This is a genomic window from Nitrospira sp., assembly GCA_016788885.1.
GTDB lineage: Bacteria > Nitrospirota > Nitrospiria > Nitrospirales > Nitrospiraceae > Nitrospira_A.
This window is the reverse complement of sequence record JAEURX010000050.1, coordinates 1-57,671: the sequence shown is the minus strand read 5'-3', so window position 1 is coordinate 57,671 and position 57,671 is coordinate 1. Positions and strand designations below refer to the sequence as shown.

Genomic DNA, 57,671 nt, shown 5'->3' with positions numbered 1-57,671 from the left:
CTGGCCTTCTCGTTTCTCGGACATCTATGGTTGTTTGAGCAATGGCGCATTCAGCAGGAGCGGCAACTTCTTCGTTCGACCATTCTCATGGAGGTCTTGCGGCTCCAACGGTTGGTCATGGATGTGGAAACGAACTTTCGCGGATATCTCCTCACGGAACAGCCATCGTTTCTCGAACCGATCAATCAGGCCGAAAGCCGGCTGGATATCGGCATGGCGACCTTGACGGCGCTCACTGCCGATCTCCCTGGTTTGGAGGCCGGACGAGGGGTGCTGTTTGCTCGCCTCAAAGAGTTCATTGAGAGCAAACAGGCGCTGATCGCAGTGGTCGGGACGGAGAAGCAGGAGCAGGTGCGATTGTATGTGCGGGGTGGAAGCGGTCGCGCGCTGTTCCTGACCATTGAAAAGGCTGTCGGCGATTTCGAGATGCGCGTTCAGCGCGGAATACCTCTTGAAGACATGACGTATGAGGCCTGGATGGAGCAGGCCCGATGGCAACTTCTCCTCGTGGATAGCCTGGGCGCCATTCTGTGTATCGTGCTCACGCGAACCATGGGCCTTCCGAAACAACTGGTGATCGACCGGCGGACCCGCATCCCACTCTAACCTCCGTCCCACGTTCCCGGTGGCGAGGTTTCGATTCCACGTGGACGCCAGCCTATAGCCGCCAGCCGTTCGCATGCGCGTATGGCCTCTCGAACATGGTAAGATGCCGTCATCATGCCTTCGTTCAAGCTTGAGGCCCCCTTCAAACCTTGCGGTGACCAAGGACAGGCCATTGAGAAGTTGACCGCCGGGGTGCTGGCAGGAAAGCCGCACCAGGCGCTGCTTGGCGTCACCGGTTCCGGTAAGACGTTCACGATGGCCAACGTCATCGAGCGCCTCCAGAAGCCCACACTGGTGCTGGTGCACAATAAGACGTTGGCAGGGCAGCTCTACCAAGAGTTCAAGCAGTTCTTTCCGCACAACGCCGTCGAGTACTTCATCAGTTATTACGATTACTACCAGCCGGAAGCCTATATCCCACAGAGCGACACCTACATTGCGAAAGATGCGTCGATCAACGACGCGATCGATCAAATGCGCCACGCGGCGACGACGTCGCTGTTGCAGCGGAACGACGTCTTGATCGTGTCGTCGGTGTCCTGCATCTATGGCCTCGGATCGCCGGAGGTCTACCATGACATGCTGGTCTACCTTGAGGAAGGCATGGAGACGCGGCGTGAAAAGATTCTCGCCAAGCTGGTGGAGATTCAGTATGCGCGGAACGATGTCGATTTCCACCGCGGGACCTTTCGCGCGCGCGGCGATGTCATCGAGATTTTCCCGGCCTCCTCGGAAGCCAAGTCGGTGCGTATCGAACTCTTCGGCGACGTCGTCGATGCGATCCATGAGATCGATCCATTGACCGGCAAGTCGTTGGGCAAGTTGCCGAAGATTGCGATCTATCCGAATACCCACTATCTCATTGCGCCCGATCGGTATGAGCGAGCCATTACGGGCATTGAGGAGGAGTTGGACGCGCGGGTGGCGGCGTTGAAGAAGAACGGTCAGTTACTGGAGGCCCAGCGGATCGAGCAGCGGACCAAGTTCGACCTCGAGATGATTCGTGCCATGGGGTATTGCCACGGAATCGAAAACTATTCGCGCCACTTGAGCGGGCGCGCGCCGGGTGAGCCTCCGCCGACGCTGATTGACTATTTTCCCAAAGATTTTCTCTTAATCATCGATGAGTCGCACGCGACAGTGCCGCAGATCGGCGGCATGTACGAGGGGGACTTTTCGCGAAAGCGCACGCTGGTGGATTACGGCTTTCGTCTGCCATCGGCCGTTGATAATCGCCCACTGAAGTTCGTCGAGTTTGAGCGAATGGTGAAGCCGGTGATCTATGTGTCGGCGACGCCGGGCTCCTATGAACTGGACCATGCCAAAGGCGAGGTCATCGAACAGATTATTCGCCCGACCGGCTTGATGGATCCGCTCATCGATGTGCGGCCCGCGAAGGGGCAGGTGGACAATCTGCTGGCCGAAGTGCGGGCGGAGACGGCGAGGGGCAACCGTGTACTGGTGACGACGCTGACGAAGCGGATGGCGGAGGATCTCACGGAGTATTACCACGACCTCGGTGTGAAAGTGCGTTATCTGCATGCGGACATCAAAACGTTGGAACGGGCGGAGATTATTCGCGACCTTCGCCGCGGCGTCTTTGACGTGCTGGTCGGGATCAACTTGCTGCGGGAGGGCCTGGATCTCCCGGAGGTCGGGCTCGTGGCTATTCTGGATGCCGATAAGGAAGGCTATCTCCGTTCGCATCGCTCCTTGATTCAAACGGCCGGACGCGCGGCCCGTCATGTCGACGGGCGGGTGATCTTTTACGGGGACACGGTGACTGAATCGATGCGGCGCGCCATTGATGAGACGGCCCGGCGACGGCATATTCAAGAAGCGTACAATACTGCCAACGGCATTACGCCGGAGAGCGTCAAGAAGCAGATTCCTGCGCTGGATTATGCGGTGGGAGGGGCAAACCATGCGCAGCTTGAATTGGCGGCGGAATCTCCCACGGAGTATGCGATCACGGGGAATACGGAGCAGGTGATTCGTCGCCTCGAGGTCGAGATGAAGGCGGCGGCGAAGAAGTTGGAGTTCGAGCGGGCGGCGGAGTTACGAAACCGAATCAGATCGCTGAAACTGAAAGTGTTGGAGGTGGCGCAATAGGACGTGGCCACGGGGGACAAGGTGAGAGGCGGCCATCCTCTCACATCTGTTTATAGAGGTAGGCTCCCAGGAACATGCCAAGGACGCTGAGGAGGCTAACCTTGATGCTGAAGCCGAACGTGAGCTTGAGTAGTACCAGATCGATAGTCAGCGGTGGGTTGATGCCGGGGGAAAAATTACTGGCGAAGATATTTTGAATCGCGCCGTTCGGGGCCATCACGCGCAGAATTTCACCGAAAATCCCGCCCAGCATTCCGCCGATCAGGATAAAGATCAGCAGCACGCCGATCGATTTTCTCATCCCAGCTCTCCCCCCATTCACCCACTGTCGGCTGTATGTGCCGACCTGAGGCACCATATCGGAAGCGTAAATTGATGTCAACAAAATGCATGCCAGGCGCTAGGCTCTGGACTGCTGGGAGGACGGTCTCGAGGTCTTTGCAGTACTGGTTTTGAGCCTTTCCCCGGCTGTTCAGGGTAAAGAGGTGAATGAGGTAAAAATTGTACTGTGCGACAGAATGGCCGGCGCCGAGACGGGACTGGCGGAGGCACGGTAGCGTGGCTTGGAGGACGCTCTCTCGGACGCTTGAATGTCTTGACTTCACCTTTCCCCCTTCTATAGACTGCCCGATGCTATTTTTTTGATGTTTTTCGAGGCGATCGGAGCTCTGGCTCGACCCCGGCTTCGATGGCCTTTTTCTTTGGTGCACTGTGCTTGACGCGTTAAGCGAAAAGTTTGAACGGATTCTCAAGAAGCTTCGAGGGCAAGGTGTCCTCACAGAGGACAACATTGCCGAGGCGCTGAAGGAAGTCCGCCTCGCCTTGCTCGAGGCCGACGTGAACTTCAAAGTCGTCAAGGAGTTCCTGGATCGCGTTCGAGAAAAGGCGGTTGGGCAGGAAGTCCTGAAGAGCCTGACCCCCGGCCATCAAGTCGTCAAGGTCGTCTGGGACGAGCTTCGCGGGATGATGGGGGGAGAGCGTGCAGGAATCAGTCTCGCCTCCACGCCGCCCACCATTTTGATGATGGTGGGACTGCAGGGCGCCGGAAAAACGACCACTTCCGGAAAGCTCGCACGGTTATTCAAGAGTCAAGGCAAGCGTGTGTTGCTCGTGGCGGCCGACCCGCGTCGCCCGGCCGCGGGAGACCAGTTGGCGAGTCTGGGGCGTGATCTCGGTATTGATGTCCACCGCTTCGATCAGGTTGATGCCTCGCGCGCCGACGTGGTGAGGATTTGTCAGCGCGGAGTTGAGCGTGCCCAGGAGCAGGGCTATGACCTCGTCGTGCTCGATACCGGTGGTCGCTTGCATGTCGACGATGAACTGATGGCCGAACTTGTGGCCGTCAAGCAGGCCGTCAATCCCCACGAAGTCCTGCTGGTTGCCGATGCGATGACCGGCCAGGATGCCGTGAATATGGCGGGCCAGTTCAATCAGCAGGTCGGCCTCACGGGCGTCATTCTGACCAAGGTCGAAGGTGATGCCAGAGGGGGAGCCGTCCTTTCGATTCGGGCCGTGACGGGACAGCCGATCAAGTTCCTCGGCATGGGGGAAAAGCTTGATGCGCTCGAGCCGTTTCATCCTGATCGGATGGCGTCCCGAATTCTGGGCATGGGCGATGTCCTCTCGTTGATCGAGAAGGCCCAGGAAACGTTTTCTCGGGAAGAAGCCGAAGCTGCGCAGAAGAAATTGATCAGCAGCACGTTCACGTTGGAAGACTTCCGGTCGCAACTCGGGCAGATGAATCGGTTGGGCTCGTTCGAGCAGATCCTGGGCATGCTCCCCGGTGGCCAGAAACTAAAGGATCTCGCAAACAGCGGTTTGCCTGAAAAAGAAATGAAGCGGGTCGCGGCCATGATTGATTCCATGACTGCGCGGGAACGACGAGACCATACGCTGATCAACGGCAGCCGGAAGAAGCGCATTGCACGCGGAAGCGGTACGAGCGTGCAGGAGGTCAACCGTTTGATCAAGCAGTTTTTGCAGGCGAGAAAGATTGCCAAGGTCATGTCGGGCGGTGCCGGCGGCCGGCGGCAGTTGGCCCAAATGCTTCGAGGCATGTAGTCGGGTGAGTGTCGGGCATTGATGACGTGCGAATGACGAAGAGAGTCCTAACCGAGCGGAGATAGCCGAAGGCTGAGCGCTCATTATTCTGAGGAGGTTCGAGTGGCAGTTCATTTACGATTGGCGCGGACGGGGCGGCACAAGCGCCCGATGTATCGGGTTATCGCGGCGGATTCGCGGAAGCCTCGCGATGGCCGGTTCTTGGAAATTCTCGGCATTTTTGATCCGCTCAAGAACCCGGCGGTGCCGGACTTGAAGTCGGAGCGAGTGCTGTCGTGGTTGCGGCACGGCGCGCAGCCCACCACCACGGTGCGGACGTTGCTCAAGCGGCACGGTGTGTGGAAAGAGTTCGAGACCGAGAAGAGCGCCAAGGCAGCCAAGCCGGCACAAGGCGAAGCGCGCAAGAAGTAGTCGGGGCCCATGGCGACGCTCGATCAGGCAGAGCTTGTGACCATCGGCCGGATTGAGCGGTCTTTCGGCGTACGAGGCGAAGCTCGGGTGCGATCGCTCAGCGACGTGCCGGGTCGGTTCGATCACCTGGGAGAGGTGACCCTTGTCGCGTCGAATGGCAAGAGTCTCGTCACCCGTGTCACTCATGTGCGGTCCGGCGGGCCGACGCTCATCGTCGGGTTCGAGGCCTTTGCGACCCCCGAGCAGGTCGCCGAGTTTCGCGGCGGGCTGGTGCAGGTTCCGCGCGGTGACTCGCCGGCGTTGCCGGCCGATCAGTACTATCAGTGTGATTTGATCGGGATGGTCGTGCAGGATGAGTCCGGGACAGTGTTGGGGACGCTGGAGGAAGTGCTCGCCATCTCTGACAACCAGGCGTTCTTGGTCCGGCAGGACGGCAAAGAGCTGTTGATTCCTGCGGCAAAACAGATCGTGGTTGCAGTCGATGTGGCAGGGCGTGTGATGACGGTGCGGTTGCCTGAGGGATTTGGAGATCTCTAAGATGCGCTGTGCCGTGGTGACATTGTTTCCGGACATGGTGGCTCCCGTCATCGGCCACAGTATCCTCAAACGGGCCCAGGAAAAGGGCTTGTTGGAGGTTGCTGTCGAGAATTTGCGTGACCATACCTTTGACCGGCATAAGACGGCCGACGATCTGCCGTACGGTGGCGGAGCGGGGATGGTCATGAAAGCTGAACCGGTGCTGCGGGCGATCGATTCACTGCGAACCCGGTATCAGACTGCTCATCCGGGAACGACATTGCGCGTGATCGTGCCGTCTCCACAGGGGCGTCCGTTTACGCAGGAACTCGCGCAGTCTTTGGCGCAGGACGAACGTGTTGTGGTGTTTGTGTGCGGGCACTATGAGGGGATGGATGAGCGTGTCCGACTGGCGCTGCATCCCGAGGAGATTTCCGTCGGCGATTACGTGCTGACCGGTGGAGAGTTGCCGGCGCTGGTGATGATTGATGCCGCGGCCCGCTTGGTCCCTGGCGTGCTCGGTGATGCGGCGTCGGCGGCCGAAGAGTCTTTTACCGAGGGGCTCCTGGAATATCCGCACTACACGAGGCCGGCAGACGTGCGCGGGATGGCGGTCCCTGAGGTGTTGGTTTCGGGGCACCATGAGGCGATTCGATTGTGGCGTCGGAAGGAAGCGTTGCGGAATACTTATCTCAAGCGACCGGACCTGTTACGGGATCGTGAGCTGAGATTGGAAGATCGACGGTTATTAACTGAAGTGATGCAAGAGAGTTTGGTACAGGTACCTGTTCGTTGAGAGGAGGAGAGAGACTATGAATCGGCTAGAGCGGATCCAGCGATCCTTAACCAAGAAAACGGCACCCAAGTTCGAGATCGGGGATACCGTTCGTGTTCACGTGAAGGTCGTTGAAGGTGAGAAAGAACGAATCCAGGTGTATGAAGGAACCGTGATCGCACGAAAAGGGACTCTGAACAGCGAGACCTTCACGGTGCGAAAACTGTCATATAACGTGGGGGTTGAACGGACGTTCCCCATTCATTCGCCCAACGTCGCTAAGGTCGACGTGGTTCGCCAGGGGCGCGTTCGCCGCGCCAAGCTGTATTACCTGCGAACCAAAAAAGGCAAGTTTGCCAAGGTGGAAGACCGCGAGTTTAAGGTCGAGGCCAAAGCACCGGCCGGCGCCAAGCAGGAAGCGGCAGCCGCCACGGCAGCAAAGGCGTAATACCGCCGTCCACATGCGAGCTGGACAGAGGCGCACGTGTGGCTGAAAGGCTAAACCTGACGACAGGGGGCCCCACCGAGGAGTTCGAAGTGGAGGCTCGGTCGCGTGGGTATCGCTTCATCGCCGGCCTGGATGAAGCGGGGCGTGGGCCTCTCGCCGGTCCAGTTATCGCAGCCGCTGTGTTATTGCCGCGTCGATGTCGCCTGCCTGGGTTGAACGATTCCAAGCAGATCGCAGAATCTGAACGCAACCGACTCTTTGCCGAGATTGTGCATCGGGCGACCGGCGTCGGGATCGGTGCTGCAACGGAGGCGGAGATCGACCGACTGAATATTCTCCAGGCATCCCGTCTTGCGATGCGTCGGGCGCTGGATGCACTTCCGGTCAGACCGGACTTTTTGTTGCTCGACGCCGTGGTTCTCCCCGGGCTTTCCATTCCTCAGCGTGCCATCATCAAGGGCGACGGGCTCTCCTGTTCGATCGCGGCCGCATCCATTGTCGCGAAGGTGACGCGGGACCGATTGATGGTTGAGTATCACCGCTGGTATCCCCACTATAATTTTGCGGAGCATAAAGGGTACGGGACGCCGGAACATCTCCACCAGCTTCGAACGCATGGTCCTTGTGCGATTCACCGCCGCAGCTTCTCTCCGGTGCAGCAGGTGCTTGCCCAGGACCGGCGGCAGGACGCTCCGCCGGTGACTCCGGTTTGAAGAGGGACTCGATCAATGGCCGACGGACGACGCCTGGTGGGAGACGAAGGGGAGGGACGGGCCGAGGCATTCTTGCGTGATCAAGGGTTTCGCATTCTTGGCCGGAACGTGCGCTCCCCCTTGGGCGAACTCGACTTGGTCGCAGATGATCATGGCGTGTTGGTGTTTGTGGAGGTGAAGCGGCGCCGCACCGGGGCATACGGCGGCGCCATTGAAGCGGTTGATGCACGTAAACGTGCGAAGTTGGTCCGGCTGGCGGCACAGTATCTGGCTCAACATCGAATTGAGGATCGGGCTTGCCGCTTCGATGTCGTGTTGATCCAGGATGATGCCGGTCCCGCTGAAGCGGTGCAACATATTGCGAATGCATTCGACGTTGGTGGGGATGATCTGCGATGGTAGGAGGGATGAACGCGTCAGCGTGATGTATCAGTGGCCTGTTCTGTGAGGCGGGGAGTGGCCGGCACGTCCGGGCGCTCGGCTCGCGGCCGGTGGCACCATTCATGATTCAACTGTTTCATGTCTCAAAATATTACGATCGCCGTCCCGCACTCTCCGACGTCACGCTCGAGATCGAGAAAGGCGAGTTCGTGTTGTTGATGGGGCCGAGCGGCGCCGGAAAATCGACCTTGCTGAAGCTGTTGATCGGGGCCGAGCGTCCGGAGGAAGGTCAGGTTCTCATTCAGGGTCGTAGTCTTTCCAAGTTGCGCGCATCCGAAATTCCAGTCCTCCGCCGAAAAGTCGGCGTCGTGTTGCAAGACTTCCGACTTCTTCCGAAGAAAACCGTCTTTGAGAATGTGTCCCTTCCCTTGCTGGTGCAGGGCGCTTCCATCACGGAAATCCGACGCAAGGTGGCGGAGGCGTTACGTTCCGTCGGGCTGGACCACAAGAAAGATCTCTTTCCCCCCGGGCTTTCCACCGGGGAGCAGCAACGTGTGTGTATCGCACGCGCTATCGTCAACGGGCCGATCATGCTCCTGGCGGATGAACCGACCGGGAATTTGGATCCTGAGTTGACAAGCGAAATCATCGAGCTGTTCAAAGCCATCAACGCCAGAGGCACGACGATTATCGTGGCGACGCACGATCCCAATGTGCTGGCTCAGGTCAATCGGCGGGTCATCACCCTGGAGCACGGGAAGGTTGTGTCACGGGAGCAGGTGTGTCTGTGAGGCGGCTGCTCTACTTGTTGCGGGAAGCGGTCGTCAACGTCCTCACGAATCGCACGACCACGGTGGTCGCTGTCGCCACGACCGCGTTTACCTTTGCCTGCGTCGGCGTCTTTCTCCTGCTCTACGTCAACCTGAAAGCTCTGGCTGCCTCGCTGGAGCAAGATATTCAAGTGATGGTGTATGTGCAGGATGATCTGCCTGAGCCCGCACGAAACGAGATCGAGCTCCAGTTGCGAGCCGATCGCGCGGTGCGGTCCCTTACGTATGTCTCCAAGGAGCGGGCGCTGGCCGATTTTCAGGCGCAGTTTCCCTCGGAGTCCCGGCTCCTCCAGGGGCTGGGACAGAATCCCTTGCCCGCGTCGTTCGTGGTCGCCCTGGCTGCGGATTCACGTTCAGCGGACGCGATGCGGCGTTGGGCCAATCGTGTGCAGCTGATTCCCGGCGTCGGTCAAGTTCAATACAATCAGGAATGGGTGGAGGCGTTGGCTGGGATTGTCCGCTACATCGAGGTGGCGGCCATCATTGTCGGGCTGATCTTGTCCACCGCGTCCGTCACGATCATCGCGAACACCATCCGTTTGGCACTCTATTCGCGTCGTGAAGAAATTGAGATTCTCGGTCTGATCGGCGCGAGTACGACGTTCATTCGTGTGCCCTATCTCCTGGAAGGGGCGGCACTGGGGCTCTGTGGGAGTGCCCTGTCGCTGGTCATTCTCAAGGCCGGATTCGAACTGTTCCGTCATGAAATCCATTCCGCCACCCGCTTTCTGGGTGTCGATGCCCTGCTGACCTTCTTTTCGTTCGACATGTGTGTGGTGCTCGTCTTGGTCGGGCTGTTCCTCGGTTGCGCCGGCAGTTTTCTTTCGCTGTTGCACTTTGGAGAGGGGCGGGCATGAGGTGGATTCGGGGGGGATGCCTGTTCCTCACGCTGCTGTGGCTGGTTTCGCTGTCGCAGGCTGCCGAGCGTAAGGACTCGTACGCGGACAAGATCGAGCAGGAAAAGAAGACGCTGGAAAAACTGCGCGGCACCATTGTCGAAAAACGCAAGAAGGCGGATGAGGCGGAGAAGAAGCGGGAATCGGTGTTACAGGGTTTGCAATCGTTAGATGAGCGCCTGGTTCGATATCGGCAGGAGCACCAGGATATCGTCAAGAAGCTCAAGCGGAAGGATTTGGAAATTGAGCAGATGAGCGTGCAACTAAGTCGGCTCTCTGAGCGTATCGACGAACGGCAGGATGCCATTGCCGCCCGCTTACGGGTTCAGTATGTCGAGGGGCGCTTCTGGCATCTGAAGACGCTTCTTGCGGCCAGTTCAGCCGGAGATTTCCAGCGTCGGTTTCGCTATCTCTCGGCAGTGACGCAGCGAGAGTATGAGATCATGGAAACCTACCGAAGGGATGCCGAGCGGATCGCTGAAGTCGAACGAAATCGGGAGGAGGCACGTCAGGGCATTCTGGCGTACAAGGTCACCACGGAAGACAAGCTGGCTCAGATCCAGGGTTTGAAAAAACAGAAACGGGTCTATCTTGCGAAAATCACGCAAGAAAAGGAATCCCATGATCGGGCCGTGGAAGAGCTGGAACGTTCGGCAACCAGGGTCGACAGTCTATTGAAGGAGCTGGAGGCCAGGCGTCGAGCCGCGCTGGCCAGTCGCCCACCGTCCGCCGGGGGAGGCCTTCGCGCCTTACGCGGAACGCTGTTGTGGCCCACCGACGGGCAAGTGGTGTCCTACTTCGGCAGGCAGAAGCATCCCACGTTTAATACCTATATCCAGCGAAAAGGGATTGAGATTCGCGCGGCGGAAGGGAGTAATATACGGTCGGTGTTGGCCGGTCAGGTTGTCTATGCAGACTGGTTGAAAGGGTACGGACTCGTTATAATCATGGATCATGCCAATGGGGTGTTTTCGCTGTACGCCCATGCATCAAAAATTTTGACCTCCGTCGGGGCCAGAATAGAAGCGGGGGAAGCAATCGGTGAGACGGGCGATACGGGCATGACTGGTGAGAATACGCTTTATTTTGAGCTGCGCGAAGGGGCGGAGCCGGTAGATCCCCTGGTGTGGCTCTCTAAGCGGTAGGCCTCGGGGAGGAAGGAACCCACGTTATGGAACAGCGGCGGAGCCGACGGTGGTTATATCTTTTGTTGATGGTGACGGTGGCCTTAGGCATCGGCCTGATTTTGGAAAAGGGATTGGAACGGACCGGGCACGCATCCGAAACCTACGAGGAATTGCGGACATTCTCCGAGGTGTTGACGCAGGTGCAGAAACACTATGTCGACGAAACTAAGGTGAAAGACCTCGTCCAGGGCGCGATTCGTGGCATGCTGTCGACGCTCGATCCGCATTCGGCCTACATGACTCCTGAGATGTATAAAGAGATGCAAGTCGAGACCAAGGGTGAATTCGGCGGGGTGGGGATTCAAATCGGCGTGAAGGAAAACCGATTGGCCGTGATTTCCCCGATCGAAGGAACACCCGCGCATCGGGCAGGCATCAAGGCCGGCGACTTCATTACCAAGGTGAACGACGAGCCCACCAAAGACTTGACCCTGATGGATGCGGTGCAGAAAATGCGCGGCCCGAAGGGGACGAAAGTCAATCTGACGATTCAGCGCGAAGGCACCGCCGATCCTCTGGCGTTCTCACTGGTGCGCGATACCATCAAGATCGAAAGCGTGAAGTTCAAGGTGCTCGACAACACCATCGGGTATGTCCGGCTGACACAGTTCCAGGAGGCCACGGGTCGTGACCTCAGTCGGGCGCTGAAGCAATTTAAGGAGCAGAAGGTGCAGGGCACCATCCTCGACCTGCGGAACAATCCCGGCGGTCTGCTGACGGCGGCGGTCGATGTGTCGGAACAGTTTGTGGGGAATGGAAAGCTGATCGTTTATACCAAGGGCCGCGAAGGCAAGAAAGATGAGTGGTTCTCCAAGACCAAGGAGACGCTGGAAGATTCTCCGATGATCATCCTGGTGAACGAAGGATCTGCGAGTGCGTCCGAGATCGTGGCCGGTGCCCTGCAGGATTGGGGGCGTGCCGTGATCGTCGGGACTACGTCGTTCGGCAAAGGATCGGTGCAAACGATTCTCCCGCTCGGTGACGGCTCCGGCCTCCGTCTCACGACGGCTAAGTACTATACCCCGAAAGGCCGCTCGATTCAGTCGACCGGCATCACACCGGACATTGTCGTGAAGCTTCAGGCACCGACGGTGGCAAAAGCCGGTGAGAAGGAAGGGAAGGAACCTGAGCCGAAGGTGGCGAAGGGGGCGGCGACGGGTAAGGATGCGCCCGCAAAACCGGCCGAGGAACCGGCGCATAAGAACGGGGCCGTCTCACTAGGCGATGCAGCCGGAGAAATTTCCTTGGACGACGACGTTCAACTGCAGAAAGCCGTCGAACTGCTCAAGACGTGGAAAATCTTTAAGGAGCTGCGTCCGGCGGCGTAAGTGCTGCCGGTGTGAGCTGGCGACGGATTGCCGCGAGCAATGCTTCTTCCGATCCGGTAAATCCTGGTTGCGTTCGCAACAGGTGGGACGCAACCAGGGATTCCAGATCGGTCAAGGTGCGGATGTTGAGTCTGAAATACACATAGCTCACCAAGGCATCGGATAGGCCTGGTAGTGCAGCCCAGGCCGCCACTTCCTCCGGCAACGGAGTCCTCAGTTCTTCATACGCGCGAATCGTGCCGGTCGAGAGAAACTCTTCTATTTTCCCCGCTAAGTCTTTCCCGATTCCCGGGATGTTCTGCAACTCGTGCCGTGCAGCCAAATCGGTCAGATCTCCTGTCACGGAGAGAATCGCATCGGCCGCGTTCCGGTAGGCGCGTACCCGATAGGGATTGGCGCGTTGGGTTGCCAGGAGTGTGGCCATGGCCCGGAAGATCTGGGCGAGTTGCTGGACGCGTTGATCCATGAGTGAATCCCAAGAAGCAGCGAAGGCCATTGTGCGGGCAATCGATGGCAAACGGCAAGCCCTGTCCAGGCTTGGTTGACAACCGGTTTTGCCGTTTCATAGGATGATCCAACGTGTTGAGGTGAATCGGTGAAGATCCAGCTGAATGGCGAATCTCGAGGGATCGGCGTCGGGCAGACGGTGGCAGGGCTGTTACGGGAGTTGGACATCCGGACCGATCGCGTGGCGGTTGAATTGAACTTGGAAATTTTGGACCGGAACGACTTCGAGACCCGCGGGCTCCGTGATGGAGATCGGGTGGAAATATTAAGCTTCATTGGCGGCGGAGCGAACTAAGGGATGGCTACGATGAATGATCGGTTGGTGATCGCCGGTAGGGAGTTTCAATCGCGTCTGTGGGTCGGTACCGGAAAATACAAAGACTTTGCGGAAACCAAGAAAGCGATCGATGCCTCCGGGGCTGATGTTGTGACGGTGGCCGTTCGTCGCGTGAATATCACGGATCGTTCTAAAGAAAATCTCCTGGACTATCTCGATCCGAAGAAATACATCATTCTGCCGAACACGGCCGGGTGTTATACGGTCGAAGACGCGGTGCGGTACGCTCGGCTGGCACGGGCGGCCGGCGTGTCCGATCTGGTCAAGCTGGAAGTGCTCGGCGACGAGAAAACGTTGTTTCCCGACACGGCGGGCTTGATCGAAGCGGCCAAGATTCTCATCAAGGAAGGGTTCATCGTGCTGCCCTATACCAACGATGACCCGATCGTGGCAAAGAAACTGGTGGACATCGGTTGCCCGGCGGTGATGCCGCTGGCCGCACCGATCGGCTCCGGTCTCGGCATCCGCAATCCGTACAATCTGAAGATCATCATGGAGACGGTGAAGGTGCCCATCATTGTAGACGCAGGGGTGGGAACGGCCTCCGATGCCGCGCTGGCGATGGAGTATGGCGCAGATGCGGTGCTGATGAATACCGCGATCGCTGGAGCCCAGGATCCTATCGCCATGGCGGAAGCCATGAAGTACGCCGTCTGGGCAGGTCGCCTGGCATACAAGGCGGGGCGCATCCCCCGCAAGCTGTACGCGACGGCGAGCAGTCCGATCGAAGGGATGTTGTGATCCGTAACGCGAGCGGGGCGTGAAGGTGGATACGTCACGCCGATGTCTGCGTCCGATACTGACTCAGTGCTGACTCAGTCGCGACGACACAGTCCACATTCACGACTCACGTCTCAACACGTTCCGCGAATGCCTTCTGTCGATTTCCACCTGTATCTCGTCACTGATCGCCATCAAACCGCCGGGCGGCCGCTGTTGTCGGTACTCCGCCAGGCGGTCTCGGCAGGTGTGCGCGCGGTTCAACTGCGTGAACGTGATCTTCCCATTCGTGCCCTGCAGGCCTTGGCAGGCGACCTACAGCGTGAATTGCCGCAGGCCCAACTCTTCATCAATGACCGTGTGGATCTGGCGTGTGCCTTATCGACTGCCGGCGTGCATTTGCGGGAGAGTAGTTTGCCGCCGGCAGTGGTGCGAGGCCTGCTGCAGTCGGCTCAATTGCTGGGAGTGTCCGTGCATTCCATTGATGGTGCGCTCGCGGCCGAACAGCAGGGCGCCGATTTCGTCGTGTTGGGGCCGATTCATGACACGCCGTCGAAGCGGGAGTATGGCGTGCCTCTCGGATTGTCGGTGCTTGAGCAGGCCGCACGATGCGTTCGTATTCCGATTTTTGCGATCGGCGGCATGACGGCGGTCCGTGCACGCGAGGCCAGGCAGGCTGGAGCGTTCGGCGCGGCTGTGTTGTCCTCGATCCTAAGCGCAGCCGACGTTGCGCAGGCTACCACGTCGTTGCTCTCCGCGATTGAAACGGAGTGATGATGATCTTTCGTGCGGCGCACAATCAGCAACGGCCACAGGCCATGCATCGTGGCCGAGAGGCGCAGTTGACCACCCCCTATGTGGGTGTTAGAATCCGAAAAAGTGTGGATGACCGTCACTGTTCAGGATTTTCAACAATCCGACGAGTGGGGCAATGGCCGAACCAAAAGGGAGTTCAGGCCGACTCCGGTCCTTCCGTGATTCCGTCAAGCGCCTGACCAAATCACTTTCTGACGGAGAGGGAGTCGTGACACACAAAAACGACGAGCACGCGCGCGAGGTCGAAAAGCTTCGCACCCAAATCCAGTCGATGGAAGAGGAAATTCGGCGGCTCTACCAGTCACGCTACCAGCTCGAACAAACGACGAAGCAAAACGAAAAGCTCGTCGCCACTCTCCAAGAAGCCAAATCACAAATCGAAACGCTGCGGGCCGAGGTCGAAAAACTGACGGCTCCCCCCTCGACCTACGGAATTTTCTCCAGCCTCGACACCGACGGAACCGGGAATGTCTATGTCTCGGGCCGCAAGATGAAGGTAAGCCTTCATCCCTCCATCAAAGCGAAGGACTTGCGTAAAGGGCAGGAAGTCATTCTCAACGAAGCCTTGAACGTCATCGCGGTGCGTGGGTTCGACGTACAGGGAGAAGTCGTTCGTCTGAAGGACGTTCTCGAGGGGAATCGAGCGCTGGTCACCCTGCACTTCGACGAAGAGAAAGTCGCCGAACTCGGCGAGCCGTTGCTCAACGAACGGCTCAGCGTGGGGGATCATCTGTTGTACGATGTGCGCTCGGGTTGCGTGATTGAGAAGTTGCCTAAGTCGGAGGCTGAAGAGCTCGTGCTTGAAGAGGTGCCGGATGTGGACTACGAGCATATTGGTGGACTGCAGAAGGAAATCGACCAGGTCCGCGATGCGGTCGAGCTTCCGTTCCTGTATCCGCACATCTTTTCGAACTATAAATTGAGCGCGCCGAAAGGGGTGCTGCTGTATGGCCCTCCGGGTTGTGGAAAAACCCTGATCGCGAAAGCCGTTGCCAGTTCGATCGCCAAGAAACTCGGGCATTTGAAAGACAAGCAGTTACGCAGCTATTTTCTGCATGTCAAAGGGCCGGAGTTGCTGAATAAGTATGTCGGTGAATCTGAACGGCAAGTGCGCGAGGTGTTCAAAAAGGCCAAGGAGCGTGCCGACGACGGTCATCCGGTGATCGTGTTTTTTGACGAAATGGACGCCCTGTTCCGCACACGCGGCACTGGAATTTCGTCTGATATCGAGTCGACCATCGTGCCGCAATTCCTGTCCGAGATCGACGGCGTGGAGCGTTTGACGAATGTCATCGTCATCGGGGCCAGCAACCGGCAAGACCTGATCGATCCGGCGGTGCTCCGAGCAGGTCGCTTGGACGTCAAGGTCAAGGTCGGACGACCTGATGCGACGGCGGCTAGGGATATTTTCTCGAAGTATGTCACCACCGATCTGCCGTTTGCTGAAGAGGATCTCTCCCGCCACGGCGGGGATGCGCGAGCCCTAGTGGACTCGTTGATGAATCTGACCGTGGATGCCATGTATGCCACGACAGATGAAAATAAATTCATCGAGGTCACCTATGCAAACGGCGAGAAGGAAGTGTTGTACTTCAAAGATTTCGCCAGCGGTGCCTTGATTGAAGGCATTGTCTCCCGAGCCAAGAAATTCGCGGTCAAACGCGCGATTGCCAAAGAAGGGACCGGTCTGCGGGCAGAGGATTTGATCCGGGCGATTCGGGAAGAGTTCAAGGAGCACGAAGACCTGCCGAATACGACCAACCCGGACGATTGGGCGAAGGTTGCGGGCAAGAAGGGCGAGAAGATTGTCCACCTTCGGACGATCAGTGGCGGGCCGGCCGAGGCGCGCCAAATTGAAACCGTCAACACTGGTCACTATCTGTAGCGCGCGAAATTCATGAGCGACACTCATTCGCACAGCCCCGCACGGGTCATCGGCACGGAGACCGAGTTCGGGATCGCCAGCCGAGACCCGAACGCGACGGATCCAGTGGCCAACTCCATTCACCTCATCGGTCACTATCCCAATTTGCCGGCACCGCAGGCGGTGTGGGACTACGAGAACGAGAACCCTTTGCTCGATGCACGGGGATTTGAGGTGGATGGTGAACGGGAACGGCCGGGGCCTGACTACAATCGGCAGTTGAACAAAGTGTTGGCCAACGGCGGCCGGCTCTACGTCGACGGCGCACATCCCGAATATTCGACGCCGGAGTGCACGAACGCCAGGGAAGTGGTCGCATTTGAGCGAGTCGGAGAGCGGATTGTGGCGCAGGCACAGGCGCACATTACGAAGGAGCGCGGGCGAGACCAATTCGTGTTGTACAAGAATAACTCGGACGGCAAGGGCAACAGCTACGGCTATCACGAGAACTATCTCGTTGCGCGCTCCGTTCCGTTCGAGCGGATCACGCAGGTGTTAACGCCGTTCCTCGTGACGCGTCCCATCTTTGCCGGGTCGGGGAAGGTCGGGGCGGAGAATGGGACCAGTCCCGCCGATTATCAGATCTCACAGCGCGCCGACTTTTTTGAAACGCTCGTTGATCTCAACACGATGGTTCGCCGGCCGATCATCAACACCCGGGATGAACCCCATTCCGATTCGGCGAGGTATCGGCGGCTCCACGTCATCGTCGGCGATGCGAATATGGCTGAATTGTCGACGTACCTTAAGGTCGGCACCCTGTCGATCGTGTTGGAGTTGCTCGAAGCGGGTGCCGAACTGCCCAAGATCAATCTGGAAGATCCGGTCAACACCATCAAGCAGGTGTCCCGCGACATGCGTGTTCAGGAAAGCCTGAAACTGACCGATGGCACCTCCTCCACCGCCATTGCCGTGCAGCGCGCCTACCTGAAGGCCGCACAAGGGTACTTTGCCTGCCATGAACTCAACCAGGTCACGAAAGATGTGTTGGTGCGCTGGGAGGACGTGCTTGACCGGTTGGAGAAGGACCCTCGGTCGCTGGTGAGGGAATTGGATTGGGTCGCCAAGCGCTACTTGATCGAGTCCTACATGGATCGGAAATCCTGCGGATGGGATGATCCGCGCGTGCGGCTGATGGATTTTCAGTATCATGACGTCCGCCCGGAGAAGGGGCTGTATTACACGCTTGAACGAAGCCATCTGATCGAGCGGATCGTGCTGGATCACGAAATTGCGCGAGCAGAAATGAATCCGCCGGTCGGCACGCGGGCGTTTTTCAGAGGTCAGTGCGTGCGGAAGTACCCGAATGTCGTCTACGGGGCGAGTTGGACGTCCGTGCTGTTTGATATCGGCCAGAACAAAATCAAAAAAATTCCCTTGATGGATCCTCTGCGCGGAACAGAGGCCCTGACGGGGGAACTTTTAGCCCAAGCGGAAACCGCGGCGGCACTGTTGGCAAAACTTTCGTCCTGAGTACGACACCTGCATGGCACACACTCCTTCGCTTCCACACCACGACGGCTCCAGCTTCTTTGACTTTCTCACTCACTGTCACCCTGAATTACGGCCCGGTCTCATGGACGGTGCAGGGCCACGAGCGACGGTACCGGTGGACTTGAGTCGAGCCGGCACGCTCTCAGTCCCCCATGGCACCACGGTGTTGGCGCTGAAATATCGTGATGGGGCGATTATTGCCGGGGATCGTCGGGCAACGGAGGGATTTCAAATTGCCGACCGGCGCATTGAGAAGGTTTTTCGGATTGATGACTATTCCGCTATGGCGATCGCCGGCGCGGCCGGGCCTTGCATCGAGATGGCGAAGCTCTTCCAGACCGAACTCGAACATTACGAGAAGTTGGAAGGTGTGCAGCTGTCGTGCGAAGGCAAGGCCAACAAGTTGGGGCAGATGGTGAAGGCCAACCTGCCGATGGTGTTTCAAGGGCTGGTCGTCATGCCGCTGTATGTCGGATACGATCTCAATCGGAAGGAAGGGCGGATCTTCAAATACGACATCACGGGCGGTCGTTATGAAGAGTCGGATCACCATTCCATCGGATCGGGCGGAAAGGACGCTCGCAACACCATGCGGGAGTATTACCGGCCGGGGCTTCAGGAAGACGAGGCCCTTCGAGTCGGGTTGCTGGCGCTGTTTAATGCTGCGGATGAAGACGTCGGGACGGGCGGTCCGGATCTGGTTCGAGGAATTTTCCCCACTGCCAAGATCGTGAGCCGTGCCGGCATTGCCGACGTGCCGGAGGAACGGGTTCGCGCGGTGTACGAGACCATACTCGCAGAGCGAAGGAGATCCTAGTCGATGCCGTTGCCCTACTACGTCTCGCCTGAGCAGATGATGCAGGATAAGGCGGAGTATGCCAAGAAGGGCATCGCCAAAGGCCGTTCCATCATCGCGCTGGAATATGTCGATGGCATCGTGCTCGCGGCGGACAATCCCAGCGCGTCACTGCACAAGGTCTCCGAGGTGTACGACCGTATTGCTTTTGCCGGAGCGGGTCGGTACAGCGAGTTCGAGCATCTTCGCAAGGCGGGTATTCGTCACGCCGATTTGACCGGCTACATGTACAGCCGTGAAGATGTGAGCGCCAGAACCCTGTCCAACGCCTACTCCCAAAGTTTGGGTACGGCGTTCAGCACGGACGTCAAACCGCTGGAAGTGGAAATCCTGGTGGTACAGGTCGGGATGAACGGCCAGGCCAACGAAATATTCCGGATCTCCTTCGACGGCAGCATTGTGGATGAGAAGAATCTGGCGGTGATCGGGGGACGATCCGAGGCGGTCCAGCAATATTTGCGTGAACATGCCAGCCCGCAACCACCCACGTTGAAGGACGGCCTGCGACGGTGTCATGCTGCCCTCGAACAGGTTGCCACACAAAAGATCCCTTCGGAGAGTCTCGAAGTGGCCGTGCTCGACCGCAACCGTCAGGGGCGGAAGTTTCGGCGCTTGAGCAGCGCCGACATCTCCCAACTCTTCAGCTGATTGCCCTTCTCACGCTACCCGGTTCACGCTGTAATCCCTGGTCCACAGGCCTGGGCTGTGCCTGTTGCGAAGCTCCTATGAATGGCTGCTTCGGTTGAAGCGTCGCGCGTCACGGTGTATTCTGAAAGCAGCTGAGGAGAAGGGGGCTGGGTGATGCAACAACGGATCTTTGGCCTGGAAAACGAGTACGGCCTGATCTTTTCTCCCAACGGGAAGATCTACCTTCCGATGGAGAAGGTCCTGGGCTATATCTTCGAAGGGCTGATTCCCAACAGCTGGCCGTCCAACGCGTTCCTGGTGAACGGTGCGCGGTTTTATCAGGATACCGGCTGTCACCCCGAGTACTCTACGCCGGAGTGCGACAACATTCTCGACTTGGTGATTCACGACAAGGCGGGCGAGCGCCTGCTGGAGGCTTGTTTGCCGGCGGCTGAGGAGCGGCTACGGGAAGAAGGGCTCTCCGGCGAGATCTACATTTTTAAGAACAACACCGATTCGCTCGGAAACACCTACGGATGCCATGAGAATTATCTCATGCGACGGGATGTGGATTTTTGGAAGGTGACCGAGCAACTCATCCCCTTTTTCGTCACCAGGCAGATCTATTCCGGCGCGGGCAAGGTGCTCAAAGTCTCCGGGAAGCCGCAATACTTCATCTCCCAGCGGGCACAGCATATTCATGAGAAGACCTCGTCCTCGACGACTTCCTCGCGAAGCATCATCAATACGAGGGATGAGCCGCATGCCGATGCGGAAAAGTATCGACGACTCCATATCATCGTCGGCGATTCCAATATGTCGGAATACGCCACCTACTTGAAGGTGGGAACCGCTACGCTGGTGCTCTCCATGATTGAAGCAGGGTTCTCGGTGACCGGGATGGAACTGGAGGATCCCGTCAAAGCCATCCGCGAGATTTCTCGCGATCCCACGCTGAACAAGAAGGTCAAGCTCGATGACGGCCGGCAGATGACCGCGATCGAAATCCAGCGGGTCTACGTGAAGCGTGCCTCGGAGTTCCTCGACGCGCACGCGCATGATCCCGTGTTGGATGACGTGTTGGCCAAGTGGGTGTCGGTGTTAGATCGCCTGGAAGAAGATCCGATGCAACTCGTCCACGAGGTGGATTGGGTGATGAAAAAGCATCTCATCCAATCCTATACGGACAAAAAAGACTGTGGTTGGGATGATCCTCGGGTCTTTCTGTTGGATTTGCAATTTCATGACGTCAAACGTACCCGCGGGCTGTATTATTTAATGGAGAACCGCGGGATGGCCGTTCGGGTGGTAGAAGAAGAGGCGGTGCAGCGGGCCATGTCGGTGCCGCCGCAGACCACGAGAGCAAAAGTCCGGGGAGATTTTATCCGGTTTGCCAGGGCGAAGAACCGTTCCTATACGGTAGACTGGACCTACTTGAAGCTGAACGGGTACTGGGAGGAGACGATCCTTTGCATGGACCCGTTCAGTGCCGTGAATCGGCGGGTTGAGGAATTGCTGTCGCAGGTGTCCGGTGCACGGTTGTATCGCTGAGGCGCTGTAACGGAGTGAGTCGAGCCAAGGCCATGTCATTTCTCGATCGCGTGCTCATCATTTCGGTCGTCTTGCTGGCCAGCGTGTTCCCGGTCGAACTGTTTCCCAACACGGGGCCTGTGCCTCGCGGAGGAGACGGACAATTCAGCGGCAAGCAAGGGCAGGTCGTGGTCGTCACGGTTCCGGACCTGAAGGACGCCGCGAGCGTCAAAGGACGGTTCCTGGGCCGCACCGTTTCGCTGTTTCCGAATCCCGCTGTCGGAGGAACAGGCTATATCGGGCTGCTCGGCATCGACCTACAGGATGAGCCGGGCGCGCATGAGTTGACGATCGACGCGCAATTGGGTGAGCAAACACGGCATTTCTCCTTTCAGGTCCTCGTCGTGAAGGAAAAGTTCGCAGTGGAGCATCTCAAGCTGCCGAAGGACAAGGTGGACCTCGATGAGAAGGCCGCGGCGCGGTGGAAGGCCGAGCAGGAACAGGTGCGCAAGGCATTGGCCGAAGAGTCCGCCATGCGATTGTGGCAGACCGGCTTCATCGAGCCGGTTCACGGCAAGCGCACCGGAATTTTCGGCAGTGTCCGTATCATGAACGGGCAGCCGAGGAATCCGCACAACGGAGAGGATATCGGCGCTCCGATGGGAACCGACGTCATGGCCAGCAATGACGGAGTGGTTCGCCTCGTCGTGGATCACATTTTTTCAGGACGAGGCATCTTTGTGGACCATGGCCTCGGACTCTACTCGATGTATTTTCATCTGTCCGACGTGCTGGTGAAGGACGGCGATTTGATTAGGGCCGGCCAGGTGATCGGCAAAGTCGGGGCCACCGGCAGAGCCACTGGCCCGCATCTGCACTGGGGCATGAAGGTCAACGGCGCTCGCGTGAATCCCTATACGCTGCTTGACCTGCCGTTCCCAAAGAATCCTGCTGCGGACCAACCGATGATGGCGGTACCCGCTGGGTCCACACAGCCGGACGCCACTCCCGTGGCCGTCGGCGGCGACACGCGCTAGCCAGTCTCCTTGCCACATGTCCCTGATGACAACGACGGGGCAGATTATTGAGCCTGTGTCGTATCTCTGTAGGCTTCCTGCTGGGCAGGCGATTCGAGGGCGGCGGCGACGGCCTTCGTCAACGATTCAGGGGTGTAAGGTTTCGGCAGGAACGCCATCCGGGCATCGAAGTGCTGCAAGAGCAGACCGTCCCGCTCCGAATACCCCGATGTAAGGATGACTTTGAGCTCCGGTTGCAGGGCTTGGAGTTCGCTGGCCAGTTGCGCGCCACCCATGCCTGGCATCACCATGTCGGTCACCAGGAGCGCAATGTGCCGTCCTTGATTGCGAACCAGCCTTAGCGCCTCCTCCCCGGATCGCGCCGCCACCACATGGTAGTGTTGGGCCACCAGGACCGTATGGGCCAGGCCCCGCACCATATCGTTGTCTTCCACCAGTAAAATGGTTTCGGATCGTTCTCCTTGCGACTTCGTAAGAGACGTCGTCTTGAGTGAGTCGGAGTCTTCCGCGAGGCGAGGAAGATAAATGGTGAAGGTGGTGCCTTTCCCCAGTTCGCTGGTGATGCCCACGGTGCCGCCGCTCTGCCGGACAATGCCGTAGACGGTCGACAGACCCAGCCCGGTACCTTTCCCCAGCTCTTTCGTCGTGAAGAATGGCTCGAAGAGATGCCCCAGCGTTTCGACACTCATCCCGCACCCGGTGTCCCGAACAGCCAGGGTCACGTAAGGGCCTGGGGGTAAGGGATCAGGCCAGAAGGGATCGGAGTGGGTGACCGTCACTTCTCCGGTTTCCAGCTCCAATCGACCCCCGTGTGGCATGGCGTCCCGTGCATTGACGACGAGGTTCATCACCACCTGCTCGATTTGCCCGGGATCCGCCTTGATGCGCCCTAACATCGGATCCAAGTCGAGTACAAGTTGAATGTCTTCGCCGATGACACGTTTCATCAACTCGACGATGTCGCTGACACGATCATTGAGATTCAGGGGCTGGCGTTCGACGATTTGATGGCGGGTGAATGCCAGCAATTGCCTGGTCAGTCCGGTCGCCTTGTTCCCGGCATCTTTGATTTGGGCCATGCCGCGCTGCGCACGGGAGGTCAGTCCAGGTTCGTCCATCAAGAGCTCGGCCCAGCTGTTGATGATGGTCAGCAGGTTGTTGAAGTCGTGTGCGACGCCGCCGGCCATGCGGCCCAGGGCTTCCATCTTTTGCGCCTGACGCAACTGCCGTTCGAGTTCTTTTCGGTTGAGGAATTGGCTGATCATCGTGCCCAACTCCGAGAGGCGTTCCAGCCGCGACGGGGTGGGGCAGAGGACCTCCGAGATGAAACACTCGATGATGCCGAGGATGTTCTTCCCGGTCGAGATCGGGAAGGCGATCGCTCCGTGCAGATCGGCGCGCCGTGCCGCTTCCTGGGCGGGGAAGTCCGCTTCTTTCAGAATATCTGGGGAGAACGCGGCGGTGCCGGTTTTCCACGCGCGTCCGGCCAAGCCGGCGTTCTGTGCCAGTGACAGGGATTGATAGGTCTGCGTGAACGTGTCCAAGAGGGAGCTGGCACGATGCCACAATGCATTACAGTGGAGGGCCTGATCATGTGGATCGACGAGCCATAGGACACCCAATGTCCAGCCCTGCAGTTCGCACAAGGCACGGAGAATTTTCGGGACCGCCTCGCTGAGCGTCACCGATTCTTCGAGCGCAAGGCCCACGGCGAGTTGGACGGCGTGCATCGTTTCCGCCTGCCGGCGTTCGGTGATGTCGGTCTTGGCTCCGATCATGCGATACGGCGTGTGGTCGCGATCGCGCAACACATACCCGTGATTCACGATGTAGGCGTAGGTGCCGTCGCTTCGGCGAAAACGATATTCAGCGGTCCATAAGTGCTGCGTTGACTCAAGGACCAGCCTCAGATTGGCGACGACCGCATCACGGTCTTCAGGATGAATCTGGTCGGCCCAGGGAATCTGATGTCGCTGAAGGTGTGACGCCGCCGGGCCGTACACGGTCTGGTACGCCTCGTTGAACCACGCCGTGCCGGAGGCAATGTCCCAGTCCCAGATGCCGTCCTGAGTGGCAAGGCAGGTGAGCTGGAAGCGTTCTTCGCTTTTCCGCAAGGCTTGCTCGACCCGGTGCCGTCCCATGGCGTACCGAATAGCGCGTCTCAGCGCATCGCCGGTCAATCGGCCTTTCACCAGATAATCCTGTGCACCACGCAGCAGGGATTTTTCCGCGACCAATTCATTGTCGAGACCCGTCAGGACGATGACTGCCGCCTCGCCCGCCTGAGGGCGGACTCGCTCCAGGGTCTCGAGTCCATGGCTGTCCGGTAGTGAAAGATCGACGAGGACGGCGTCCACGGGGCCGGCCATGAGCTTGGAGACGCCCGTGTCCAATCGGTCTGCCCAATCGAGGGAGATGTCGTGAGGTTCCTGCTCGCAGAGCGCAGTCCGGATCAGTTCTGCGTCGTCCTCATTGTCCTCAATCAGCAACACGTGCATGTGTTACCTCTTCAACGTAGGAACCTTGGAGACCAGGGTCCAATACAGCTCGAACTCTTTGACGACGGCGATAAAGCGGGTAAACGTGACCGGCTTGCGAATGTAGGAGCAGGCACCTTGCTCGAATGAACGAACAATATCCTCTTCCCGTTCACTGACGGTTAGAATGACGACGGGCAGCGCGCGAAAGCGAGGGTCGGCTTTGATTTCGGCGAGCACCTCAAGCCCCGTTTTTTTCGGCATATTAATGTCCAACAAGACCATGCCCGGGAGCGGACATTGACTGAAGGGGCCTTCCCCGCGTAGGTAGTCTAAGGCTTCAGCCCCGTCCCGAACTACGGCGACGCGGTTGGTCATGTTGACCGTTTCAAACGCCTCACGGATGAGCAAAATGTCATCTTCGTTGTCTTCCGCGATCAGAATGTCGAATGGTCTCATCGTCATGGTCCTACCTCTTTGGCAACCTGCCGGTTGATGCCGAATGTAATGAAAAATTCCGATCCTCCACCGTCGCGAGGGGAAACCCAGGTGCGCCCGCCATGCCGTTCCGCCACCTGACGAACGATGGCCAAACCGGCTCCGGTGCCTTCGATATCGCGGCCTACCGCACGTCGGAACAACTCAAAGATTCGATCGTGTTGATCGGAGGGCACGCCGGGGCCGCGATCCCTGACCACCAATCCGACGACTTCCTCCCCATCGAGATCGATTTCAATGTGGGGAGCGATCTCGATGTCCGGAGGTGTCCCCGGTGCGACAAACTTCAACGCGTTGGCGACCAAATTGTAGATGCCCTGCACCGCCCACGTCTTATTGACCCGCAGGCGCGGTAATGGCGAGCGCACGGTGATCCTGGCGCAGGTCGATTTGATGCGGCTTTCCAGCCGCCGCAAGACTTCCTGGACCAGCTGGTTGGCATCGATCTCATCGACGGGTGGCTCCATGCGTTGTGCGCGGGAGAGTTCCAGAATATCCGTGAGGAGCTGGTCGAGCCGCTGTGTGGCCCGGACGATACGGCGGAGGAAATCCTGCCCCTTCTCATCCAGCCGATCTGCATACCGTTCCTGGAGGAGTATTGAGAAACTTTCAATAGCGCGCAGCGGTTCCTTCAGATCGTGTGAGGTGACGTAGAGCAGCGTTTCGAGATCCTTGTTCTTTTTTAAGATCATCTGTTCGGCTTGCCGCCGTTCCGTGATGTCCCGGTTTGTTTCGAGCAGAAGGAGGTGGTCGCCCGTTTTCATCAGGCCCCATCGGCTCTCCACGAGCAACTCCCGTCCGTCTTTAGTGCGATGATGAATTTCTCCGGTCCAGGCACCGGTGGCGTCCAATTCGGCGAGAATGTCGGCGAGGGGGCAAGGAAGGGTACTCTTGAGAAGCGTATGACTGTTCCTGCCGAGTGCTTCGGCCCGTGTATAGCCATACAATTGCTCGCAGCCTCGATTCCAATCCAAAATGCCGCGCTCGGTATCCCAGGAGAAAATCGGCTCGTAGGATAAGTCGATGAGCCGACGTTGCTGATTCACTGTGGCCTCGGCACGTTTGCGTTCCGTGATATCGCGGGCAATCGTCGATACGGCCGCAACTCGGCCGTTTGCATCCAGAATGGGAGAGACGGTCAAGGACACCTGGATGGTATGGCCGTCTTTATGGATTCGCACGCTTTCGAATTGCTGGATGCGGATGCCTGCTTTGATCTCCTCGATGAGGATCGATTCTTCCGCACGACTGTCCGGTGGCAGGATGCGGAGAATCGGTTGGCCGATAATCTCTCCACTGGGGTAACCGAACATGAGCTCGGCGCTCTTGTTCCAGGATAAGATCCGTCCATCGAGGTCTTTGCTCATGATGGCATCGGAGGATGATTCGACGATGGCGGCCAGCCGAGCCTGGATTTCCTGCGCTTGTTTACGATCATGTATGTCGGTGTAGGTTCCCACCCACTTCAGCACGTGGCCGTTCTGGTCCCGGACCGGTATCGCATGGGCATGGAACCAGCGGTAGATTCCGTCAGCCCGCTTGAAGCGCAGTTCAGCATCGAGGGGGTGGATACGAGCCACGGCCTCCCGCCATTGCTCGGCGATTCTCGGGCGGTCTTCGGGGTGGACGTGCGGGAGACATCCGGCGCTGACGGGCTCGTCGCCGGCCTTTCCCGTATATTTCGCCCATTGTGGACTGAGATAGTCGCAGGTGCCGTCAGGAAGACAGGTCCAGATCGGCAGAGGAAGCGATTCAACCAGTTCTCGAAACCGGTTTTCGCTGGCGGTCAACGCCTGCTGAATCTGTTGGCTTTGCGCCAGTTCTTGCTCGAGGCGCTGATTGGATGCTTGAAGTGCGGTCGTGCGTTCCGCCACTAAGGCCTCCAGCGACTGATGACTGTCTCGCAAGGCCTGATCCACGCGTTTCCGCTCCGTGATATCGATAAGTGTCGAGCGACTCGCGATAAACCGTCCTTCGGAATCGGTCAGGGCTGAGGCGTTGAGCAGGACGAACAATGTCGATCCGTCTTTTCGTATCAGCTCAAACTCCACGTCCTTGACATGACCGTCCGTGATAACTTTCGGAAATTGCTCTTTGAACAAGCGGATTCCAGCAGGCGTGAAGAATTCTGTAAATCGTTTTTGGCCGATGAGTTCTTCCTTGCTGTACCCCAACCAGTCCGATTCCGTTTGATTTATGGCGACGATGAGGCCGGTGGAATCGAGAGAGTGATAGCCACATGGGGCGTGGTCATAGAGGTCCTGCACCTCCGCGGCGGTTTTCTGCAACCACTGCGACTTTTCCTGAAGGGCTGTGTGTTCTGCGGCCAGCCTGGTTGACTTGACTAGCTCAAGGGTCAACCTCTTCTCCCGGTAGCCTAAATAGGCGATGAGTGGGAAGATGGCGAGGCAGAAGGAACGGCTGACTTGCGACAGCCAGATGGGGACGCCAGGCACTTCCGGAGAGAGGATGTACCCGAATAATGTCAGCACGGTGCAGATCGCCGCGACGACGGGTGAGCTCCAGGGATGGGACGTCCTGGATGTGAGGACAAGCGGCAGGATATAGAGAACCCACACTGGAATGCCGCGGGGGGTGAGGCAGTCTAGGGCAAACACGCCACCGACGAGGGCGGCAATGAAAGCACATACGCCCAGTTCGCGAACGCGAGGACTCAGCTTCTCGGTCGATAGCCCGTCGCGACCATTACTGGTCATAGGGCTCCTCTTTCATAGCGCACCGTACCGTCGCTACTACAGCGAGAGATCAGTCAATTGTTCCATTTACTATGGAGAGGAACAATAAAATCCAGTAGATGCGATGGGCCCTAGTGGAATGCCTAGGGTGCTCGTGGGGGGGGGAATTACTCGGTAGCTGAGAAAATTGCTGGACCTGGTTCAAGCTGGGAGAGACGCTAAAAGTTCGTCTCGATGCTTGCGGATGTTTTATTGAGGACAGTGGCGGCGGCTGTCGAGAGCGCTGCGTCGTGGTCATGGTCGAGGGCATAAATGCGGAATTGCACCAGCCTGGTTGGTAACAGATCAAGGAACTCTTCCAGGGGCTCGGTCGACAGCCCCTTTGTCCCCGGGTCATAGACGAGCAGGGGAATGCCGCGCGTATCCTTGGGGTCGGGGCGTGGATCAAGCGGCGCCATATCGACGCGGAAGGGCAGGTCTTGAAGCTTGGACGGCAATGCATTCTGAATCTGTTGCTGGAACTGTTCATGACTGGGAAAGTCCATGCCCCGCTCGATACCCTTTTCTTTGAGGACGGTGCTGTAGGCCATTTTCCATTTCACGTCGCGGTTGAGGATATGCGCCCACTCCTGGTGTAAGCGACGCAGGCTGATTTGTCCGGCCTTTTTCCATCGTCGCACATCTTCCAGCAACGACCAATCCGTCAGGGTCAGGTAGTCCTCCATGTGCTTCGACGGGTTAGCGGGAAAGAGCCGCTTCATGGTGTTGCCGAAGATATCGCGCAAATGGATGTCGATCGCTCTCGTGGTCCGGTGATAGTACACGTTGGAATAGAGGTACATGCGCGTATTGAGGAACATGTGGAGGGCCGGGAGTCCGGTTTTATGGATGGTGAAGCCTTTGTCGGTGATGATGGTGTAGTGGATCAGCCGAGTGAGATCGACCGGTCCGACCGCGACGCCGCACATGTAGGCATCGCGTAGGACGTAGTCCAGATTGTCGGCCGTGTAGCTTCCCGAGATGACCGGCTGGAGGACATTGATCCAACGTGGAATGCGGGAATTGTCCTTGCCTTTCTCCTTCAAGATCACGTGGGCGATATGATCGGGATTCAATTCCTCGCCCCGGTCGAACGGGCCGGACGGACTGCGGCGGATTTTTTTGATCAGCGGCCCTAAATGTTCCCGCACGATGATCTGGCCCAGTTTCTCGTGGGAGAGGCCGAAGCCGTGTAGATAGTTGTCATCGAAGAAATGGCAGAAGGGACCATGCCCGATGTCATGCACGAGCGCAGTAATCCGCAAAAATTCCTCTACGAACGAGGCTGAGGGAAGATCGGGGACGGCCTGTCGTAGAAATGGATACAGATGACGAGCAAACCGTCCGGCGACATGCATGGTCCCCAACGAGTGCACGAACCGCGTATGTTCGGCAGAAGGGTAGACCCATCGAGCACTTTGCAGCTGGTAGATGTAGCGCAGCCGTTGGACCCAGGGCGAGTCGATCAGATCCTTTTCCGTTCGCTCGGACGGATCGGGTGTCGCATAGGGGACGGTGAATGAGACGTATTCATGGATCGGATCAGCAATAAGCGCGGAACCGTCATAGGGTGCTGGAGGAATGGCGGAAGGTAGTTTCATGCCTGGCCGATCGATGGCTGATCTTAGCCTAGGCCGGACGACGGGGGCAAATGCGTTGCGCAGTCCGCCGCGTTACTCCGTCGATATTTGGTGAGCACGAAATAGGCGATGGGATAGGCCAGCAGGGCGCCGGCAATGCTCAGGACCATCCCGCCGAGCACAAACGGCCAGGCATAGGGCGCGACCTGATGATAAATGCCCATGAACGACAGGTCGCTCCAATCGAACGAGGGAACGTCCCGCACCCCGAGTAGGACTGCGCCGGTCCAGTAGGTGGCGCCGAGAATGGGGATGAGCGTCCAGGGGTTGTTAAGAAAGGCTCCGGCGAGCAGGGCCACCACGTTCCATCCGAACGCCCAGGCGCAGAATCCCACCATGACCATATGCAGCCCATAGGCTGGCGAAAACCCAATGAAGGTGCCGATGGCAAACGCCAGCGCCGTCTTGTGCGGCGATTCGTCGAGATGGAGAATTTGGCGAAACAACGAACGTAGGTTAGCCATACAAGGTCCGCAGACGTCTGCTGCTACGAAGGCCGTCGGAAATGTTCATAACTGATGAGCGGAAGAGCGCCGGTGAGGCCCTGCTGCGTTCGTAAGCGTAGGCCGGACCGCTTGGGCGTGATGGTCCCGATACAGGTGAAACGGAAGGTGGTGTTCCCTGCCAACCGATCAAACCGGGCTTGCCGATCGGCCGGTACGGTGAACAGCAATTCATAGTCTTCTCCGCCTTGCAGTGCAAGATCCTGTGGTGCGATGCGGCGCGCAGCCGCGTAGGCTCGGCAGGCCGGGGAGATCGGGAGCGCATCGGCCAGGACGTCCGCCCCGACGTGGCTGTGTTCACAGATGTGACGGAGATCTCCGGTAAGGCCGTCAGACAGGTCGATCGCCGCCTCGGACAGCCCATGTTTGACGAGCCACTGGCCTTCGGCGATGCGGGCGGATGGGCGATGGTGGCGAGCCAGGAGAAATCGCCTGTGAGTGGACGCGAACGAGTGCTGTCGGCGCGAACTCAAGAGGCCCAACCCGGCACGCGAGTCACCGAGTGTTCCCGTGACGTAGAGCCGATCTCCGACGCGTGCTTCGCTGCGTAGCAGGGCGTGGCCGGGACGTACGACGCCGGTCAGGGTGATGCTCAGAAAGAGCCCGTGTTTGGATGCGGAGGTGTCGCCGCCGACCAGGCAGACTTGATATGGGGCGGAGGCCTGCATCATGCCGCGGTAGAGTTGTTGGATGTGCGTGGTGGAACAGGTCGACGGAATGGCAATGGCGACGAGCATGAACCGGGGGGTTCCGCCCATGGCGGCGATGTCGCTGAGATTGGCGATCGCGGCCCTGTAGCCGATGTCCTCACAGGACGAGGTGGCAAGGTCGAAGTGGACCCCTTCTGCCAGCAGGTCCGTTGTCATGAGGGTCCATTCGGTCGGGGATGTCTTGAGGATCGCGGTGTCGTCGCCAATGCCGAGCGCCACCTGCCGATCCGGTTTCGCCGCCTGTGCTTGGAGGCGCCGGATCAGGCCGAACTCGCTGCTCACCGGACTGGCCCGGCGGGACCCACGTGCCGGCATCAGTGCACCGGATCCTGGGACATTCGTAGGAACAGCAGGTCGGGGATGACGATCGTGCGCCTCATGCACAAGAGGTTAGAGGGAGAGTGATGCGGAGACCCTCGGGCGTTGTAGGCGACGCCGTGACGATTGCGTCGCGCGTGCCGATCCGCCGGCCTTCACCGCTTTCTTTGCGGGCGTTTTGGGCGTTGCTGCGCCCGCCTTTCTCGACGAGGTCCGTCGCAAGGCGGCTTTGATCACATCATCCACGGTATCCACGAAGATCAACTCGATGCCTTTGAGGATGTGTTTGGGGATCTCTTCCAAATCCTTCTTGTTACGTTTCGGCAGGACGACCGTCGAGAGTCGCGCTCGCTTGGCGGCGAGAATTTTTTCCTTGAGGCCGCCGATCGGGAGGACACGCCCGCGTAAGGTGATCTCGCCGGTCATCGCCAGATCGCGGCGTACCGGCACTTGCGCCAGCGCGGAGGCAATGGCCGTGGCCATCGTGATGCCCGCTGAAGGCCCGTCTTTCGGGGTCGCCCCGGCCGGCACGTGGATGTGAATATCGTTCTTCGCGAACTGGTCGGGGTTGATGCCCAGCGTCTTCTCCCGCGACCGGACATAACTCAAGGCCGCCTGGGCCGATTCTTTCATGACGTCGCCGAGGTGACCGGTGAGCGTGAGTTGCCCCTTGCCCTTCATGACGGTGGCTTCGATATACAGCACATCACCGCCGCTTTCGGTCCACGCGAGGCCGGTGGCGACACCAATTTCATCTTTTTCCAGCTCTGCTTCGGGGACGAATTTCGCGACGCCCAGAAATTTGTTCAAATTGGTGTGATCGATGGCATGACACTCCGCTTTGCCTTCCGCGACTTTTTTAGCCACCTTCCGCATGAGGTTGGCGACCTCACGCTCAAGATTGCGGACGCCGGCCTCGCGGGTGTAGTGCGTGATGACATGGCGTATCGCCGTCTCCGAGACGCGGATATGTTTCTCGGTGATGCCATGCTCGTTCATTTGCCGCGGGATCAGGTATTTTTGGGCAATGCCGAGTTTCTCTTCCTCCGTGTAGCCTGGGATGTCGATGACCTCCATGCGATCACGCAGGGCTGGGAGAATCGGGTCCATCAGATTCGCCGTCGTGACGAACATGACTTCGGTCAGGTCAAAGGGCACCCCGAGATAGTGATCGGTAAAGGTGCTGTTCTGTTCGGGGTCCAGGACTTCCAGCAGCGCGGCCGAGGGGTCGCCGCGAAAATCCATCCCCACCTTATCGACTTCGTCGAGCATGAAGACCGGATTGTTTGTGCCTGCCTGCTTCATGCCCTGAATGATCCGTCCCGGCAGGGCGCCCACATAGGTGCGCCGGTGGCCGCGGATTTCCGCTTCATCTCGGACGCCGCCGAGGCTGATGCGGACGAACTCCCGGCCCAATGCACGGGCGATGGATTTCCCCAGCGAGGTCTTGCCGACGCCAGGCGGGCCGACGAAACAGAGAATCGGGCCCTTCATCTTTTCCTTGAGCTTTCGCACGGCGAGGTATTCGATGATGCGTTCCTTGACCTTTTCCAGATCGTAATGATCCTCGTTCAGGACCTTCATCGCCGCTTTGAGGTCGAGGTTATCTTTCGACTTTTTGTTCCAGGGCAGTTCGACCATCCATTCCAGGTAGGTGCGCACGGTGGCCGACTCGGCCGTGTCCGGGTGCATCTTTTCGAGGCGCTTGAGCTGTTTCTCGGTTTCCTTGAGGACCTTCTCGGGCATCTTCGCGTCTTTGATCCGCTTGCGGAATTCAGCGACTTCTTCTGCCCGTTCGTCCAGTTCACCGAGTTCTTTCTGGATGGCCTTCAACTGCTCACGGAGGAAATATTCGCGCTGGGTCTTGTCCATCTCTCCCTTGGCTTGCGCCTGGATCTTTTGCTGCATCGAGAGGACGTCGATTTCCTTTGCGAGAATTTCGCTGATCTGGCGGAGCCGCTGAATCGGATCGACGATTTCTAGGACCGTCTGGGTAATGTCGACTTTCAATCCCAGGTTTGAGGCGACCATGTCGGCGAGGCGGCCCGGGTCTTCCAGGTTTTCGATCACGACCATTACATCGGGAATGAGCACCTTGCCGAGGCTCACGATTTTCTCGATCTGCTCTTTGACCGTGCGCATGACCGCCTCGGTCTCCAGCGTGGAGCCGGGCTGTTTCGTCTCGACGAGTTTCTCGATGCGGACGGAATAGTAGGGGTCGTTCTGGATGTATTCTTCGATCCGGCCCTTGGCGAGACCTTGCACCAGGATCTTGATCCGCTCATCGGGGAGTTTGAGCATCCGCATGATGATGCCCACGGTGCCGACCGGATGAATATCGTCCGGCTGCGGATTCTCCACATCCAGCGACTTCTGCGTCGCAAGGAACAGCATCCGGTTTCCCGCCAGGGCCGCTTCGATCGCCTTGATCGACATTTCCCGACCGACAAACAGCGGCAGCACCATGTAGGGAAAGACGACGATATCGCGCACCGGTAGGAGGGGGAGTTGGTCGGGCGGTTCGAGGTTCTGGTTGTTTGAAAAGTCTTGTTCTACTGCTTCAGCCATGAGGCTCCAGTTTGCCGATCTAGAGTGTTCGTGTGATGTCGTGCCGTGGCACGGTTCGGGCGACGGTCATCCGTTCGGCCCGTGGCTAGGTAGTGGTGGTGCGTGTTCGACCTTGGCCTCGACGACGCGCGTCAGTGGCTGTCGGCCGGAGTCGCTGTTGCAGGAACTCGCCGAACGCAGGTCCCAGGGACGGGTTCTTGAGCGCCAATTCCACGGTGGCGATGAGAAATCCGAGCTTGTCGCCGGCATCATGCCGCTGTCCCTCGACTTCGTGGGCGAACATCGGGGTGTTCTTGACGAGTTGGCGCAAGGCGTCTGTGAGCTGGATTTCTCCGTTCTTGCCCGGCGGGGTCTTGCGGAGGATCGGGAAAATTTCCGGCGGCAGCACGTAGCGTCCGATGACCGCAAGATTGGAGGGCGCATCGGCCGGGGCCGGTTTTTCGACCAGGTCGTCGACGCGATGGAGGCCATTGCGCACTTTACGGGCGGAGATGATCCCGTACCGGCTGACTTCCTGTTGCGGTACCTCCTGCACGCCAAGGACTGCGCCTTTGCGCTGCTTGTAGATATGGATTAGTTGGGCGAGACCGGGCACCGACGCATCGATGATTTCGTCACCGAGGATGACGGCAAACGGTTCGTCGCCGATCAGGTGTTGCGCACAGAGCACCGCATGTCCGAGGCCCATGGCTTCGGGTTGCCGTACGTAGCAGAAGTTGGCCAGATTGGAAATGTGCCGCATCTGATTCAGCACCTGGCCCTTGCCGCTGCCCTTGAGATTTTCTTCCAGTTCCAGCGAACGATCGAAATGGTCCTCGATCGCACGTTTGCCTCGGCCGGTGATGACGATGATGTCTTCGATGCCCGACGCGACCGCTTCTTCGACCACGTATTGAATCAGCGGTTTGTCGACCAGCGGGAGCATCTCTTTCGGAGAGGCCTTGGTCGCGGGGAGAAAGCGTGTGCCCAGTCCGGCAGCGGGAATAATGGCTTTACGTACATCGGGTCTAATCATAGGGGGATAGTATGTGAAGGGGTAGGTGAAGTCAAGATTTCGTCGGCTCTTTTCAGTCGCGACATGGCGCTCGTGATGCGGGGAAACTCCTTTACATTGAAAAATGTGGTCAATATAATCCGAGAGTTTTTCTGCAGATGTGCGGTGGTGCTGCAACGAAAGCGGCGCATCGGTGATGACAACGGGAACAGTTCGTCAGTGCCTGCGCAGGGCCGGTCGGTCCGCTGGTCGAGACGTGACAGTGGGCGTGGCGGTTTCCCATTTCGAAATTCACGGCAACCAGTGCTTGCATTCCCAGGCGGTACGGAAGGATGGCGGTGACCAAGTCGGGAGGCAGGCGGTGGGTGTCGGTTCTCATGCTCGCGCTCGTGGTGCTCTACGCGATCAGTCTGGGCGACCTTCTGTATGCCCAGGACGGCGTGCCGGCGGTGACGTCGGTCACGATTCGCGGCCAGAAACGCATTGAACTGCAAGCGATCGAGGGCCGTCTCACGCTCAAGGCCAACGACCGATTCACGGCCGACGCGCTTCGGGAACAGGTGAAAATCCTCTACGGGACCGGCTATTTCGAGGACGTGCAGGTCGAAACAGAAACCGTGGCGGGCGGGGTGTCCGTCGGGTTCATTGTACGGGAGAAGCCGTTCATCACCGAGATCGTGTTCGACGGTAACCAAGAGCTCAGCGACGATAAGCTCAAGGAAAAGATTACGATCAAGAGCCAGACCTTTCTGGATCAGCAACAAGCCAAGGAAAGCGCCGAGAAGGTGCGCCTCGCCTATCAGGAAGATGGATACTACAACTGCCAGGTGATCCCCGTCATTCAATCGGTGGATGAGGACCGGAAGCGGTTGACCTATTTCATCAAGGAAGGGAGCAAGGCCAAGGTCCGGCACATCCATTTCGATGGCATGCGAGCCGTGACCAAGGAGGAAATCTTCAAGGTGACGGCCACGCGCGAGTGGATTCCCTGGTATGGGCTCATCACGCAGATGAAGATCCCCTCGGTGCTCTCGGATGCCGGCGTGTTGAAGCGCGAAGAGCTCGGGAACGACATCGAGCGTATGCGCGAAGTCTATCTGAACAAGGGCTATCTCAACGTGCAGATCAGCCAGCCGACGTTGGAATTGAGCGAGGACAAGAAGTGGTTTGAGCTCAACTATTCGATCGTCGAGGGCGAGCCCTTCACTGTCGCGGAGGTCGGGTTCCGCGGCAATACGGTGTTCGAAGACCATGAATTGCGGGAGGGATTGGGGATCCGTCCCGGCGAAATCTTCCAACGGGCCAAGATCCGCGGAGAGATCACCCGCATCACCGATCTCTACGGCGCGAAGGGCTATGTCTTCGCCGATGTCGTTCCGAACGTCACGCCGGATAATGCCGCTCATACGGCCACCATCACCCTTAACGTGAAGGAAGGGGAGATGATGCGGATCCGGGAGATTCACGTGACCGGCAACGACAAGACGCGGGATAACGTCGTGCGTCGGGAATTGCGTCTGGACGAACAGGACGTCATCGATACCTTGGCCTTGAAGCGAAGTTTTCAACGATTGAACAATCTCAACTTCTTCGAGACCGTGGAAATTCTGCCGCAGCAGGTCGACGTCGACAAAGTCGACCTCAATGTGAAGGTGAAGGAAAAGCCGACCGGTCAGTTCAGCATCGGCGGTGGATTCAGCACCCTGGATAAATTGGTGGCGATTGCGGATATTACGGAAGGTAACCTCGGCGGGAACGGGTGGCTAGGCCGTATTCGCGGGCAGTTGGGGCAGCGACGGTCGCTGGGACTCGTCACGTTCAGGAATCCCTATGTCAACGATTCGTATAATGCCTTGCAGTTGGACATCTATCGATCGATGACCAACTACCTTTCCTATTTCGAATCGAAGTCGGGTCTCAGCGCCACCTGGAGTCGATGGTTGTCGGAGTACGTCAACGGCAGCGTCAGCATTTTCGGCGAGCAGTTGCGCTACAGCGATCCCCAAGATGGGTTGTGTCCTGATCTGATCCCGCTCATCTGCCGCCAGCTCGGGACGCAATCCTCGACCGGGTTCCGCACAGCCATTTCACGCGATACGCGCGACTACTATCTCGATCCTCGCAGCGGGTGGCGCATGCAGCTTGGTGCGGACTACGGGACGCCCGCCATGGGCGGAACGAACCATTTCTATAAACTGTTTGTCGACGTGATCAAGTATACGCCGCTGGTCTATGACACCCGTTTTTCGATTCGCGCGCGTTACGGGCAGACGGAGGGGATCGGGGGCCGGCCCATCCCCTTGACGGAACGGTTCTTCGTGGGAGGCATCAATACGATGCGCGGGTTCGTGTTTGGGCGGGCAGGTCCCGTGACGCCGTCCGGTTCGTTGTTGGGGTCCGCGAAGGAACTCATTTTCAACAACGACTTTATCTTTACCATTTCATCCGAAGCGAAGTTGAACGGTGTGTTCTTCTTCGACTACGGTAACGGGTTCGACGACAACGAGCCGGTGCGGTTCGACAAGTTGCGGGCCACAGCCGGGTTTGAAGCTCGGTGGATTTCACCGTTCGGCCCGTTACGGGCGGCGTACGGTATCAATCTCGATCCACGTCCGACCGAGCGGATGGGGGTGTTCGAGTTTACGATCGGCTCACTGTTCTAGGTCGGTGCTGTCCGACGAGACAAGGGAAAGGACAGGCGGGAGATGGGGCGATCACAAGACCGAACAGGGGTGACTCACGCCCTGCAGGGCGGGGTGTGTCTGGTGCTGCTGGCGATCGCGCTCGTGCTCGGCGGCTGCCGTTCCGGTCAACAAGTTGCGCCGGCGGCGACGCGGATCGGTGTGGTGGATCCACAGCGCATCCTGGGCGAGACCAACGCCGGCAAGAAAGCCAAAGATCTGCTGGCCTCGTTTGCGAAGAACCGGCAGGCGTTGATCGAGCTGGAAGAAAAAGAGCTGCGGCGGATGGAGGAAGACTTTGTGAAGCAGGGCAGCGTGCTCAGCGCCACCGCGAAGCGTGAGCGAGAAGAGCAGTTCCGTCGCCGGATGGCGGAATATCAGCAGAAGGTGACCGACCTGAATCGCGAAGTGCAGGACAAGCAGAAGGACGTGCTGGACGGATTCCGGGACAAGATTGAGGCACTCTCGGGCAAGGTGGCCAAGCGGCTGAACTTGCAGGCGGTGTTCGACCGCGGGCGGGGCGGGCCGACGATCTATTCCGATGAAGCGGTGGATGTGTCGTCGCAGGTGATCGAGGAATTCAACAAAACGTATCCATAGAAGAGGGATCGCATGAACGGACGTAATTGGATCGTAGGCGTCGTCGCGCAGGTGCTGTTGGCTTGGGGGGCTGACTCGGCCCAGGCTGCGGAGCATATCAAGGTGGCGATGATGGACCAACAGCAGGTCATCGAGCGCAGCGTGGCCGGGAAACGCGCGCTGGAGGAACTGAAGAGTTATTCCGTCACGCGCCAGAAGATTATCGATTCCGACGACCAGGAATTGAAGGAGTTGGAAAAGGGCTTTCAGGATGCGAGCCTCTCCGAAGACGTACGCAAGGAAAAACAAGAGCATTTCAGGGTGAAGTTGGAGGCGTATCAACGCCGGATTCAGGACTTCAACCGCGAAGTGCAGGAGAAGCAGCGATCGATGGTGGCGGAGTACGCGCAGAAAATTCAGGCCGCTGCCTCGACTGTTGCGCAGAAGGAAGGGTTTACGGCGGTGATCGACCGGGGGAGCGAGTCGACGGTCAAGATCGTCGTCTACGGCCATCCGTCGGTCGATCTCACGGAGCAGATCATCAAGGAATTCGATCGGCAGAACAAGTAACAGTCAGGCGTCATCGTTCATGCAAGACAGGAGGCGGGGCTGATGTCAGTGATGGACAGTATTGAGATTCAATCGATCCTTCCCCACCGGTATCCGTTTTTGCTCGTCGATCGCATCCGTGAGCTCGATCCGGACCGTCGGATCGTGGGGATCAAGAACGTCACGATTAACGAGCCGTTTTTTCAGGGGCATTTCCCGGGGCGTCCGGTCATGCCGGGGGTATTGATCCTCGAGGCGTTGGCTCAGGTGGGCGGCGTCCTGGCGTTCAAGTCGCTCGGCTCCGTGGGCCGTCCGGTGGTGTATCTCACCGGAATCGACGCGGCCAAATTCCGGAAGCCGGTCGTGCCGGGAGACATCCTCCGGTTGGAGGTGGATGTTCTGAAAAAGCGCGCGCCCTTCTGGAAAATGCAGGGCAAGGCGTATGTCGACACGGAATTGGTCTGTGAAGCGGAAGTCACGGCGATGGTGACGGATGAAAAGCCGGCTGCCGCGCAGTGAGCGGACGGCACGGAACACCGGCATGCGTGCGTTGAACAGGGTAGAGGGCGATGTGAGGAGGTGTGAGTGAAGATCCATCCGACCGCGGTGATCCATCCCAAGGCGGTGCTCGCAGATGATGTGGAAGTGGGGGCGTATTCCGTCGTCGGAGAACACGTCACGATCGGCGCCGGCACGCGAGTCTTTTCTCATGTGGCGATCGACGGCTGGACGGAAATTGGGGCACGATGCGAGCTGCACCCCTTCGTATCGGTGGGGGGGCCGCCGCAGCATATGCAATATAAAGGGGAGCCGACCAGGGTTGTGATCGGTCACGACAATATTCTGCGCGAGTATGTGACCGTGAACCGGGCGACTGTGCAGGGTGGCGGCGTGACCTCCGTGGGAGATTCGAATTTTCTCATGGCCTACGTACATGTCGCCCACGACTGTCACTTGGGTAACCATTTGATTCTGGCGAATGCCGCCAGTCTGGCCGGCCATATCACCATCGGCGATCACGCCATCATCGGTGGGCTTTCCGGCATTCACCAGTTCGTGAGAATCGGCGCCTATGCTATGGTGGGCGGCTGCTGCGCGCTCGGCCAAGATCTTCCGCCGTTCATGCGTGCGGCCGGAGGGTACCGTGCCCGCATGTATGGGCTGAATTCCATCGGTTTGCGCCGGCACGGCTTTTCCGCCGAACGCATTTCCGCCTTGAAGCAGGCATACGAGCTGCTGTTCCGCTCGGGGCATCGGGTCTCGGAGGCCGTCAAGCTGGCCAGGGAAACCTTCGGCGCGAGTCAGGACGTGCTGCAGGTCGCCGAGTTCATGCAAGGCAGCAAGCGCGGCATTTGCCGGTCGGTTGGAAAAGGTCAGGAAGACGAAGAGGAATAACCCGGTGGGCGAGCAGGTGGATGCAGGTAGGGCGGCTCCCCAGGGCGGGCGGATCGGGCTCATCGCCGGTAACGGCCGATTTCCCATCATCTTCGCCGACAACGCGCGGCAACTCGGGTACGAGGTCTGTGCGGTGGCGCATGAAGGGGAAACCGACCCTGAACTGGCGCAGCATGTCGATCGCATTCATTGGATCAAAATCGGGCAGTTCGGCAAATTGATCGACGCCCTCAAGAGTGACGGCGTGCAACAGGCCGTGATGCTGGGCGGGGTGAAGAAGACGCATGTCTTCTCGACGGTGCGTCCAGACTTACGTGCCTTGGCCTTGGCGGCCAAGCTGATTCATCTGAAGGACGACGATATCTTGCGTCGGGTCGCGGAGGAGATCGAACAGGAGGGGATCCGAATTTGCGAGTCCACGTTCGGACTGCAGGGGATTCTCGTCGAGGCGGGGACGTTGACGCGACGTGAACCGAGCAAGAAGGAGTGGGCCGACATTCAGTATGGCTGGGATGTGGGCAAGCAGATCGGGGCATTGGATATCGGCCAGTGCGTGGTGGTGAAGGACAGAGTGATTGTTGCGGTAGAGGCGGTAGAGGGGACCGATGGCGCGATTCGTCGGGGCGGCGAGTTGGCCCATGGCGGTGCGGTGGTCGTCAAGCGCTGCAAACCCCAACAGGATCTCCGGTTCGATCTGCCGGCCGTCGGCCCTCGTACGATCGAAGTGATGGAGAGCGTGAAGGCTTCGGTATTGGCATTGGAAGCCGGACGCGGGATTCTGTTGGACCGCGATGACACGATCGCGAAGGCAAACCGCGCGGGTATTGCGATCGTCGGGGTGACATGAGTCCAAACGGCATCAGGGCGGCAGTGCAGTGTGAGCGTCGAGGGAGGACCCGATGAAACCGCTGCGAGCAGGGGTCATCGGTGTCGGTCATCTCGGGCAGCATCATGCCCGGCATTATGCGACGTTGTCCGGGGTTACCCTGGCTGGCGTCTGCGATGCGTCGGCAGACCGTGCCCAGTTGATCGCCGACCGCCATGGCGTGCAGGCATGGACGACCATGGCCGATCTGCTGGCGCAGGTCGATCTCGTCAGCGTTGCCGTGCCGACTTCCGCGCACTTTGCCGCAGCCAAAGCCTGTCTCGATGCGGGCAAACATGTGCTGGTCGAGAAGCCGATCGCTGTGACTTCGGCCGAGGCCCGAGAACTGGTCGAGTTGGCGGCCCGCCGCGGTTGTCTGTTGCAGGTCGGGCATAGTGAGCGCTTCAACCCGATCATGCAGCGCATGCGACCCCATATCGAACGTCCGGCCTTCATCGAAGGCCATCGCCTCAGCGCCTTCGGGGAGCGGGGCACCGATGTCGATGTCGTGCTCGATCTCATGATTCATGACCTGGATCTCGTTCTGTCGTTCAACCCGGGGCCGGTGGAAGACGTGCGGGCGGCCGGGGTTCCGGTGCTGTCGCCCAACATTGATATTGCCAACGCCCGCATCGCGTTTGCGAGCGGTTGCGTCGCCAACTTGACGGCCAGTCGCGTGTCCACCAACAAGATGCGCCGGTTGCGGTTCTTTCAGCGTGATCGGTACGTGTCGATTGATTTTCAAACCCGTCAGGCGATGGTCTCCAGGCGGGTGGAAGGCAGCGGCCCGCGTCCGACGATCGATGTTGAAACGTTTCAGGCGGGGGACGAGGAGCCCTTGCGGCTTGAATTGGAGTCATTTGTGCGAGCGGTGGCCGATGGATCGCGCCCCGTCGTGTCCGGGGAAGACGGGGAAGCGGCGCTTACCCTCGCGGCGCGTGTGTTGGATGCCATCGGTCAGTTCACACAACGTCACTCCATCGATGAGGCGAACGCGGCGGCCTTTGGCCACAATCCGGTGTAGAGAGGCCAGGTCTTGTCTGTTCGCATGAGCACAATCACATGCCGCGCATCCTAATCGTCACCGGAGAGGCATCCGGGGACCTCCATGGAGCCCACTTGGTCAAGGCATTGAAGGCGCTCTCCCCTGACCTCCAGATCGTCGGCATCGGTGGGGCGTCCATGCGGGCCGCCGGTGCGGAACTGGTGAGCGATATTCCGCAGCTGGACGTCATGGGGCTCATCGGCCTGTCCGCCGTCAAGGCGATGCTGCAGCGCATCTCCCGCATCCGAACCTTGATCAAGCGCGAACGGTGGGACCTGGTCGTGCTGATCGACAATCCCGGACTCAACTTTCATTTTGCTCGCGTGGCCAAGGCCAGCGGGCTGAAGGTGTTGTATTACATTGCGCCGCAGGTCTGGGCTTGGCGCCGAGGGCGGATGCGCTGGATTCAGCAGCGTGTCGACCATGTGGTGGCGATTCTGCCCTTCGAGGAGCCGCTGTACAAGAACGCCGGTGTGCGCTGTACGTTCGTGGGCAATCCACTGCTGGATGAAATCTCGCCCAGCTACGACCGCGCGGCGATTCGCCGCCAGTTCGGGCTGACGGACGGCGGCCCGGTGATCGGATTGTTCCCGGGAAGCCGCAAGGCCGAGTTGCTGGAGCATGTGCCGCTGCTGCTCGAGACGATACGGCAACTCGCGGAACGTCATCCCACGATGCAGTTCATTTTGGCGCAGGCCTCCTCGGTGCAGGACGAGTTTCTTGCCGACCTGCTGAAGAACAGTCCGGTCCCCATCAAGGTCTTTCGCAATCTGGCCAGTGAAGTGATGGCCGCGTCGGATCTTCTCGTCGTCAAATCGGGTACCTCTACCTTGCAGGCGGCGGTGGTGGGCACGCCCATGATTCTGTTCTATCGCGCGCCATCCTGGATCACCTACCGATTGGCGCGGTTGCTGATCCGGGTGCCCTGGATCGGTCTGGCCAATCTGGTCGCCGGTCGGGGGATCGTGCCCGAGTTGATCCATGACGAGGCGACGCCGGAACGGCTGGCCCATGAAACCGTGCGGTTGTTGACGGATCGTTCCGCCTATGACGAGATGAAGACCGCACTGCGGTCCGTGCGCGAGGCGTTAGGCACGCCCGGCGCATCTCATCGAGCGGCAGAGGCCGTGTTGGCGGAGTGTCGGTCATGAAGCAGTACCTGCGGCTCCTCAGCTATCTGTACCCCTATCGACTTCGGTTGCTCGCCGCATTTGCCTGCGCCCTGCTCGTCGCCGGGTTATCTGCCGCCTACGCCTGGTTGGTGCGTCCGGTGTTAGACGGCCTCTTCATCAGCAAGGACGAAAGCCTGCTTCTGGTGCTGCCGGTCGCCATTCTGGCGGTGGCGGTGCTCAAAGGCGTGTTCAACTATGGGCAGAACTATCTGATGAATTACGTCGGAAATCAGGTGATCGGCGACATCAGGGAGCAGCTCTTCTCCAAACTGGTGCGGCTGCCGGTCCAGTTTCACGATACGAATACGTCCGGTCGTCTCGTGTCGCGGGTCATCAACGATGTGAATCAGATGGCCAACGCCGTCGCCGGTGTGTTGAAAGATCTGTTCCAGCAGGGGCTGACGTTCCTGGCGATGATCGGGGTGATCATTTATCAGAACTGGAAGTTGGCGATGGTGTCCATGATCGTGGTGCCCCTGTCGGTCGTCACGATGGCCAGGATGGGAAAAAAGTTGCGGGGTCTCGCAACGCGCGGGCAGGAGCGCATGGGCGACATGGCCTCGACGCTCCAGGAAACGTTGGCCGGAATCCGAATGGTGAAATCGTTCGGACGGGAAGAAGAGGAAGCCAAGCGGTTTCGTCAGAGCAACGATGCGTTCATTCATACGACGATGAAGGCGATCCAGGTCTCGTCGCTGGGGTCCTCGCACATGGAAGTCATCGGGGTGCTGGGGGTAGCGGGGATCATCTGGTACGGCGGCTATCTGGTGATTCATGACGAGATGACTCCGGGCGCCTTCTTCTCCTTTCTGGCGGCCATGTTCATGGCCTATACGCCGATCCGGCGATTGTCTGGCGCCAACAATACGGTGCAGCAGGCGCTGGCGGCGGCGGAGCGCGTGTTCGACGTGTTGGATCTTTCGACGGAACAGGAGGCCAACGGTGGGCAGACGGATCTTCCGGCGATTTCCAACTCGCTGGAATTCCGGCAGGTGGCGTTCCGTTATGAAGGGCAGACGGACGCGGCGTTGACCGGGATCGACTTGACGATTCGTGCGGGCGAGATCATTGCGTTTGTTGGCAGCAGCGGGAGCGGCAAAACCACCCTGGTCAGCCTGCTGCCGAGATTTTACGACCCGACCGGCGGTCAGATTCTGATCGACGGGGTCGATGTCCGCTCCTGCACGCTGCAATCGGTGCGCGCGCAAATCGGGATTGTGTCGCAGGAAGTGGTCTTGTTCGATGATACGGTGCGGAACAACATCGGCTACGGTCGGCAAGGCGCGACGACGGACGAGGTGATGCGCGCCGCGCAGCTGGCCTACGCGCATGAGTTCATCGCGCGGCTTCCGGACGGCTATGAGACGCTGATCGGGGAGCGCGGCCTGAAGTTGTCGGGGGGCGAGCGGCAACGGCTCGCGATTGCCCGCGCCATTCTGCGCGATCCGCCGATTTTGATTCTCGACGAGGCCACCTCCGCCCTCGATACGCAATCAGAACGCATCGTGCAGTTGGCGTTGGCGAACTTGATGAAGAACCGAACGACCATGGTCGTGGCGCACCGGCTCTCGACGATTCAAAATGCCGACCGTATCGTGGTGTTGGATCATGGAACGGTGGCGGAGGTCGGCACCCATGAAGAGTTGTTGCGCAGGGGCGGATTGTACAAGCGTCTGCACGCCATGCAGTTTGCCGATGCGCTACCGCAGTAACAGCATGCTGGAGATGGAGCGATCCCCGTGGTGAACGATACGTCCACAGCCACGCCACCGCAGCCGTTGACGAAACGCGCGGTGAATGCGTTAAAAGTTGCGGTGGTGCCGCCGGTCGGCTATGCCGTGATTCAGATCTTACGCCGGACGATGAGTTGGCGTACCGAGGGCGGCGAACATGTGTCTCGCCTCTTCGGAGAAGGACGGTCGGTCATCCTCTCGTTCTGGCATGCCCAGCAGTTAATGATGCCGTTGGCGATCCCGCGATTGGTGGCGCATGTCCTGATCAGTCAGCACCGGGATGGCGAACTCATCCGACGGATCATTGCACGGTTCGGATTGGATGCCGTTCGCGGCTCCAGCACCAGAGGGGGCGCTGAAGCGCTGCGTCGCATGATTCGCATCGGCCGGTCGGGCGGCAATCTGGCGCTGACGCCGGACGGTCCGAAGGGCCCTCGCCAGATCGCTAAGATCGGCGTGATCCAACTCGCGCGGGCAACCGGCGCGCCGATCATCCCGATGGCGTTCGGCTGCTCAAAAAAAAACTCTTCGCGAGCTGGGACCGCTTCATCATGCCCTATCCCTTCTCTCGAGGCGTCTTCCTCATGGGGCCGCCCATCTGGGTCTCGTCGGATGCGTCCGCTGATGAACTGGAGCGCCTGCGGCGGGAGTTGGAAGAGACCCTGAATCGCCTGACGATCGAGGCCGACGCGGCGGCCCTGCGGGCTCGTCCGTAATGTGGTACCTGCTCTATAACAGTCTCCTGCTTCTGGTCTCTCCGATCATTCTGGGTGTCCTGCTGGCAAAACAGCGCTGTCGGCGTGGGTTGCCGCAGCGCCTGGGATTGCGGCCGTTGACGCCGCCATCGGATTCGAGCATCTCATCGACCTGTATCTGGATCCATGCGGTGTCTCTGGGGGAAGTGGTGGCGGTGGCGCCGCTCGTGCGCGAACTTCGGCGGCGGTATCCCGATGCGCGCTTGGTAGTCACGACTGTGACCGAGACCGGGCGCGAGGCGGTGGAGCAGCGGCTGGAAGGGGTCGCCGAACATCGATATGCTCCGCTGGATTTCCCCTGGGTCGTGAACCAGGCGATCGATCAGCTGCGACCGAATCTGTATGTTTTCGTTGAAACGGAACTCTGGCCCAATCTGCTTCGAAGTTTGTGGAGACGAAGCATCCCGTCGGTGCTGGTCAACGGGCGTCTCTCCACGCGGTCGTTCGAACGACAGCGCCTTCCCATCGTGCGGGGGTTCTATCGGACGATGCTGAATAGGATCAGCCGTTGTCTGATGCAGTCCCAGCGTGATGCCCAGCGCATGATCGATCTGGGTGCCGATCCGGCGCGGGTGACCTGCACGGGCAACATCAAGTTTGATCAGCCGGTCCCGCAGGCCACGGCCGGGGGCGTGATGGTCTCCAAGCAAGCCTTGGGATTCACCGAACGGGAACAGCTGTTGGTGGCCGGCAGCACCCATTCTGGAGAGGAGGAGGCGATCGTCTCGGCCTACCAGTCGTTGTGTGGCACGTTCCCGGACCTGCGATTGGTGCTTGCACCAAGGCATATCGAGAGAGCGGCACAAGTCGAGCAAATGGTCGCGGCGAAGGGGATGTCGGTGGCCCGCAGAAGCATGGGGAGCGGTGCAGGGGCCGGTCCGCAAGTCCTGGTGTTGGACACGCGCGGCGAGCTGGCGCTGCTCTATCGTGAGGCCGTCGTGGCGTTTGTCGGGGGAACGCTGGTCCCTGTCGGCGGGCACAATCTTCTGGAGCCGGCCGTCTGGGGCAAGCCGGTGCTCTTCGGCCCCCACACCGACCATTGCGCCGAAGTGGCGGCGCTGCTGTTGAATGCGCAAGGAGGGCGTATCGTACCGGATGCCGATGCGCTTGCGCAGGGATTGCGGGACTTGTTGAGTGATGCCGCAACGCTGAATCGAATGGGGCAAGCCGCGCGCCAAGTGGTGGCGGACAATCAGGGGGCGTTACAACGCAGTGCGGAAATCATTGCCACGCTGTTGTCGGCGCAACCGATCTCGACGGAGCGTGACGGCGCACTGCACCTGGGGCGCGCGTCTCGCCACTCGTAGGGACCGCAATGATGTCAGCACACATGCAGAGCTGGTTTCGATGGGCGGGCTACCCCTATGAACTCGCCGCCAAGTTGCGCCTGTCTTGTTACGAGCTGGGCTGGTGTCGGACGCAGCGGTTACCTCGCCCCGTCATCAGCGTCGGCAATCTCACCGTGGGAGGGACGGGGAAAACGCCGGTCGTCATGTACATCGTCGAGCGGTTGGCGGCTCAAGGCAAACGGGTGGGTATTTTGAGCCGAGGGTATCGTCGTCGCAGCACGGCTCCCCACGTGCTCGTCGCCGACGGGCAGCGCGTCCTGGTTGGTCCGGAGGACGCGGGTGATGAACCATACTTGATGGCGCGTCGTTGCCCACAGGCGGTGGTCGCGGTGGGAGCGGACCGGTATGCGCTGGGCCAGTGGGTGTTGAGCCGTGTGCCGGTGGATTGTTTCGTGCTGGATGATGGGTTTCAGCATGTGCAGCTCCATCGCGACGTCAACGTGCTGTTGGTGGATGCCACGGATCTCGAAGGGCTCGGTGCAGGGCTGCCGGTCGGGCGGTTGCGGGAGCCGCTGTCTGCGGCCGCTCGCGCCTCGATCGTGCTGGTCACCAGGGTGCAACGATCTGCGGATGCGGAGCCGGTCTGGCGGCGCTTGCAGGAGGCTTGTCCCGCACTGCCGCCTCCCGTCTGCGTGGGATTCCCCGCCGAAGAGTTCCGGCGAGTCGGGATGGAGGAGTGTGCGGCACTGAGCGCCTTTCGCGGACGTTCTGCCGTCATTTTCAGCGGGATTGGCAATGCGTCGTCGTTTCGTGCGTTGATCGAGGGGGTGGGGGTAACGGTGATCGACCACCTGGCATTTCCCGATCATGTGCACTATACCCATGCCATGGTGGAAGGCATTCGAGCCAGGGCGAAGTCCGAAGGCGTCGACGTGTGGCTGACGACCGAGAAGGATGCCGACAAGGTGGCGCCGTTTCTGACGAATGCGGACGCCTGTTGGGCCGTCAGACTTAGAACGGAGATTGTGTCGGGGCAGGATCGGTTGGAGGCAGTGTTGCGTCTCGATGGGCTGAACAAGGCGGCGGGCCATGCGTAAGGAAGAAATTCGTCGCATTGTCGTGCGCGGCCCCAACTGGCTAGGGGATGCCGTCATGTGCGAGCCTGCGCTGACGCAGGTGCGTACGTTGTTCCCGCAGGCCGACATCACGCTGCTCGTGAAGCCCGCCATCGCTGACTTGCTGGCGCACCATCCCGCGGTCACTCGTACGTTGGTGTACGACGATCGGGGCCGCCACGCGGGGTTGACCGGGAAGTGGACCTTGGCTGGCGTGCTGCGCCGGCATCGGTTTGATCTCGCCATCCTGTTCCAGAATGCGTTTGAAGCGGCACTGATCAGTTTCCTGGCCGGCATTCCCCGGCGATACGGTTATGCGACGGACGGACGGAGTCTCCTGTTGTCCGATCCGGTCCTCGTGCCGCCTCGCAGCGCGCAACGACATCAGGTCGAGTACTATTGGGATCTACTCAAACCGCTGGGCGGGCAGGGCCAGCCGCCCGCTCCGCGCCTGTTTGTGACGCCTGAAGAAACCGCCTTGATCGCCGGGCGTCTCGCTGAAGCCGGGATCGGCGTGTCGGACCTGGTCATCGGGGTGAATCCGGGCTCGACCTATGGTCATGCCAAGCGCTGGCTGCCGGAGCGGTACGCCGAGGTGGTCAATCGAGTGGTCAAGGACGTGCAGGCCCAATCCGGAAGACGAGTCGGTGTGGCGATTGTGGGGGCCAAGGGCGAGGAGCCGCTGGGCAAAGCCATTGCCGATCAGATCAAAACGCGGTCGGTCGTGTGCTCAGGGCAGACGACCGTGCGGGAGTTGATGGCGCTCGTGAAGCGCTGCCAACTCTTCCTGACGAACGATACGGGGCCCATGCATGTGGCTGCGGCCTTCAACGTGCCGTTGGTGGCCGTGTTCGGTCCGACGGATTGGAAAACGACCTCGCCGTTCCGGGTCGACGCACAGTTGGTGCGGCAGCCGGTCTCCTGCGCGCCCTGCCTGCTGCGGGAATGTCCCATCGATCATCGTTGCATGACCGGCGTGACGGTGGAGCAGGTACAGGCGGCGGCGTCACGACACCTGCCGCTTGTCGTCCCGTCCCCTGCCGAGCCGGCGCCGTCGGTGGCTCCTGTTCTCTCGCCCACGTCGTTGGCTGGGGTCACCGTGTTTTTGGATCGTGACGGCACCTTGAACATCGACAGCGGGTACCTCAAATCGCCGGATGCTCTCACTGTGCTGCCAGGAGTCGGCGCCGCCCTGGCTAAGCTCAAACAGGCCGGTGCACGCTTGATCGTGGTGACGAATCAATCCGGCCTGGGCCGCGGATATTTTACCTCCAAAGACCTGGAGGCCATTCATCACAAATTGCGACTGGTGTTAGCGGATGACGGCGTGACCCTGGACGGGCTGTATTTTTGTCCCCACCACCCGGATGATCAGTGTAACTGCCGCAAGCCGGCGCGGGGCATGATCGACCGGGCGTTGACCGAGTTGCAGGTTGATTTGAGCCGCGCCTATCTCATCGGGGATAGTGCCCGCGATGTCGAACTTGCCAGGAAGGTGGGCGTGCAGGGCATCCTGGTCATGACCGGACCCTCGGGAGCGGAAGCTTTGGCCGATCTGACGGCGCGAGACCTGTCCCCGGATCATGTGGCCGAGGACCTGACGCGGGCGGTGGATTGGATTGTCGCCCATGCGACGCGGATGCCGGCTGCCGACCTGTCGCGCTGATCGAGAGAGCATCCCTGGTGACCCCATGAGCGAGCCTGTTCGCCGCATCCTGTTCATTAAACCGAGTTCGCTGGGCGACATTGTGCACGCGATGCCGACCCTGGCTGTATTGCGTGAGCGGTTTCCTCAGGCCGAGGTCACCTGGCTGGTCAAGCGACAATGGGCACCGGTGGTGCATGTCATGGCCGGAGTGGATCGGGTCTGCGCGGTCGATCAGGGGCTCGCGGGCTGGCTGAGTCGGGTGCCGGAACTCCGTGCGGCCGGCTTCGATCTTGTCGTCGACCTGCAGGGCCTGTTCAGAAGCGGCGCCATGGCCCGGTTGACGGGCTGCGCGAGGCGTATCGGGTTTGCCAATGCGCGTGAGGGGAGTCCGCTGCTGTACACCGAACGCGTGGCAGTGCCGGCCACGCCCATGCATGCCGTTGATCGGTATCTGCTTGTGGCGGAGGCTTTGGGCGCAGTGCGCCCGGCGAGGCCGCGGTTTGATTTCATCGACCGGCCGGAGGACCGGCAGGCCGTCGACACCCTGATCGCGCGAGCCGGGATCGACGAGTCGTCCCCCTGGGTGGCAATGAATGTGTCTGCGCGGTGGGAGACGAAACGCTGGCCGCCGCAACATTTTGCGGAAGCCGCGGATCAGCTTGCAGAGTGGTATGGTGTGCCGGTGGTCCTGATGGGGGGACCGGCGGAACGACCGGAATCCCAGGCGGTGACGGGACGGATGCGTACGAAAGCGGTTGATCTGACGGGACAGACCCCTGTAGGCTTGCTGCCCGGTTTGTTGCGCCGGGCCAGCCTGTTGTTGACGAACGACTCCGGTCCGATGCATATCGCGGCGGCGGTGGACACCCCTGTGGTGGCGCTCTTCGGTCCGACCGATCCGGTCAAAACAGGACCCTACGGCCATGGGCATGTCGTGTTGTCCTATGCGGTCGACTGCAGGCCCTGCTTGCGCCGGGAGTGCGCCCGTGCCGTGGCACTTGAATGTTTGACGGGCGTGCGACCGGAGCAGGTCGTCCAGGCGGTGATGCAGCAACTCGGGCGAACGTCATAGTCAGGAACCGTGTGAACATTCTCATCGCAGAATCCAGCATGGCGGTCGGCGGGCAGGAGTTGGCCGTCCTGCTGCATGCCGAACGTTTGGTGAAGCGTGGCCATCGCATCCTCTTGGTGCTGGAGCCGCGTAGCCCCATCATGGCGATGGCGAAGGAGCGCGGATTGCCGGTTGAGCCCTTTGTCATGCGGCAATGGCGACTCCCGCTCTCGATTCTGGCGTTTCGCCGACTGCTGACGCGAGAGCGTCCCGATATCGTCCACGTCAACAGCTCGCGTGACAGTTGGATCGCGGCCCTTGCCACCAGAATGCGACATCCGCGCCCGCCGGTGATCCGTTCGCGGCACATTTCCGCACCCCTCAACAAGAACGCCACCACGCATCTGCTCTACCGGCGCCTCTTCGACCTGGTCATCGTGACCGGCAGCGAGCGGAACCGACAGGATCTCATTCATCGAGACGGCCTGTCTCCGGACCGTGTCGCTGCCTTTCCCATCGGGCTCGATGTGGAACAGTTTTCACCGGCGCCGCCCCGGCACGATCTCCGCGCCGAGTTGGGGATTCCATCCGGGCATCTCCTGGTCGGGATGATTTCTTACCTCCGCGATTACAAAGGCCATCGCTATCTTGTGGAGGCGGTGCCCGAGGTGTTGAAACAGCACCGGGACGTGACGTTCCTCATCGTGGGGGAGGGGCCGGAGGCGCAGAATATTCACGCGCAGATCGAACGATTGGGCCTGACGGCGTCGGTGCGTATGTTGGGATTTCGGGAGGATCTCCTGGATGTCTTTCGCTCGTTGGACCTGTTCGTCATTCCGACGGTGGAAGGCGATACCATTCCGCAGGTGTTGATGCAGGCACTGGCGGTCGGCTTGCCGGTTGTGTCCACGACTACTGGCTCCATTCCCGACGTGATCAAGGACGGTGACTCGGGTGTGCTCGTGCCGCCTCGTGATGTCGCCGCATTGGCCGGGGGGATCGTGCGTCTTGTGCAGGATGCCTCGCTCCGCCATGCGATGGGGAGCCGTGGCCGCCAGCGGGTCGTACAGACCTATTCCATCGACCGCATGGTGGATGAGTTGGAACGGGTCTATCGACAGGTCATGAGTCGATCGGGTTCTGCGTCATGATGCCTCGATGGGCCGGCGCCGGGACCTCGATTCGCAAGACGGTCCTGTTCTGGTGGATTCTCTTCGTGGTCATTCAGACGGCGGAGCGGGTGTTTCTCCTGGGGGACGCACTGGAACAGGAAACTCCGTCCGCCGCGCTCCTTCTGAAAACACTGGTCGTCGGGGTGCGGGGAGATTTCATCACGGCGACCTTTGCCCTGGCGCTGGCTCTGGCCGGGGCGACGGGGACTGTGCTGGTCCGCCATACATGGGCATCTCTGCGCCAATCGCCGGAGGTGCTTGCGCGCGCCTTTCGTCCCACGTTGCACGTGAGTGCGGGACTTGTGGGCCTGTTGCTGTTCGCGCTCCTCTGCGTCGACATGGGCTACTACGGGTTTAATCGCCAGCACATGGATTTTGTGTTTCTCGAATACATCGGGGATCTGTTCACGCCGACGACCACGACGGGTGGCACCAATGTTCAGGCGATGCAGCAAACCAGCGCGGAACTGGGGGCGGCCGGCAAGTGGGCCTGGCGGTTGGCCTGGTTTCTGGCGCTGCAGGCTGTCGGTATTGGGCTGTGGTGGTGGAGTTTTTCCGCTGCGGTGGTGCCGGCCTTGGATCGTTGGCGTCTCGGCTCAGGATTTCAGGCCAATGCGGTGCTGGTCGTCGCGTTGGTCGCCGGAGGTGCCGGCTTTCACCATTCCGGCCCCTATGGGATTCGCATTGCGCCGATCGGCAGCATGGTCTATTACACCCTGGCGCAGAATCCGGTCCTGTTTGCGAGTGAAGCGTTGCGAATCGCGTTGGTCTCGCGAGGAAGGGGGGAACGGCAAGTCGGCACTGACACGATGCCCTACGATCTGGCTGTGCGGACTACTCAGCAACTGCTGGGCCCGGCCGAGACGTTTGTCGACTCCAGGTATCCGCTCGTGCGGACCATGACGACGTCATCAGACAGCGTTCGATTGCCCAAGCCTCCCAATATCCTGCTGCTGTTCCTCGAAGGGTTGGATCGCCGGTATCTGGGACAGACCTATGGCGGGGTGAAGGGCACGCCCTTCCTGGATCGGCTCAAGAACGATAGCGTCTATTTCCAACATTTCTTCTCCAACGGCGTGCAAACCTCCAGGGGGTTGTTTGCGACGTTGTGCAGTACGTTTCCGCGGCACGGGGCCGCCGCCATGAAGACACGGTACGCCCATGATTACCTGTGTCTCCCGTCGTTGTTGCAACGCCAGGGGTATCACACGGAGATGGTGATCGGCCAGCATCGTGATTTGAACCGACTGCAAACGTTCGTCGCTCGCAATGGACTTCAGCAGTTGCTCGACGAGGGCGACTTTTCTCCGGATGCCGAGCGCGCGGGGTTGGGAATCGTGGACGGAGCCTTGTTCGATCAGTTCTACGAACGCATCAAGCAGCATCAGGCGGAGCGCCGCCCATTTTTTCTCACGACACTGACGCTGTCGACACACCATCCCTTTGCCGCCCCGGACCGTCACCCGGACGTGCAGGCATTGCAGCAGCAGGTGGCGGATAAGTATGTCGCGGCCTTGCGTTATACGGACCTTGAACTGGAACGGGTCTTTACCAGGCTTGTCCGCGAGGGGCTGCTACAGAATACCATCGTGCTGGTTCTGGGAGATCACGGACGGCATGAGCCGGTGGGACGCACGGACCTTGAACGGAAGGCCGGACATTTCGCTTCTCCGTTGTTGATCTGGATGGATGAGTCGTTGCGCACAGCGACTACCTACCGGCCTCGTACGGTCTCGGCCATTGCCAGTCAGGTGGATGTGGCGCCGACTCTGTTGGCGCTGACCGGCGGGCTTCCGGCAGTAGGATCATTTGCCGGACATGACGTCAGTTGCCTGCTGGTTCGGGATTGTCTGCCCGACCAGGTGGCGTACCTCACGAGTGTGTACGACAATCTGGTGGGGCTCGCCAGTGCGGACGGCCTATTGCTGTACTCGCTGTCAACGGAGAGTTTTCAGGAGGCGACGTTGGCGTTCGAGCCGATTTCGGACGAGGCGGTCGGCCGGCGTCGCTTGTCCGCCACCCGTGGGCCGGAACTCCTCGCCGTGCACGAAGTGGCCAACGTGGCCCTCGATTCCAACCGCCTGTGGTCGTGGCGGGAGTTCGGCTCGCGACTGTAACGGCTGCAGGACCGGGGTTCGTCGTCGTCATCGATTAAGAAGGATTTTCGCTGTGGATCGTCTTCCCGTATCGGCCGTGGTGATTGCCTACAATGACGAACCCAATATGCGGGCCTGCCTGGATTCCCTCACCTGGGCGGATGAAGTCATCGTCGTCGATTCGCACAGCACCGACGGCACCGAGCGGATCAGCCGGGAGTTCACGGACCGGGTGTATCAGCATGACTTTCACGGGTTCGGCCGTCTGCGGAACGAGGCCTTGACGCATGCCACGCACGAGTGGATCTTCAGTCTGGATACTGATGAGCGGGCCACCCCGGAATTGCGCGATGAGATCCGGCGAGTGTTGGACGCTGGGCCGGAGGCCGATGCCTATTATGTGCCCAGGAAGAATTACTTTCTCGGGCGCTGGATCAAACATTGTGGCTGGTTTCCCGATTACCGCCAGCCGCAGCTATTCCGCAAGAGCAGATTCCGCTATCGGGAGGAACTGGTCCACGAAAGTTTCGATGTGGATGGACGGCTTGGGTATCTCACCGCCACGGCGCTGCAGTACCCGTTTCGCAACATCGATCACTATCTGGCCAAGCAAGAGCGCTATTCAGACCTCATGGCGCGACGTATGATCGAACAGGGGCGGTCGTTCTCATGGCATCAGTTGGTGTCGCATCCTGCATTTACCTTTGTGAAGATGTATGTCGGACGCAAAGGTTGTCTGGACGGCGTGCCGGGACTCATTTTGTCCGGACTGTATGCGTATTACACGTTCATCAAGTATGCGCGCTTCTGGGAACTCCAACGCCAGAGCCGCAGCGCGTCGCGGTGACGGCGTGACGGAGCAGCGCACGATGACGATTGCGGCCGTGATCATTACCAAGGACGAAGAACAGAACATTGCAGACTGTCTTGAGTCCGTCCGGTGGGCCGATGAACGTATTGTGGTGGACGCTGAAAGTCGGGACCGGACCGTGGAGTTGGCCAAGGCTGCTCTCTCGCAGGTGTTTGTGCGCCCCTGGCCCGGGTATGGGCCACAGAAAAACTTCGGGATCGACCAAGCCGGCTCGGACTGGATTCTCGTGGTGGATGCCGACGAGCGGGTGACCGACGGATTGCGACAGGAGATTCAGGCGCTGCTGGCCGGCGGACCACCGGCCGACATCGGTGGATACGAGATTCCTCGCCGAAACTATTTCTACGGGAAATGGATTCAAGGCGGCGGGTTGTACCCGGACTATCAACTCCGGCTGTTTCGCAAGACGGCCGGGCGCTACGACGATGTGCGATTGCATGAAAATTTCGTGCTGCAGGGCCGTCGAGAGCGGTTGCGAGAGCCCTTCATCCACTACAGCATGCCGACCGTGCACCACCACATCCGCAAGATGATGCGGTATACGACGCTGGGAGCGGATGAAAAACTGAAGCGGGTGACCCACATCAGCGGGTGGACCATTGCCACCCACCATATCGGGACCGTGCTGAAAACGTTGGTCACGCGCGGTGGGTATCGCGATGGGGTGCACGGCCTGGTCGTGGCGATGTTCGCCGGCCTTCATACCTTCGTCAAGTACGCGAAGGCCTGGGAGCGACTCAACGTGAACCGTGACAAATGAGGGTGAAGGGGAGCGCCGCGTGCGTTTAGCGGAGGCATCGTTCGTTTGATGCGGATCGGGATCGACGCGGCATCCATCGTGGGCGATAAGGGGGGGGTCGGGTGGCACACCCATCATCTGCTCCACGCGTTGTTGGAACTGGATGACGCCGATGAGTTCGTCGGGTATCTTCGGCCCGGATCACTGAAAGCAGGCACGCTCGGCGGCTGGCCGCTCCACCGTCGCCTCCACTGGGTGGAGACGCCTCGTTGGTCCATGGGCTGGCGTGGTCGGTGGGATCGCTTGGATCTGTATCACGGGCCGAATTTCAAGATGCATACGACGGGGCGGTTCGGGGGCATTGTGACCATCCATGATCTCTGGTTGGCCCGGCATCCGGAATATTCGCGCAAACTTTTGGGCCAGGCCGGTTCATCCAGGCGGGCCATCGCCACGGCGAACCGGGCGAGAAAAGTCGTGACGGTGTCGGAGTTTTCGGCCCGGGAGATCGAATCCCTCTACGGCATTGCCCGTGAGCACATCGTCGTCATTCACAACGGAGTCTCCGATGACTTCGCGCCCCTGCGTCAGGCAGAGGTGAGAGCGGAGCTCTCCCATCGCTGGGACATTCCGGCGGCGGGGTTCATCCTCTTCGTCGGCGGCGCCGATCCTCGAAAAAACCATGCGGTATTTTTGCAAGCGGTGGCCAAGGTTCGTGCACAACTGGGCGGCCGGGCCGTGCTGCTGGTCGGTGATCCGGATCATCCGCAGGGCAGCTATCGCGCGACGGCGCAGGGGCTGTCGTTGGATGAGGATGTCCGTTGTACCGGTCGTCTCGATCGTGAGGAATTGAGACGGCTGTATTCGTGCACCGACCTCTTCGTGTTTCCGTCACGGTACGAAGGTTTCGGTATGCCGGTGCTGGAAGCGATGGCCTGCGGCGCGCCGACCGTTACCTCGTCGACGTCCTCATTGCCCGAGGTGGCGGGTGATGCGGCCTTGCTCGTGGATCCGGACGACGTGGAGGGGCTTGGCCGAGCCATGGTCACCGCTCTGTCCGATGCGAGTCTCCGAGACGGTCTTCGGCAGCGTGGATACGAACGCGCCCGACTCTTTACCTGGCGGCGGGCGGCAGCGTCTACCAGTGCCCTCTACCGCGAGCTTTGCACATGACGCCCATCGGCATGATGCCTCCCAAGAAGATCCTCATCATCAAGTTGCGGCATATCGGGGATGTGCTGCTGTCGACGCCGGTGCTCCGTGCATTGCGAGACGCCTTTCCCGACGCGCAACTCACGATGCTCGTCAATCGCGGAACGGAAGGGGTGCTGGCCCATCATCCGGATGTGAACGAAGTGCTGTGTCTTGAAAAAGGCGCATGGGTTGACCAATGCAAATTTGTGTATGGTCTTCGAGAGCGGGGATTCGACTGCGTGATCGACCTGACCGACGGCGACCGTTCCGCTGTCATCAGCTTCGCGACCGGGGCGCCTATTCGGATCGGATTTAACGCGGAGCACCGCTGGCGCGGACTGTTGTACAGCAGGGTGGTGAAGCCGCGCCCGGTCGATCAGCATCGTGTGGAGTACGACCTCTGCGCCCTGAGAGCGCTGGGCCTCGATCCCAAACGGGGCATGCCCACGGTCTCTGTCTCCGAATCGGAAGAAAAGATGGCGGACCAATGGTTGAACGAACAGGGTTTGACCGGTGATCATGCCCCGCCGTTGGTGCTGTTGCAACCGGGCGCACGGTATTCGTTGAAAGTCTGGCCGCCTGAACGGTTTGCTCAACTGAGTGATCGCCTCGCCGAACGGTTTCATTGCAGGATTATGCTGGGTGGTGATCAACGGGAGCGTGAGGTCGCCGAACAGGTCGCCCGTAAAACCCATTGCGCTCCCATTGTGGTGGCGGGAAAGTTTTCTTTGCTGCAGTATGCCTCACTGGTCAAACGGTGTGCCTTGTTCGTGGGCAACGACGGAGGCGCCATGCATATTGCCGCGACGGTAGGTACGCCGGTGGTGGCGTTGTTTGGTCCCACCTATCCGGAGCGGTGGGGGCCGCGTGGCGGATTGACGCAGGTGATCTATAAAGGTCTGGACTGCCGAGCCTGTTACCATCCCAGTTGCTTGCGCGGAGACGACAGTTGCATGCGCCAGATCACGGTCGATGAAGTCTTCGAAGCGGCGGGCCGGATTCTGGATCTGAAGGGTGCGAGAGTTGTGACATGAATGAGTCGGTTAGTGTTGTCATTCCGGTTTTCAACGGGGCGCCGTTTGTCGCAAAGGCCGTGGCCAGCGTGCGGGCGCAGGAGCATGGCGACGTGGAGATTCTCGTGGTCGATGACGGATCGACGGACGGGAC

General features: G+C 59.7%; 53 protein-coding genes (1 of these 53 running past the window's edge). 43 read left to right on the top strand and 10 right to left on the bottom strand.

The features are described from left to right. A protein-coding gene (locus JNL86_13650; protein ID MBL8043955.1) for a CHASE3 domain-containing protein crosses the window boundary here: on the top strand, nt 1–606 show its 3' portion. 51 nt of this gene lie to the left of the window's left edge; 606 of the gene's 657 nt are visible here — the last part of the coding sequence; its start codon lies beyond the left edge, outside the window; its stop codon occupies nt 604–606. Between the two features lie 111 nt (nt 607–717). Further along, nucleotides 718–2,718 carry an excinuclease ABC subunit UvrB gene (uvrB, locus tag JNL86_13645; GenBank protein ID MBL8043954.1) on the top strand — a complete coding sequence of 667 codons (2,001 nt, stop codon included), beginning with the start codon at nt 718–720 and terminating at the stop codon, nt 2,716–2,718. Nucleotides 2,719–2,758: 40 nt separating this feature from the next. On the opposite strand, the gene JNL86_13640 is transcribed toward uvrB, so the two are convergent. Beyond that, the gene (locus JNL86_13640) at nt 2,759–3,019 is read right to left on the bottom strand and encodes a DUF4321 domain-containing protein (protein ID MBL8043953.1); all 261 of its coding nucleotides are present in this window, start codon (nt 3,017–3,019) and stop codon (nt 2,759–2,761) included. Nucleotides 3,020–3,429: 410 nt separating this feature from the next. Here JNL86_13640 and ffh point away from each other — a divergent pair, with 410 nt between their 5' ends. From ffh to JNL86_13585, 11 genes are all read left to right on the top strand, one after another. Further along, complete coding sequence (ffh, locus tag JNL86_13635) at nt 3,430–4,779, top strand: signal recognition particle protein (GenBank protein MBL8043952.1); 1,350 nt, start codon at nt 3,430–3,432, stop codon at nt 4,777–4,779. 102 nt (nt 4,780–4,881) lie between these two features. Continuing rightward, on the top strand, nt 4,882–5,190 hold the full coding sequence (gene rpsP / locus JNL86_13630) for a 30S ribosomal protein S16 (GenBank protein ID MBL8043951.1): 309 nt from the start codon (nt 4,882–4,884) through the stop codon (nt 5,188–5,190). A 9-nt stretch (nt 5,191–5,199) separates the two neighbouring features. Continuing rightward, nucleotides 5,200–5,727, top strand: coding sequence for a 16S rRNA processing protein RimM (gene rimM, locus JNL86_13625; GenBank protein ID MBL8043950.1), 528 nt, complete (start codon nt 5,200–5,202; stop codon nt 5,725–5,727). Nucleotide 5,728: 1 nt separating this feature from the next. Beyond that, the gene (gene trmD / locus JNL86_13620) at nt 5,729–6,502 is read left to right on the top strand and encodes a tRNA (guanosine(37)-N1)-methyltransferase TrmD (protein MBL8043949.1); all 774 of its coding nucleotides are present in this window, start codon (nt 5,729–5,731) and stop codon (nt 6,500–6,502) included. 16 nt (nt 6,503–6,518) lie between these two features. Next, nucleotides 6,519–6,929, top strand: coding sequence for a 50S ribosomal protein L19 (rplS, locus tag JNL86_13615; GenBank protein ID MBL8043948.1), 411 nt, complete (start codon nt 6,519–6,521; stop codon nt 6,927–6,929). Nucleotides 6,930–6,967: 38 nt separating this feature from the next. Next, the gene (locus tag JNL86_13610; GenBank protein ID MBL8043947.1) at nt 6,968–7,642 is read left to right on the top strand and encodes a ribonuclease HII; all 675 of its coding nucleotides are present in this window, start codon (nt 6,968–6,970) and stop codon (nt 7,640–7,642) included. A 15-nt stretch (nt 7,643–7,657) separates the two neighbouring features. Next, on the top strand, nt 7,658–8,044 hold the full coding sequence (locus JNL86_13605) for a YraN family protein (GenBank protein MBL8043946.1): 387 nt from the start codon (nt 7,658–7,660) through the stop codon (nt 8,042–8,044). A gap of 101 nt (nt 8,045–8,145) precedes the next feature. After that, entirely contained in the window at nt 8,146–8,814 is a 669-nt protein-coding gene (ftsE, locus tag JNL86_13600) for a cell division ATP-binding protein FtsE (GenBank protein ID MBL8043945.1), read from the top strand. After that, nucleotides 8,811–9,710 (top strand): ABC transporter permease, encoded by a 900-nt coding sequence (locus JNL86_13595; GenBank protein ID MBL8043944.1) that lies wholly within the window; start codon nt 8,811–8,813, stop codon nt 9,708–9,710. Before ftsE ends, JNL86_13595 begins: the two co-directional genes overlap by 4 nt. Continuing rightward, nucleotides 9,707–10,894, top strand: a complete 1,188-nt coding sequence (locus tag JNL86_13590) for a peptidoglycan DD-metalloendopeptidase family protein (GenBank protein MBL8043943.1) — start codon at nt 9,707–9,709, stop codon at nt 10,892–10,894. Before JNL86_13595 ends, JNL86_13590 begins: the two co-directional genes overlap by 4 nt. Before the next feature lie 26 nt (nt 10,895–10,920). After that, the gene (locus tag JNL86_13585; GenBank protein MBL8043942.1) at nt 10,921–12,264 is read left to right on the top strand and encodes a S41 family peptidase; all 1,344 of its coding nucleotides are present in this window, start codon (nt 10,921–10,923) and stop codon (nt 12,262–12,264) included. On the opposite strand, the gene JNL86_13580 is transcribed toward JNL86_13585, so the two are convergent. Beyond that, the gene (locus JNL86_13580) at nt 12,239–12,730 is read right to left on the bottom strand and encodes a histidinol-phosphatase (protein ID MBL8043941.1); all 492 of its coding nucleotides are present in this window, start codon (nt 12,728–12,730) and stop codon (nt 12,239–12,241) included. The two genes, JNL86_13585 and JNL86_13580, sit on opposite strands and share 26 nt — an antisense overlap. A gap of 129 nt (nt 12,731–12,859) precedes the next feature. Here JNL86_13580 and thiS point away from each other — a divergent pair, with 129 nt between their 5' ends. The 9 genes from thiS (at nt 12,860) to JNL86_13535 (ending at nt 22,112) form a co-directional block, all read left to right on the top strand. Then, nucleotides 12,860–13,066, top strand: coding sequence for a sulfur carrier protein ThiS (gene thiS, locus JNL86_13575; GenBank protein MBL8043940.1), 207 nt, complete (start codon nt 12,860–12,862; stop codon nt 13,064–13,066). Nucleotides 13,067–13,069: 3 nt separating this feature from the next. Next, nucleotides 13,070–13,849, top strand: a complete 780-nt coding sequence (locus JNL86_13570; GenBank protein ID MBL8043939.1) for a thiazole synthase — start codon at nt 13,070–13,072, stop codon at nt 13,847–13,849. Nucleotides 13,850–13,978: 129 nt separating this feature from the next. After that, nucleotides 13,979–14,602 (top strand): thiamine phosphate synthase, encoded by a 624-nt coding sequence (gene thiE, locus JNL86_13565; GenBank protein MBL8043938.1) that lies wholly within the window; start codon nt 13,979–13,981, stop codon nt 14,600–14,602. A 157-nt stretch (nt 14,603–14,759) separates the two neighbouring features. Further along, nucleotides 14,760–16,529, top strand: coding sequence for a proteasome ATPase (arc, locus tag JNL86_13560; protein MBL8043937.1), 1,770 nt, complete (start codon nt 14,760–14,762; stop codon nt 16,527–16,529). Nucleotides 16,530–16,541: 12 nt separating this feature from the next. Further along, nucleotides 16,542–18,041: a proteasome accessory factor PafA2 gene (locus JNL86_13555; protein ID MBL8043936.1), complete on the top strand. Its 1,500-nt coding sequence runs from the start codon at nt 16,542–16,544 to the stop codon at nt 18,039–18,041. 13 nt (nt 18,042–18,054) lie between these two features. Further along, nucleotides 18,055–18,879: a proteasome subunit beta gene (gene prcB, locus JNL86_13550; GenBank protein MBL8043935.1), complete on the top strand. Its 825-nt coding sequence runs from the start codon at nt 18,055–18,057 to the stop codon at nt 18,877–18,879. A gap of 3 nt (nt 18,880–18,882) precedes the next feature. Next, nucleotides 18,883–19,566: a proteasome subunit alpha gene (gene prcA / locus JNL86_13545; GenBank protein MBL8043934.1), complete on the top strand. Its 684-nt coding sequence runs from the start codon at nt 18,883–18,885 to the stop codon at nt 19,564–19,566. Between the two features lie 153 nt (nt 19,567–19,719). Beyond that, complete coding sequence (pafA, locus tag JNL86_13540) at nt 19,720–21,096, top strand: Pup--protein ligase (protein MBL8043933.1); 1,377 nt, start codon at nt 19,720–19,722, stop codon at nt 21,094–21,096. Between the two features lie 32 nt (nt 21,097–21,128). After that, on the top strand, nt 21,129–22,112 hold the full coding sequence (locus JNL86_13535; GenBank protein ID MBL8043932.1) for a M23 family metallopeptidase: 984 nt from the start codon (nt 21,129–21,131) through the stop codon (nt 22,110–22,112). Nucleotides 22,113–22,156: 44 nt separating this feature from the next. Here the strand turns inward: JNL86_13535 and JNL86_13530 are convergent, their stop codons facing one another. From JNL86_13530 to galU, 8 genes are all read right to left on the bottom strand, one after another. Further along, a complete protein-coding gene (locus JNL86_13530) occupies nt 22,157–24,610 on the bottom strand; it encodes a response regulator (GenBank protein MBL8043931.1) in 2,454 nt (817 codons plus the stop codon). A 3-nt stretch (nt 24,611–24,613) separates the two neighbouring features. After that, nucleotides 24,614–25,054, bottom strand: a complete 441-nt coding sequence (locus tag JNL86_13525) for a response regulator (protein MBL8043930.1) — start codon at nt 25,052–25,054, stop codon at nt 24,614–24,616. Beyond that, a complete protein-coding gene (locus JNL86_13520; protein MBL8043929.1) occupies nt 25,051–27,804 on the bottom strand; it encodes a PAS domain S-box protein in 2,754 nt (917 codons plus the stop codon). The genes JNL86_13525 and JNL86_13520 overlap by 4 nt, the downstream gene beginning before the upstream one ends. 197 nt (nt 27,805–28,001) lie before the next feature. Then, nucleotides 28,002–29,423: an HD domain-containing protein gene (locus JNL86_13515; GenBank protein MBL8043928.1), complete on the bottom strand. Its 1,422-nt coding sequence runs from the start codon at nt 29,421–29,423 to the stop codon at nt 28,002–28,004. Between the two features lie 23 nt (nt 29,424–29,446). Further along, nucleotides 29,447–29,926, bottom strand: a complete 480-nt coding sequence (locus tag JNL86_13510) for a DUF2062 domain-containing protein (GenBank protein ID MBL8043927.1) — start codon at nt 29,924–29,926, stop codon at nt 29,447–29,449. Between the two features lie 23 nt (nt 29,927–29,949). Continuing rightward, entirely contained in the window at nt 29,950–30,990 is a 1,041-nt protein-coding gene (gene thiL / locus JNL86_13505; GenBank protein ID MBL8043926.1) for a thiamine-phosphate kinase, read from the bottom strand. Nucleotides 30,991–31,065: 75 nt separating this feature from the next. Continuing rightward, complete coding sequence (gene lon, locus JNL86_13500) at nt 31,066–33,561, bottom strand: endopeptidase La (protein MBL8043925.1); 2,496 nt, start codon at nt 33,559–33,561, stop codon at nt 31,066–31,068. An 85-nt stretch (nt 33,562–33,646) separates the two neighbouring features. Continuing rightward, nucleotides 33,647–34,576 (bottom strand): UTP--glucose-1-phosphate uridylyltransferase GalU, encoded by a 930-nt coding sequence (gene galU / locus JNL86_13495; GenBank protein MBL8043924.1) that lies wholly within the window; start codon nt 34,574–34,576, stop codon nt 33,647–33,649. A gap of 317 nt (nt 34,577–34,893) precedes the next feature. On the opposite strand from galU, the gene bamA reads away from it, so the two are divergent. From bamA to JNL86_13390, 21 genes are all read left to right on the top strand, one after another. Continuing rightward, nucleotides 34,894–37,218 carry an outer membrane protein assembly factor BamA gene (bamA, locus tag JNL86_13490; protein MBL8043923.1) on the top strand — a complete coding sequence of 775 codons (2,325 nt, stop codon included), beginning with the start codon at nt 34,894–34,896 and terminating at the stop codon, nt 37,216–37,218. A gap of 42 nt (nt 37,219–37,260) precedes the next feature. Beyond that, nucleotides 37,261–37,836, top strand: coding sequence for an OmpH family outer membrane protein (locus JNL86_13485; GenBank protein ID MBL8043922.1), 576 nt, complete (start codon nt 37,261–37,263; stop codon nt 37,834–37,836). A gap of 12 nt (nt 37,837–37,848) precedes the next feature. Further along, complete coding sequence (locus tag JNL86_13480; protein MBL8043921.1) at nt 37,849–38,385, top strand: OmpH family outer membrane protein; 537 nt, start codon at nt 37,849–37,851, stop codon at nt 38,383–38,385. Nucleotides 38,386–38,427: 42 nt separating this feature from the next. Next, a complete protein-coding gene (gene fabZ / locus JNL86_13475; protein ID MBL8043920.1) occupies nt 38,428–38,883 on the top strand; it encodes a 3-hydroxyacyl-ACP dehydratase FabZ in 456 nt (151 codons plus the stop codon). A 66-nt stretch (nt 38,884–38,949) separates the two neighbouring features. Then, nucleotides 38,950–39,759, top strand: a complete 810-nt coding sequence (gene lpxA / locus JNL86_13470) for an acyl-ACP--UDP-N-acetylglucosamine O-acyltransferase (GenBank protein MBL8043919.1) — start codon at nt 38,950–38,952, stop codon at nt 39,757–39,759. A 4-nt stretch (nt 39,760–39,763) separates the two neighbouring features. Continuing rightward, the gene (lpxI, locus tag JNL86_13465; GenBank protein ID MBL8043918.1) at nt 39,764–40,606 is read left to right on the top strand and encodes a UDP-2,3-diacylglucosamine diphosphatase LpxI; all 843 of its coding nucleotides are present in this window, start codon (nt 39,764–39,766) and stop codon (nt 40,604–40,606) included. A gap of 52 nt (nt 40,607–40,658) precedes the next feature. Continuing rightward, nucleotides 40,659–41,648: a Gfo/Idh/MocA family oxidoreductase gene (locus tag JNL86_13460; GenBank protein ID MBL8043917.1), complete on the top strand. Its 990-nt coding sequence runs from the start codon at nt 40,659–40,661 to the stop codon at nt 41,646–41,648. A 38-nt stretch (nt 41,649–41,686) separates the two neighbouring features. Beyond that, entirely contained in the window at nt 41,687–42,820 is a 1,134-nt protein-coding gene (gene lpxB / locus JNL86_13455) for a lipid-A-disaccharide synthase (GenBank protein ID MBL8043916.1), read from the top strand. Then, on the top strand, nt 42,808–44,553 hold the full coding sequence (gene msbA / locus JNL86_13450) for a lipid A export permease/ATP-binding protein MsbA (protein MBL8043915.1): 1,746 nt from the start codon (nt 42,808–42,810) through the stop codon (nt 44,551–44,553). Before lpxB ends, msbA begins: the two co-directional genes overlap by 13 nt. Nucleotides 44,554–44,580: 27 nt before the next feature. Then, nucleotides 44,581–45,240 carry a lysophospholipid acyltransferase family protein gene (locus JNL86_13445; GenBank protein ID MBL8043914.1) on the top strand — a complete coding sequence of 220 codons (660 nt, stop codon included), beginning with the start codon at nt 44,581–44,583 and terminating at the stop codon, nt 45,238–45,240. 49 nt (nt 45,241–45,289) lie between these two features. Continuing rightward, a complete protein-coding gene (locus tag JNL86_13440; protein MBL8043913.1) occupies nt 45,290–46,636 on the top strand; it encodes a 3-deoxy-D-manno-octulosonic acid transferase in 1,347 nt (448 codons plus the stop codon). A gap of 23 nt (nt 46,637–46,659) precedes the next feature. Further along, entirely contained in the window at nt 46,660–47,715 is a 1,056-nt protein-coding gene (gene lpxK / locus JNL86_13435; GenBank protein MBL8043912.1) for a tetraacyldisaccharide 4'-kinase, read from the top strand. Further along, nucleotides 47,708–49,399, top strand: coding sequence for a lipopolysaccharide heptosyltransferase II (gene waaF / locus JNL86_13430; protein MBL8043911.1), 1,692 nt, complete (start codon nt 47,708–47,710; stop codon nt 49,397–49,399). Before lpxK ends, waaF (JNL86_13430) begins: the two co-directional genes overlap by 8 nt. A 25-nt stretch (nt 49,400–49,424) precedes the next feature. Continuing rightward, nucleotides 49,425–50,453: a lipopolysaccharide heptosyltransferase II gene (waaF, locus tag JNL86_13425; GenBank protein ID MBL8043910.1), complete on the top strand. Its 1,029-nt coding sequence runs from the start codon at nt 49,425–49,427 to the stop codon at nt 50,451–50,453. An 11-nt stretch (nt 50,454–50,464) separates the two neighbouring features. Next, a complete protein-coding gene (locus JNL86_13420; protein ID MBL8043909.1) occupies nt 50,465–51,583 on the top strand; it encodes a glycosyltransferase family 4 protein in 1,119 nt (372 codons plus the stop codon). After that, nucleotides 51,580–53,721: an LTA synthase family protein gene (locus JNL86_13415; GenBank protein ID MBL8043908.1), complete on the top strand. Its 2,142-nt coding sequence runs from the start codon at nt 51,580–51,582 to the stop codon at nt 53,719–53,721. The genes JNL86_13420 and JNL86_13415 overlap by 4 nt, the downstream gene beginning before the upstream one ends. Nucleotides 53,722–53,773: 52 nt before the next feature. Beyond that, nucleotides 53,774–54,547 carry a glycosyltransferase family 2 protein gene (locus JNL86_13410; protein ID MBL8043907.1) on the top strand — a complete coding sequence of 258 codons (774 nt, stop codon included), beginning with the start codon at nt 53,774–53,776 and terminating at the stop codon, nt 54,545–54,547. 22 nt (nt 54,548–54,569) lie between these two features. After that, the gene (locus tag JNL86_13405; GenBank protein ID MBL8043906.1) at nt 54,570–55,331 is read left to right on the top strand and encodes a glycosyltransferase family 2 protein; all 762 of its coding nucleotides are present in this window, start codon (nt 54,570–54,572) and stop codon (nt 55,329–55,331) included. A 48-nt stretch (nt 55,332–55,379) separates the two neighbouring features. After that, nucleotides 55,380–56,483: a glycosyltransferase family 4 protein gene (locus JNL86_13400; protein ID MBL8043905.1), complete on the top strand. Its 1,104-nt coding sequence runs from the start codon at nt 55,380–55,382 to the stop codon at nt 56,481–56,483. Further along, entirely contained in the window at nt 56,480–57,538 is a 1,059-nt protein-coding gene (gene rfaQ, locus JNL86_13395; protein ID MBL8043904.1) for a putative lipopolysaccharide heptosyltransferase III, read from the top strand. Before JNL86_13400 ends, rfaQ begins: the two co-directional genes overlap by 4 nt. After that, nucleotides 57,535–57,671: glycosyltransferase (locus tag JNL86_13390; GenBank protein ID MBL8043903.1), on the top strand; the 137-nt coding region annotated here is incomplete at its 3' end. The genes rfaQ and JNL86_13390, both read left to right, overlap by 4 nt.

Excerpts from the sequence above, each read along its gene's own strand:
- ftsE (MBL8043945.1), top strand. The coding sequence starts at position 8,146 with ATGATTCAACTGTTTCATGTCTCAAAATATTACGATCGCCGTCCCGCA.
- arc (MBL8043937.1), top strand. The coding sequence starts at position 14,760 with ATGGCCGAACCAAAAGGGAGTTCAGGCCGACTCCGGTCCTTCCGTGAT.
- JNL86_13510 (MBL8043927.1), bottom strand. The coding sequence starts at position 29,926 with ATGGCTAACCTACGTTCGTTGTTTCGCCAAATTCTCCATCTCGACGAA.
- lon (MBL8043925.1), bottom strand. The coding sequence starts at position 33,561 with ATGGCTGAAGCAGTAGAACAAGACTTTTCAAACAACCAGAACCTCGAA.
- rplS (MBL8043948.1), top strand. The coding sequence starts at position 6,519 with ATGAATCGGCTAGAGCGGATCCAGCGATCCTTAACCAAGAAAACGGCA.
- JNL86_13520 (MBL8043929.1), bottom strand. The coding sequence starts at position 27,804 with ATGACCAGTAATGGTCGCGACGGGCTATCGACCGAGAAGCTGAGTCCT.
- JNL86_13570 (MBL8043939.1), top strand. The coding sequence starts at position 13,070 with ATGGCTACGATGAATGATCGGTTGGTGATCGCCGGTAGGGAGTTTCAA.
- prcB (MBL8043935.1), top strand. The coding sequence starts at position 18,055 with ATGGCACACACTCCTTCGCTTCCACACCACGACGGCTCCAGCTTCTTT.
- JNL86_13480 (MBL8043921.1), top strand. The coding sequence starts at position 37,849 with ATGAACGGACGTAATTGGATCGTAGGCGTCGTCGCGCAGGTGCTGTTG.
- lpxB (MBL8043916.1), top strand. The coding sequence starts at position 41,687 with ATGCCGCGCATCCTAATCGTCACCGGAGAGGCATCCGGGGACCTCCAT.
- rimM (MBL8043950.1), top strand. The coding sequence starts at position 5,200 with ATGGCGACGCTCGATCAGGCAGAGCTTGTGACCATCGGCCGGATTGAG.
- waaF (MBL8043911.1), top strand. The coding sequence starts at position 47,708 with ATGCGTAAGGAAGAAATTCGTCGCATTGTCGTGCGCGGCCCCAACTGG.
- JNL86_13640 (MBL8043953.1), bottom strand. The coding sequence starts at position 3,019 with ATGAGAAAATCGATCGGCGTGCTGCTGATCTTTATCCTGATCGGCGGA.
- trmD (MBL8043949.1), top strand. The coding sequence starts at position 5,729 with ATGCGCTGTGCCGTGGTGACATTGTTTCCGGACATGGTGGCTCCCGTC.
- prcA (MBL8043934.1), top strand. The coding sequence starts at position 18,883 with ATGCCGTTGCCCTACTACGTCTCGCCTGAGCAGATGATGCAGGATAAG.
- thiL (MBL8043926.1), bottom strand. The coding sequence starts at position 30,990 with ATGCCGGCACGTGGGTCCCGCCGGGCCAGTCCGGTGAGCAGCGAGTTC.
- fabZ (MBL8043920.1), top strand. The coding sequence starts at position 38,428 with ATGTCAGTGATGGACAGTATTGAGATTCAATCGATCCTTCCCCACCGG.
- lpxK (MBL8043912.1), top strand. The coding sequence starts at position 46,660 with ATGCAGAGCTGGTTTCGATGGGCGGGCTACCCCTATGAACTCGCCGCC.
- JNL86_13555 (MBL8043936.1), top strand. The coding sequence starts at position 16,542 with ATGAGCGACACTCATTCGCACAGCCCCGCACGGGTCATCGGCACGGAG.
- waaF (MBL8043910.1), top strand. The coding sequence starts at position 49,425 with ATGAGCGAGCCTGTTCGCCGCATCCTGTTCATTAAACCGAGTTCGCTG.
- JNL86_13415 (MBL8043908.1), top strand. The coding sequence starts at position 51,580 with ATGATGCCTCGATGGGCCGGCGCCGGGACCTCGATTCGCAAGACGGTC.
- JNL86_13535 (MBL8043932.1), top strand. The coding sequence starts at position 21,129 with ATGTCATTTCTCGATCGCGTGCTCATCATTTCGGTCGTCTTGCTGGCC.
- JNL86_13440 (MBL8043913.1), top strand. The coding sequence starts at position 45,290 with ATGTGGTACCTGCTCTATAACAGTCTCCTGCTTCTGGTCTCTCCGATC.
- JNL86_13530 (MBL8043931.1), bottom strand. The coding sequence starts at position 24,610 with ATGCACGTGTTGCTGATTGAGGACAATGAGGACGACGCAGAACTGATC.
- JNL86_13585 (MBL8043942.1), top strand. The coding sequence starts at position 10,921 with ATGGAACAGCGGCGGAGCCGACGGTGGTTATATCTTTTGTTGATGGTG.
- galU (MBL8043924.1), bottom strand. The coding sequence starts at position 34,576 with ATGATTAGACCCGATGTACGTAAAGCCATTATTCCCGCTGCCGGACTG.
- JNL86_13460 (MBL8043917.1), top strand. The coding sequence starts at position 40,659 with ATGAAACCGCTGCGAGCAGGGGTCATCGGTGTCGGTCATCTCGGGCAG.
- pafA (MBL8043933.1), top strand. The coding sequence starts at position 19,720 with ATGCAACAACGGATCTTTGGCCTGGAAAACGAGTACGGCCTGATCTTT.
- JNL86_13605 (MBL8043946.1), top strand. The coding sequence starts at position 7,658 with ATGGCCGACGGACGACGCCTGGTGGGAGACGAAGGGGAGGGACGGGCC.
- JNL86_13400 (MBL8043905.1), top strand. The coding sequence starts at position 55,380 with ATGCGGATCGGGATCGACGCGGCATCCATCGTGGGCGATAAGGGGGGG.
- rfaQ (MBL8043904.1), top strand. The coding sequence starts at position 56,480 with ATGACGCCCATCGGCATGATGCCTCCCAAGAAGATCCTCATCATCAAG.
- JNL86_13525 (MBL8043930.1), bottom strand. The coding sequence starts at position 25,054 with ATGACGATGAGACCATTCGACATTCTGATCGCGGAAGACAACGAAGAT.
- JNL86_13590 (MBL8043943.1), top strand. The coding sequence starts at position 9,707 with ATGAGGTGGATTCGGGGGGGATGCCTGTTCCTCACGCTGCTGTGGCTG.
- JNL86_13405 (MBL8043906.1), top strand. The coding sequence starts at position 54,570 with ATGACGATTGCGGCCGTGATCATTACCAAGGACGAAGAACAGAACATT.
- JNL86_13515 (MBL8043928.1), bottom strand. The coding sequence starts at position 29,423 with ATGAAACTACCTTCCGCCATTCCTCCAGCACCCTATGACGGTTCCGCG.
- JNL86_13580 (MBL8043941.1), bottom strand. The coding sequence starts at position 12,730 with ATGGATCAACGCGTCCAGCAACTCGCCCAGATCTTCCGGGCCATGGCC.
- JNL86_13485 (MBL8043922.1), top strand. The coding sequence starts at position 37,261 with ATGGGGCGATCACAAGACCGAACAGGGGTGACTCACGCCCTGCAGGGC.
- thiE (MBL8043938.1), top strand. The coding sequence starts at position 13,979 with ATGCCTTCTGTCGATTTCCACCTGTATCTCGTCACTGATCGCCATCAA.